This is a genomic window from Erwinia typographi (assembly GCF_000773975.1).
Classification (GTDB): domain Bacteria; phylum Pseudomonadota; class Gammaproteobacteria; order Enterobacterales; family Enterobacteriaceae; genus Erwinia; species Erwinia typographi.
The window spans coordinates 1-57,671 of the sequence record NZ_JRUQ01000016.1; the positions used below are offsets into that span (position 1 = coordinate 1).

General features: G+C 55.1%; 51 protein-coding genes (1 of these 51 running past the window's edge). 22 read left to right on the forward strand and 29 right to left on the reverse strand.

From position 1 onward, the window contains the following. Positions 1-85: 85 nt before the first annotated feature. Positions 86-682, reverse strand: a complete 597-nt coding sequence (gene mobA, locus NG99_RS03270; protein WP_034888387.1) for a molybdenum cofactor guanylyltransferase MobA — start codon at positions 680-682, stop codon at positions 86-88. Positions 683-760: 78 nt separating this feature from the next. Between mobA and NG99_RS03275 the strand changes: the two genes are divergently transcribed. The 5 genes from NG99_RS03275 (at position 761) to NG99_RS30480 (ending at position 6,327) form a co-directional block, all read left to right on the forward strand. Further along, positions 761-1,030 carry a YihD family protein gene (locus NG99_RS03275; RefSeq protein WP_034888389.1) on the forward strand — a complete coding sequence of 90 codons (270 nt, stop codon included), beginning with the start codon at positions 761-763 and terminating at the stop codon, positions 1,028-1,030. A 74-nt stretch (positions 1,031-1,104) separates the two neighbouring features. Further along, positions 1,105-2,091, forward strand: coding sequence for a serine/threonine protein kinase (locus NG99_RS03280; protein ID WP_034888391.1), 987 nt, complete (start codon positions 1,105-1,107; stop codon positions 2,089-2,091). 54 nt (positions 2,092-2,145) lie between these two features. Continuing rightward, entirely contained in the window at positions 2,146-2,775 is a 630-nt protein-coding gene (gene dsbA, locus NG99_RS03285; RefSeq protein WP_034888393.1) for a thiol:disulfide interchange protein DsbA, read from the forward strand. Between the two features lie 422 nt (positions 2,776-3,197). Further along, the gene (gene polA, locus NG99_RS03290) at positions 3,198-5,984 is read left to right on the forward strand and encodes a DNA polymerase I (protein ID WP_034888394.1); all 2,787 of its coding nucleotides are present in this window, start codon (positions 3,198-3,200) and stop codon (positions 5,982-5,984) included. Positions 5,985-6,279: 295 nt separating this feature from the next. Next, positions 6,280-6,327 carry a spot 42 RNA, inhibition of DNA synthesis gene (locus tag NG99_RS30480; protein WP_071892919.1) on the forward strand — a complete coding sequence of 16 codons (48 nt, stop codon included), beginning with the start codon at positions 6,280-6,282 and terminating at the stop codon, positions 6,325-6,327. A gap of 89 nt (positions 6,328-6,416) precedes the next feature. Here the strand turns inward: NG99_RS30480 and yihA are convergent, their stop codons facing one another. Beyond that, complete coding sequence (gene yihA, locus NG99_RS03295; protein ID WP_034888396.1) at positions 6,417-7,037, reverse strand: ribosome biogenesis GTP-binding protein YihA/YsxC; 621 nt, start codon at positions 7,035-7,037, stop codon at positions 6,417-6,419. A gap of 555 nt (positions 7,038-7,592) precedes the next feature. On the opposite strand from yihA, the gene yihI reads away from it, so the two are divergent. Together yihI and hemN are read left to right on the forward strand one after the other, a co-directional pair. Beyond that, a complete protein-coding gene (yihI, locus tag NG99_RS03300) occupies positions 7,593-8,126 on the forward strand; it encodes a Der GTPase-activating protein YihI (protein WP_034888398.1) in 534 nt (177 codons plus the stop codon). Positions 8,127-8,383: 257 nt separating this feature from the next. Continuing rightward, the gene (gene hemN / locus NG99_RS03305; protein WP_034888400.1) at positions 8,384-9,751 is read left to right on the forward strand and encodes an oxygen-independent coproporphyrinogen III oxidase; all 1,368 of its coding nucleotides are present in this window, start codon (positions 8,384-8,386) and stop codon (positions 9,749-9,751) included. 60 nt (positions 9,752-9,811) lie between these two features. Here the strand turns inward: hemN and NG99_RS03310 are convergent, their stop codons facing one another. The 4 genes from NG99_RS03310 to NG99_RS03325 form a co-directional block, all read right to left on the reverse strand. After that, positions 9,812-10,771, reverse strand: coding sequence for a sugar-binding transcriptional regulator (locus NG99_RS03310; RefSeq protein ID WP_034888402.1), 960 nt, complete (start codon positions 10,769-10,771; stop codon positions 9,812-9,814). Between the two features lie 78 nt (positions 10,772-10,849). Continuing rightward, positions 10,850-11,782 carry a sugar phosphate isomerase/epimerase family protein gene (locus NG99_RS03315; protein ID WP_034888404.1) on the reverse strand — a complete coding sequence of 311 codons (933 nt, stop codon included), beginning with the start codon at positions 11,780-11,782 and terminating at the stop codon, positions 10,850-10,852. A 15-nt stretch (positions 11,783-11,797) separates the two neighbouring features. Then, positions 11,798-13,330: a glycerol-3-phosphate dehydrogenase gene (locus NG99_RS03320; protein WP_034888406.1), complete on the reverse strand. Its 1,533-nt coding sequence runs from the start codon at positions 13,328-13,330 to the stop codon at positions 11,798-11,800. Between the two features lie 40 nt (positions 13,331-13,370). Beyond that, on the reverse strand, positions 13,371-14,936 hold the full coding sequence (locus tag NG99_RS03325) for an FGGY-family carbohydrate kinase (protein WP_034888408.1): 1,566 nt from the start codon (positions 14,934-14,936) through the stop codon (positions 13,371-13,373). Positions 14,937-15,579: 643 nt separating this feature from the next. On the opposite strand from NG99_RS03325, the gene NG99_RS03330 reads away from it, so the two are divergent. From NG99_RS03330 to NG99_RS03350, 5 genes are all read left to right on the forward strand, one after another. After that, entirely contained in the window at positions 15,580-16,233 is a 654-nt protein-coding gene (locus tag NG99_RS03330) for a DUF2291 family protein (RefSeq protein WP_034888410.1), read from the forward strand. After that, positions 16,230-17,768 (forward strand): sugar ABC transporter ATP-binding protein, encoded by a 1,539-nt coding sequence (locus NG99_RS03335; RefSeq protein WP_052130538.1) that lies wholly within the window; start codon positions 16,230-16,232, stop codon positions 17,766-17,768. The genes NG99_RS03330 and NG99_RS03335 overlap by 4 nt, the downstream gene beginning before the upstream one ends. A 25-nt stretch (positions 17,769-17,793) precedes the next feature. Next, entirely contained in the window at positions 17,794-18,846 is a 1,053-nt protein-coding gene (locus NG99_RS03340) for an ABC transporter permease (protein ID WP_034888412.1), read from the forward strand. 78 nt (positions 18,847-18,924) lie between these two features. Continuing rightward, a complete protein-coding gene (locus tag NG99_RS03345) occupies positions 18,925-19,875 on the forward strand; it encodes a D-ribose ABC transporter substrate-binding protein (RefSeq protein WP_034888414.1) in 951 nt (316 codons plus the stop codon). Between the two features lie 112 nt (positions 19,876-19,987). Continuing rightward, entirely contained in the window at positions 19,988-20,827 is an 840-nt protein-coding gene (locus NG99_RS03350) for a DeoR/GlpR family DNA-binding transcription regulator (RefSeq protein WP_034888415.1), read from the forward strand. A 57-nt stretch (positions 20,828-20,884) separates the two neighbouring features. Here NG99_RS03350 and glnG read toward each other — a convergent pair whose 3' ends face one another. The 3 genes from glnG to glnA all read right to left on the reverse strand — a co-directional run bounded on the left by glnG (position 20,885) and on the right by glnA (position 24,901). Further along, positions 20,885-22,294: a nitrogen regulation protein NR(I) gene (gene glnG / locus NG99_RS03355; RefSeq protein ID WP_034888417.1), complete on the reverse strand. Its 1,410-nt coding sequence runs from the start codon at positions 22,292-22,294 to the stop codon at positions 20,885-20,887. 7 nt (positions 22,295-22,301) lie between these two features. Then, positions 22,302-23,351 (reverse strand): nitrogen regulation protein NR(II), encoded by a 1,050-nt coding sequence (glnL, locus tag NG99_RS03360; protein WP_034888422.1) that lies wholly within the window; start codon positions 23,349-23,351, stop codon positions 22,302-22,304. A 140-nt stretch (positions 23,352-23,491) separates the two neighbouring features. Next, a complete protein-coding gene (gene glnA / locus NG99_RS03365; protein ID WP_034888424.1) occupies positions 23,492-24,901 on the reverse strand; it encodes a glutamate--ammonia ligase in 1,410 nt (469 codons plus the stop codon). 433 nt (positions 24,902-25,334) lie between these two features. Between glnA and typA the strand changes: the two genes are divergently transcribed. The 5 genes from typA to fabY all read left to right on the forward strand — a co-directional run bounded on the left by typA (position 25,335) and on the right by fabY (position 30,200). Continuing rightward, positions 25,335-27,158 (forward strand): ribosome-dependent GTPase TypA, encoded by a 1,824-nt coding sequence (gene typA, locus NG99_RS03370; RefSeq protein ID WP_034888426.1) that lies wholly within the window; start codon positions 25,335-25,337, stop codon positions 27,156-27,158. Between the two features lie 144 nt (positions 27,159-27,302). Further along, positions 27,303-27,899, forward strand: coding sequence for a glucose-1-phosphatase (gene yihX / locus NG99_RS03375; RefSeq protein WP_034888428.1), 597 nt, complete (start codon positions 27,303-27,305; stop codon positions 27,897-27,899). Continuing rightward, entirely contained in the window at positions 27,899-28,771 is an 873-nt protein-coding gene (locus NG99_RS03380) for a virulence factor BrkB family protein (RefSeq protein WP_034888430.1), read from the forward strand. The genes yihX and NG99_RS03380 overlap by 1 nt, the downstream gene beginning before the upstream one ends. Then, complete coding sequence (gene dtd / locus NG99_RS03385) at positions 28,768-29,205, forward strand: D-aminoacyl-tRNA deacylase (protein ID WP_034888432.1); 438 nt, start codon at positions 28,768-28,770, stop codon at positions 29,203-29,205. Before NG99_RS03380 ends, dtd begins: the two co-directional genes overlap by 4 nt. 56 nt (positions 29,206-29,261) lie before the next feature. Beyond that, positions 29,262-30,200: a fatty acid biosynthesis protein FabY gene (gene fabY / locus NG99_RS03390; protein WP_034888434.1), complete on the forward strand. Its 939-nt coding sequence runs from the start codon at positions 29,262-29,264 to the stop codon at positions 30,198-30,200. A gap of 16 nt (positions 30,201-30,216) precedes the next feature. On the opposite strand, the gene rluF is transcribed toward fabY, so the two are convergent. From rluF to gmk, 8 genes are all read right to left on the reverse strand, one after another. Beyond that, the gene (rluF, locus tag NG99_RS03395) at positions 30,217-31,095 is read right to left on the reverse strand and encodes a 23S rRNA pseudouridine(2604) synthase RluF (RefSeq protein ID WP_034888436.1); all 879 of its coding nucleotides are present in this window, start codon (positions 31,093-31,095) and stop codon (positions 30,217-30,219) included. Positions 31,096-31,202: 107 nt separating this feature from the next. After that, the gene (locus NG99_RS03400) at positions 31,203-32,885 is read right to left on the reverse strand and encodes an AsmA family protein (protein ID WP_034888438.1); all 1,683 of its coding nucleotides are present in this window, start codon (positions 32,883-32,885) and stop codon (positions 31,203-31,205) included. A 116-nt stretch (positions 32,886-33,001) separates the two neighbouring features. Further along, positions 33,002-34,390 (reverse strand): nucleobase:cation symporter-2 family protein, encoded by a 1,389-nt coding sequence (locus NG99_RS03405; RefSeq protein ID WP_034888440.1) that lies wholly within the window; start codon positions 34,388-34,390, stop codon positions 33,002-33,004. A gap of 106 nt (positions 34,391-34,496) precedes the next feature. Beyond that, positions 34,497-36,578: an ATP-dependent DNA helicase RecG gene (gene recG, locus NG99_RS03410; RefSeq protein ID WP_034888442.1), complete on the reverse strand. Its 2,082-nt coding sequence runs from the start codon at positions 36,576-36,578 to the stop codon at positions 34,497-34,499. Beyond that, a complete protein-coding gene (gene trmH / locus NG99_RS03415) occupies positions 36,575-37,273 on the reverse strand; it encodes a tRNA (guanosine(18)-2'-O)-methyltransferase TrmH (protein WP_034888444.1) in 699 nt (232 codons plus the stop codon). Before trmH ends, recG begins: the two co-directional genes overlap by 4 nt. Before the next feature lie 3 nt (positions 37,274-37,276). Continuing rightward, positions 37,277-39,397, reverse strand: coding sequence for a bifunctional GTP diphosphokinase/guanosine-3',5'-bis pyrophosphate 3'-pyrophosphohydrolase (gene spoT, locus NG99_RS03420; protein ID WP_034888446.1), 2,121 nt, complete (start codon positions 39,395-39,397; stop codon positions 37,277-37,279). A gap of 21 nt (positions 39,398-39,418) precedes the next feature. Continuing rightward, positions 39,419-39,694, reverse strand: coding sequence for a DNA-directed RNA polymerase subunit omega (gene rpoZ, locus NG99_RS03425; RefSeq protein ID WP_004154766.1), 276 nt, complete (start codon positions 39,692-39,694; stop codon positions 39,419-39,421). Positions 39,695-39,747: 53 nt separating this feature from the next. Further along, positions 39,748-40,371 (reverse strand): guanylate kinase, encoded by a 624-nt coding sequence (gmk, locus tag NG99_RS03430; RefSeq protein WP_034888447.1) that lies wholly within the window; start codon positions 40,369-40,371, stop codon positions 39,748-39,750. A gap of 251 nt (positions 40,372-40,622) precedes the next feature. Between gmk and ligB the strand changes: the two genes are divergently transcribed. Further along, entirely contained in the window at positions 40,623-42,314 is a 1,692-nt protein-coding gene (gene ligB, locus NG99_RS03435; protein ID WP_034888448.1) for an NAD-dependent DNA ligase LigB, read from the forward strand. Here ligB and NG99_RS03440 read toward each other — a convergent pair. Next, entirely contained in the window at positions 42,289-42,906 is a 618-nt protein-coding gene (locus NG99_RS03440) for a trimeric intracellular cation channel family protein (protein ID WP_034888449.1), read from the reverse strand. The genes ligB and NG99_RS03440 overlap by 26 nt on opposite strands. 282 nt (positions 42,907-43,188) lie before the next feature. On the opposite strand from NG99_RS03440, the gene NG99_RS03445 reads away from it, so the two are divergent. Together NG99_RS03445 and NG99_RS03450 are read left to right on the forward strand one after the other, a co-directional pair. Beyond that, a complete protein-coding gene (locus tag NG99_RS03445) occupies positions 43,189-43,590 on the forward strand; it encodes a hypothetical protein (RefSeq protein WP_034888450.1) in 402 nt (133 codons plus the stop codon). A gap of 70 nt (positions 43,591-43,660) precedes the next feature. After that, the gene (locus NG99_RS03450) at positions 43,661-44,341 is read left to right on the forward strand and encodes a DJ-1/PfpI family protein (RefSeq protein WP_034888614.1); all 681 of its coding nucleotides are present in this window, start codon (positions 43,661-43,663) and stop codon (positions 44,339-44,341) included. Positions 44,342-45,666: 1,325 nt separating this feature from the next. Here NG99_RS03450 and NG99_RS03455 read toward each other — a convergent pair. The 10 genes from NG99_RS03455 to NG99_RS03500 all read right to left on the reverse strand — a co-directional run bounded on the left by NG99_RS03455 (position 45,667) and on the right by NG99_RS03500 (position 54,395). Further along, positions 45,667-46,029 carry a hypothetical protein gene (locus NG99_RS03455; protein WP_034888451.1) on the reverse strand — a complete coding sequence of 121 codons (363 nt, stop codon included), beginning with the start codon at positions 46,027-46,029 and terminating at the stop codon, positions 45,667-45,669. A 339-nt stretch (positions 46,030-46,368) separates the two neighbouring features. Further along, the gene (locus NG99_RS03460; protein ID WP_034888452.1) at positions 46,369-46,707 is read right to left on the reverse strand and encodes a zinc ribbon domain-containing protein YjdM; all 339 of its coding nucleotides are present in this window, start codon (positions 46,705-46,707) and stop codon (positions 46,369-46,371) included. Between the two features lie 355 nt (positions 46,708-47,062). Then, on the reverse strand, positions 47,063-48,733 hold the full coding sequence (locus NG99_RS03465) for an AMP-binding protein (RefSeq protein ID WP_034888454.1): 1,671 nt from the start codon (positions 48,731-48,733) through the stop codon (positions 47,063-47,065). Continuing rightward, positions 48,714-49,979, reverse strand: coding sequence for an MSMEG_0569 family flavin-dependent oxidoreductase (locus NG99_RS03470; protein WP_034888456.1), 1,266 nt, complete (start codon positions 49,977-49,979; stop codon positions 48,714-48,716). Before NG99_RS03470 ends, NG99_RS03465 begins: the two co-directional genes overlap by 20 nt. Positions 49,980-49,996: 17 nt before the next feature. Continuing rightward, positions 49,997-50,287, reverse strand: coding sequence for an MSMEG_0570 family nitrogen starvation response protein (locus tag NG99_RS03475; protein WP_034888458.1), 291 nt, complete (start codon positions 50,285-50,287; stop codon positions 49,997-49,999). Between the two features lie 11 nt (positions 50,288-50,298). Further along, positions 50,299-51,261 carry a sll0787 family AIR synthase-like protein gene (locus NG99_RS03480; protein ID WP_034888463.1) on the reverse strand — a complete coding sequence of 321 codons (963 nt, stop codon included), beginning with the start codon at positions 51,259-51,261 and terminating at the stop codon, positions 50,299-50,301. Continuing rightward, positions 51,258-51,824 carry an MSMEG_0567/Sll0786 family nitrogen starvation N-acetyltransferase gene (locus NG99_RS03485; protein ID WP_232298156.1) on the reverse strand — a complete coding sequence of 189 codons (567 nt, stop codon included), beginning with the start codon at positions 51,822-51,824 and terminating at the stop codon, positions 51,258-51,260. The genes NG99_RS03480 and NG99_RS03485 overlap by 4 nt, the downstream gene beginning before the upstream one ends. Positions 51,825-51,831: 7 nt before the next feature. Beyond that, a complete protein-coding gene (locus NG99_RS03490) occupies positions 51,832-52,938 on the reverse strand; it encodes an MSMEG_0568 family radical SAM protein (protein WP_034888465.1) in 1,107 nt (368 codons plus the stop codon). Next, on the reverse strand, positions 52,901-53,899 hold the full coding sequence (locus tag NG99_RS03495; protein ID WP_034888466.1) for a Nit6803 family nitrilase: 999 nt from the start codon (positions 53,897-53,899) through the stop codon (positions 52,901-52,903). The genes NG99_RS03490 and NG99_RS03495 overlap by 38 nt, the downstream gene beginning before the upstream one ends. A gap of 13 nt (positions 53,900-53,912) precedes the next feature. Next, positions 53,913-54,395 carry an MSMEG_0572/Sll0783 family nitrogen starvation response protein gene (locus NG99_RS03500; protein ID WP_034888471.1) on the reverse strand — a complete coding sequence of 161 codons (483 nt, stop codon included), beginning with the start codon at positions 54,393-54,395 and terminating at the stop codon, positions 53,913-53,915. Between the two features lie 354 nt (positions 54,396-54,749). Between NG99_RS03500 and NG99_RS03505 the strand changes: the two genes are divergently transcribed. Next, positions 54,750-56,150: an aminotransferase-like domain-containing protein gene (locus tag NG99_RS03505; protein WP_034888472.1), complete on the forward strand. Its 1,401-nt coding sequence runs from the start codon at positions 54,750-54,752 to the stop codon at positions 56,148-56,150. Between the two features lie 114 nt (positions 56,151-56,264). Here the strand turns inward: NG99_RS03505 and NG99_RS03510 are convergent, their stop codons facing one another. Further along, positions 56,265-57,128: a YicC/YloC family endoribonuclease gene (locus NG99_RS03510; protein ID WP_034888474.1), complete on the reverse strand. Its 864-nt coding sequence runs from the start codon at positions 57,126-57,128 to the stop codon at positions 56,265-56,267. A gap of 405 nt (positions 57,129-57,533) precedes the next feature. Between NG99_RS03510 and NG99_RS03515 the strand changes: the two genes are divergently transcribed. Next, a protein-coding gene (locus tag NG99_RS03515) for a lysophospholipid acyltransferase family protein (RefSeq protein ID WP_034888477.1) crosses the window boundary here: on the forward strand, positions 57,534-57,671 show its start. 1,557 nt of this gene lie beyond the right edge of the window; only the first 138 of its 1,695 coding nucleotides appear in the window; it begins with the start codon at positions 57,534-57,536; its stop codon lies off the right edge, out of view.

The following is a 57,671-nucleotide window of genomic DNA, read 5'->3' on the forward strand; positions in this document are numbered from 1 at the left end:
GGAACTGCCAGGCATCAAATAAGTAAGAAGGCCACCCGGAAGGGTGGCCTTTTTGCGTTTTAAGCCTCCTGAATCCACAGGATACTCAGCGTTTTGTCTGATATGTCGCGAGATCTTCAGGCGTATTGATATTAATAAAAGTCTCAGCCTGCTCAAAACTGACGGCCACGCCTCCCATTTCCTTAAGGAAAAACATAAGCTTGCGATCTCCACGTTGCAGATACGCAGCAAGCAGGGGAACCACGCTCCGGTGCATCAGGGCCAGCGTGGGATGATCCCGATCGACGCTGCGCACCCAGGCTACTTTGGCCTCTCTTTTTCCCTGCCAAAGCTGCTCTACTAAGTTCTGCGGAAGAAAGGGCGTATCGCAGGAAGCAAATGCCGCCCATTCTGTCTCGCTATGCTGTAAAGCGGCCAGCATTCCTGCCAGCGGGCCAGCAAACCCGGAAAAGGTATCGGAGAAGACTTCACAACCGCTCTCGCGATAGCGTTCGCTATGACGATTGGCGCTGATAATGACCTTAGTAACCTGTGGCCGCAGGCGTGCCAGAACATGCTGATAAAGAGGCTTGCCGTTCAGCAAAACCAGGCCCTTATCCTCACCGTTCATCCTTGAGCCTTTGCCGCCAGCGAGGATAACGCCCGTTATGTCCTCTGTTATAGGCTGTACTGGCTGATTCATGCGCCGCAATACCCCTCTTTTCATATGGATTTAAAGCTGATAACCTGGCGTATTATTCTGACCACAAGGAGCCTTGCCATGAAAAATCACCGTCTTAATGAACTGATCTCACTTTTGCAGCCTGAGTGGCAAAAAGAGCCGGATCTCAATCTGATGCAATTTTTGCAGAAACTGGCCTCTGAGTCAGGTTTTACTGGCCCCCTCGGCGATCTAACTGATGATATCCTGATCTATCACCTCAAAATGCGGGGCGTGGACAAAAGTGAACAAATTCCGGGTATTAAAAAAGACTATGAAGAGGATTTTAAGACCGCTCTTCTTCGCGCCAGAGGGGTAATCAAAGATTAAATCCCCGTTGCCATCCATGGCCGACCGCGTTTAGTGATATTCTTAACGGCTAATTCAAGCCTCGAGTATGCCGGATGAAAGAACCTGCTTTTAACTTTCAACATTTACACCCTGACGCGATCCTTGATGCGCTGTGGGAAACCGGAATCCGCGTGGAGTCAGGCTTAACGGCGCTCAATAGCTATGAAAATCGGGTTTACCAGTTTTCCGACGAAGACAAAAAACGTTATGTGGTGAAGTTTTACCGCCCTCAGCGCTGGTCTCAACAGCAGATAGAAGAAGAGCATCAGTTCACCGCCGAGCTGCTGGCTGATGAGATTCCCGTGGCGGCACCTCTGCTTTTACATGGGAAAACGCTTCATCAGCATCAGGGTTACTGGTATACGGTTTTCCCAAGCCTGGGCGGCAGACAGTATGAAACCGATAATTACGAGCATCTGGAATGGGTAGGGCGATTTCTTGGGCGCATCCATCAGACCGGGCAAAAAAGCACTTTTAACGTCCGCCCTACAATTGGCCTGGAAGAGTACATCACCGAGCCGCTCCAGGTTCTTGAAGCCAGTGAATTAATTCCGATCAAACTTAAGAGTGCTTTATTAGCCAGCGTCAGGCTGATAGGCACAACTTTACAAAAATGCTGGCATACTCAGTGGCAGCCGCTGCGGTTGCATGGCGACTGTCATCCCGGGAATATTCTCTGGCGTGATGGTCCGCTGTTTGTTGATCTCGACGATGCCCGCAATGGCCCTGCCGTGCAGGATCTGTGGATGTTAGTGAATGGCGATATTCAGGAACAACGTCTGCAATGGGATATTCTGCTGGAGGCCTACGGTGAGTTCTGTGAGTTCGACACACACGAATTGTCACTGATTGAACCTTTACGCGCTATGAGGATGGTTTATTATCTGGCGTGGGTCGTTCGCCGCTGGCAAGACCCTGCATTTCCAGCAAGTTTTCCGTGGATGACGGATGAAGATTTCTGGCGCAGGCAAATTTCACTATTTAACGAGCAGGCCCGGTTGTTGCAGGAGCCCCCGCTACAGCTGACGCCCGCATTCTAAGGCCGACCGTCTTTTCCGGTCCGCCCCTTTTTGCTGTTAGGAGAGAGTTTCACGATGAAAAAGATTTGGTTTGCGTTAGTTGGTCTGGTTCTGGCCTTCAGCGCGTCGGCAGCCCAGTTTACGGATGGCCAGCAGTACGTGACGATGCAGAAGCCCGCCACTGGTGAACCACAGGTCCTTGAGTTCTTCTCGTTCTTCTGCCCACACTGCTATGAGTTCGAACGCGTCTGGCACGTTAGCGATACGGTGAAGAAAGGCCTGCCTGCCGACACTAAAGTCACCAAATACCACGTAGAGTTCCTGGGCGGCGACATGGGCAAAACGGTCACTCAGGCGTGGGCAGTCGCCATGGCGCTGGGTGTGGAAGAAAAAGTGACTCCCCCACTCTTTGATGGTATCCAGAAGACTCAGACCATCACCGATCCGGCAAGCCTGAAAGACGCTTTCGTTAAGGCGGCTGGAATCACTCCTGAGCAGTACGATGCGGCCTGGAACAGCTTTGTGGTGAAATCCCTGGTTGCCCAGCAGGAAAAAGCGGCCCAGGATGTGGATCTGCGCGGCGTTCCGGCGATGTTTGTTAACGGCAAATATATGGTTAACAACGGCGGCCTGGATACCAGCTCGATGGACAACTATGTACAGCAATATGCCAACGTAGTGAAGTTCCTGCTGACGCAGAAGTGATTCCACGTCATGTTGTCATACGCCGGCTGAATGCCGGCGTTATTGTTTTAAGGCTACGCTGGCGTAGATGACCAAATAATTACGCTGGGAAGCGCCTGATCCAGAGGGATAGATCCTGTGCGATTGCCCGAAGGAATAATTAATATCCACATAAAATCAATTGCGTATGCCCTGCGTCATCGTAAGAATATTTTTGTTAACTTAATGAAATTGTTGAATTTTTAATATTAAAGAAATATTATATTCTGTTTGTGCAAATAGATTAGCAATTTTACGCACAAAGTTATCCACAGTTTGTTGTTGCGTCACCTCCCGCAAATTTAGCCGCCCGCTGAAGTTTATCCCTCAGGTTATTTCATCTTTATGGCTCAGCTGTGGCATCCTTAGCCTATTGAAAAAACCAACGAAGAACGTGACGACTTATGGCACAGATTGCAGAAAACCCGCTAATTTTGGTAGATGGCTCCTCTTACCTTTATCGCGCTTACCACGCGTTCCCTCCGCTGACGAACAGCGCGGGCGAGCCTACTGGGGCGATGTATGGCGTGCTGAATATGTTGCGCAGCCTGCTGCTGCAATATAAGCCCAGCCATGTGGCCGTGGTTTTTGATGCCAAGGGCAAAACCTTTCGCGATGAGCTTTTTGAGCATTACAAATCCCACCGTCCTCCTATGCCGGACGATCTGCGGTCGCAGATCGAGCCGCTGCATAATATGGTCAAAGCAATGGGGCTGCCGCTGCTGGCGGTAAGCGGCGTGGAAGCGGACGACGTTATCGGTACGCTTGCGCTTGAGGCCGGTAAAAAAGGGCTGCCGGTATTAATCAGCACCGGTGATAAAGATATGGCCCAGCTGGTAACGCCCGATATCACGCTTATTAATACCATGAATAACGCTATTCTTGGTCCGGATGAGGTCGTGGAAAAATACGGTATTCCCCCGGATTTAATCATCGATTTCCTGGCGCTAATGGGCGACTCATCCGATAACATTCCCGGCGTGCCGGGCGTGGGTGAGAAAACGGCCCAGGCCCTGCTGCAAGGGTTAGGCGGGATTAACGCTATCTATGAAAATCTGGATAAGGTCGCTGGCCTGACGTTCCGCGGGGCGAAAACGATGGCCGCGAAGCTGGAGGAAAATAAAGAACTCGCTTTCCTCTCATATCAGCTGGCCACCATAAAAACGGACGTGGAGCTGGAATTGACGTGTGAGCAGTTGACCGTCAATGAGCCCGCCGTTGCAGAGCTGCTGGCCATGTTCCGTCAGTATGAATTCAAACGGTGGATCGCCGATCTGGAAGAAGGGAAATGGCTTCAGGGGAAAAAGAGCAATCCTGCGGCGCAAAAAGCGCTGGTCGGGCAGGTTGAAGAGCAGGTGGAAGCAACCAGCACGCTGTCTGCTGACGGCTACGTCACCATTCTGGATGAAGAGACGTTTGAACGCTGGCTGAAGAAATTACAAGACAGCCCGCTGTTTGCTTTCGATCTGGAAACGGATTCGCTGGATACCCTCAGCGCCAAGATTGTCGGCCTCTCTTTTGCCGTGGAGCCAGGCGAAGCGGCTTACCTTCCCGTGGCTCATGACTACCTGGATGCGCCAGACCAGCTGGACCGCAACAGCGTGTTAGCGCGTCTTAAGCCCCTGCTGGAGGACCCGAAGCTGCTGAAGGTCGGCCAGAACCTGAAATACGACCGTGGCGTGCTCAAGAACTACGACATCGAGCTGGCGGGCATTAAATTCGATACCATGCTGGAGTCTTATGCGCTGAACAGCGTGGTAGGGCGCCATGATATGGATACGCTGGCTTCGCGCTGGCTGAATCATAAAACCGTCTCCTTTGAAGACATTGCCGGCAAGGGCAAAAAGCAGCTGACCTTCAACCAGATCGATTTGGAACAGGCGGCGCACTATGCGGCTGAAGATGCTGATGTCACTTTGCAGCTGCATCTGAAGATGTGGCCCAAGCTTGCGAAGGAGACGGGGCCAAAGCAGGTATTCGAAAATATTGAAATGCCGCTGCTCACGGTTATTTCCCGCATTGAGCGCAACGGCGTGCTGATCGATCGGGACATTCTGGCCGAACACTCGAAGGAGCTGACCGTTCGCCTGGCTGAGCTGGAGCAAAAGGCGCATGAGCTGGCTGGCGAGCCGTTCAACCTCTCCTCGCCTAAACAGCTGCAAACTATTCTCTTTGAAAAGCAGGGCATTAAGCCTACCAAAAAAACGCCGGGCGGCGCGCCATCAACCAGCGAAGAAGTGCTGGCCGAGCTGGCGCTGGACTATCCGCTGCCTAAGGTGATTCTGGAGAACCGCGGTCTGGCGAAGCTCAAGTCAACCTATACCGATAAGCTACCGCTGATGATTAATCCTGTCACCGGGCGAGTGCACACCTCCTATCATCAGGCGGTTACCGCGACGGGGCGACTCTCCTCGACGGACCCAAACCTGCAAAATATTCCGGTGAGAAATGAAGAGGGGCGCCGTATCCGTCAGGCGTTCATTGCCGCCAAAGACCACAAGATTGTGGCGGCGGACTACTCGCAGATTGAGCTGCGCATTATGGCGCATCTTTCGCAGGACAAAGGCTTGCTGAGCGCGTTTGCTGAAGGCAAGGATATTCACCGGGCAACGGCCGCCGAAGTGTTCGGGATGGCGCTGGACAAGGTGACCAGCGAGCAGCGTCGCAGCGCGAAAGCAATTAACTTCGGCCTGATCTACGGCATGAGCGCCTTTGGCCTGTCCCGACAGCTGAACATTGGCGCCGGTGAGGCAAAAAGGTATATGGACCTGTATTTCGAGCGCTACCCTGGCGTGCTTGAGTATATGGAAAGCACGCGCCAGCAGGCTGCGGAGAAGGGCTATGTCTCGACGCTGGACGGCCGACGCCTCTATTTGCCGGACATCAACGCCAGCAATGCAATACGCCGTAAGGCGGCTGAACGGGCGGCGATCAATGCGCCGATGCAGGGCACGGCTGCCGATATTATCAAAAAAGCGATGATTGCCGTCGATGGCTGGCTGACGCCACAAGCCTCGACAGACGTGAAGATGATTATGCAGGTGCACGATGAACTGGTTTTTGAAGTGAAAGCGTCTGAAGTGGAGGCGGCAACGGTAAAAATTCGCGAGCTGATGGAGAACAGCATGAAGCTGGACGTGCCGCTACAGGTCGACATTGGCGTTGGCGATAACTGGGAGCAGGCTCACTAACGTCGCAGCTGGCAGCGGATGGGACTGATTTTATAGCGAATTCAGTCTCATTTTTCAGCCATAAGAAAATGCTTTGTTTAATCGGTTCAGCCTCAGGATATGCGGCAATCCCGCACGGAATTTCACCTAACCGCCTCACCTGAAAGCATTTTTTCTGTAATTTAGCTACAGGCAGAATCGTTTTATGTGACCTGAGTTGGATAACACGCGGTGTTTTATGAAAATTAACTACAAAAAACCCTTTTGAGGGCCGAAAAAATCATGTAGAGTTTGAGTTGTAGGGTACAGAGGTAAGATGTTCTATCTTTCAGACCTTTTACTTCACGTAATCGGATTTGGCTGAATATTTAGCCGCCCCAGTCTTATGACTGGGGCGTTTTTTATTGGGCGCCAGTCAGGCCCGAAGGCCCTTCAATCCCATTTGGCGGGCTGTTATTCCTCGGTCGCTGGCGGCAGTGCGCTAAACCAGCTATCGAGCTGATCGCGCAGCTTATCAACGCCGATTTTCTTCAGGGAAGAGAACATTTCTACCCGAACCTCGCCAACAAATTCTTTCGTCGCTTCGCGCACGGCGTTTAGCTGCGCCTTACGCGCGCCGGAAGCCAGCTTGTCAGCTTTAGTTAACAGTACCAGCACCTCGATGCCGCTTTGCACGGCCCACTGAATCATCTGCTGATCCAAATCCTTCAGCGGATGACGAATATCCATCAGCACCACCAGGCCTTTCAGGCACTCGCGCATTTGCAGATATTCAGCCAGCGCCTTTTGCCATTTCAACTTCATCTCTTCAGGCACTTCCGCGTAGCCATAGCCCGGTAGATCGACCAGACGATAGCCTTCGGCTACCTGAAAAAGGTTAATCAGCTGCGTGCGTCCGGGCGTTTTACTGGTGCGAGCCAGGCTTTTCTGATTGGTCAGCGTATTGAGCGCGCTGGATTTTCCTGCATTGGAGCGACCGGCAAACGCAACTTCAAGACCGGTATCGGCTGGAAGGTGACGAATGTCAGGGGCACTGGTGACAAAATGAGTAACGTGATAATTCCAGCCAGACAAAATAAAAACTCCAGATATAAGGTCAATTGCGCTGAGTATACCCTGTATAGAATGAAAGCGCCCAACCGACCTTTTTTGCTGTTCCGGTTTTGTAAGAGATTGGCTATTAATTTTGCCAGCACTTTCCTCTTTTTTAATCAGGGATGAAACTATAAATCATTTTATAACAATTGGTTGGGTGATTTTCGTGCCTGAGGTGAGCAAGTTTGTTCTCCAGGCTACCTTGTGAGTTTGACCATTTAGTCTAAAGTAGTTGCCAGAGCCAGGAGGGTTCTCTTCAGGAAGAAGCGCTCAGGGGCATCAGGCGATGCGGAGCAGGGAAGGAATGGCGTTGGGAGTCAACGCATCAGGGAAAGGATTGAGCTCAGGACGAGACTCTCAGGCAAAGGAAAACCGGGATGTTGCATGCCAAAAAGGATGCTGATTAAGTTAGTCCTTCTGCGGAAGGTGCGAAAAAAGGCGACAGGGTGACCTGCCGCCTTTTTTCTTCGTCTGCTTTCTGCTAGATTCCGCCGCAATTCTATACTGAATATAAATCGTCTGAGAGCAGAAATCATGAAGCAACCCGCACGCGCGCCCCAGGATAAGAAACCGGCAGCAAAAACCAAGCGTAAATCGCGCGACGAAGTCAACGCGGAAGCTCGCGATCGTAAGCGTGAAAAAAAACATCGCGGTAATGCTTCCGGCAGCCGGGCGAATCCCGTCGCCGCCAGCCAGAAAAGCAGCGGCAGCACGGCAAGCAAAGATCCGCGCATTGGCAGCAAAAAAGCGATAGCGCTGGGCCCGGTCGCGGCTGAGACTCAGTCCGTTAAAAAGACCGCTAAGGTAGCCAGGCCAGCGGAAGAGAAAAAGAGTCGCCTGTCGCCTGAAGAGGAACTGGCGAAGCTGGAAAACGACCAGCGTCTGGATGCGCTGCTGGATCGGCTGGAAAAAGGAGAGACTCTGCCTGCGGAAGACCAGGCCTGGCTTGACCAGACTCTTGACCGCATCGACGTTCTGATGGAACAGCTGGGCATTGCGCTGGACGACGACGTTGAGGATGAGCAGGCGGAAGAAGATATGTATCGTCTGCTGAAAGGCGGCCAGTAGTCTTCCCTGCTTTGCTGGGTAAAATTGAGGTGGCGCAAACTTGCGCTGCCCATTCCTGAGGGTTTCTCTGCGAATGAATTGGCTTGGATCAATTTTCGTGCTGATTCTGCTCTGCAGCCTGGGCCGGTTATTCGTTAAACTACGTCGTCTTTCGCGGCTGAAAGCCCGACTGCACCGAGCGACCGTCCGCCAGCCTTTCAGGCATTCTCCTCTCACCCGACGGCCGGCATCCAGACGCCCATCCAGGAGTGAACGATATGACGCAGAGGATTGAATGGGATCAGCATCTGATCCAGAAGTACAACATCTCCGGTCCCCGCTATACCTCCTATCCGACCGCGCTGGAGTTCTCCGGGCAGTATGACGAGGCGGCCTTTCTGCAGGCGGCAAACCGCTATCCCGATCGGCCTCTGTCCCTTTATATCCACATTCCTTTCTGCCATCGCCTTTGCTACTTCTGCGGTTGCAATAAGGTCGTCACGCGTCAGCAGCATAAAGCGGATGCGTATCTGGATGCGCTGGCGGTGGAAATTCAGGCCCGCGCAGCGCTGTTTCGTGGCCGAACGGTTAGCCAGATGCATTGGGGCGGCGGCACGCCGACCTATTTGAATAAAAGCCAGATCACCCGGCTGATGGATCTCCTGCGCCAGTCTTTCTCGTTCAGCGAGGGGGCGGAAATGTCGATTGAGGTCGATCCGCGAGAGATTGCGTTGGATGTGCTGGATCATTTGCGCGCGGCAGGCTTCAACCGCCTGAGCATGGGCGTACAGGATTTCAACAAGCAGGTGCAGGAGAAGGTCAATCGCGTCCAGGATGAACAGACCATCGTCGATCTTATTGCGCGGGCTCGCCGGGTTGGTTTTGCTTCAATCAGCCTCGATCTTATTTATGGTCTGCCGATGCAAACGCCGGAGAGTTTTGCTTTCACCCTGAAGAAAGTCATCGCGCTTAACCCGGACCGGCTGAGCGTGTTTAACTATGCGCACATGCCTGCCTTATTTGCCGCTCAGCGCAAAATCAAAGAGGCAGATTTACCTTCCGCCCAGCAGAAAATGGATATTCTGCAACAGTCCATCGCCATGCTGACGGGAGAAGGCTATCAGTTTATCGGTATGGATCATTTTGCCCGTCCCGATGATGAACTGGCTATCGCCCAGCGGGAAGGGAAGCTGCACCGTAATTTCCAGGGCTACACCACGCAGGGCGACAGCGATCTGCTGGGAATGGGCGTTTCAGCCATCAGCATGATCGGTGACAGCTATGCACAGAATGAAAAAGAGCTTAAAGCCTGGTATGCCGCAGTGGCGGAGAGACAACGGGCATTATGGCGCGGCGTGAAGCTGTCTGCCGATGATTGCCTGCGTCGCGACGTGATTAAAGCGCTGATGTGTAATTTCTCACTGAATTTTGCTGACTTCGATACCAGGGAGCAGACCTTTAGCGACTATTTTGCCGACGATCTGGCCCTGCTGGCGCCATTTATTAAGGATGGGCTGGTGGAACGGCACGAGAAGGGCCTTCAGGTGACCGCTAAGGGCCGTTTGCTGGTCAGGAATGTCTGTATGTGCTTTGACGTCTACCTGCGGCAGAAGGCGCGTATGCAGCAATTCTCGCGGGCGATTTAATCCCTCGGCGCTTGCCCCGTTGGTGGGCGAGTCGCCCGAAGGCAATACCGGAGAAAAGGGCTACTCTGCCGCGAGTAGTGCTTCTGCGGTCTTCTCATCAGTAATCAGGCCGTGCAGGATTCCGCCCTTTAAAACGGCGCGGATGGCCGCGACTTTGCCAGAACCACCCGCAATGGCCACAATGCGCTCTTTATGGTTCGGATCCAGCGACACGGCGACGGTGCGCGAGGTTAGCGGCGTGGTAACCTGATAGCCTTTTTTGTCAATGAAGTGCCCGAGGATTTCACCCACCGCGCCAGAGGCCGAAATATCGCGTATCTCATCCTCCTGGATCATGCCTGCCTCAACTAACTGTGCCGCAGGTTCGACCGTCCCAATTCCCACCAGTTTAAGTGCCGCACTCTGCGCCAGAGCAAAGATTTCGCTGACCCCACTTTGTGCCAGCAGGACTTGTTTATCTTCCTGAGTGTTGGCAAAAAACGGGACGGGCATAATGTAGGCGCTTCCTCCGGTTTTATCAGCAATACGGTGCATCACGTCGTGGGGATTGAGAGCATAACTGCGGGTCAGGCAGCCCAACAGGGAGACAAAGCGCACCTGACTGGCATCAATTCTCGGCATCTGCTGGATCATCGCCGCAAGCGTACGACCATGTCCGAGGCCAATGGTCGCCTCGGGATTGGCCAGCAGCTGTGAACGTAAAAAATCCGCTCCCGCCATGCCCAGCGCCCGAACCGGCAGACCTTCTTCCGCCAGGTCTGGCGCCACCTGACAGAAACTGAGCCCGAAACGCGTCCGCAGTCGATTTTCCAGTTCAAGGCATTCCACAATATCGCCATCAATACTGATCTTCACCGCGCCTTCAGCCACTACTCTGGCGATCATTCGGTGGGTTTTTACCGACGGCAATCCCAGCCGCTTTGCCACTTCTGCCTGAGTCATCCCGCCCACGTAGTGAAGCCACGCAGCGCGCAGCGCGAGAGAATCCTCTGCGTCTCTGGGGGCAACAGTCTGTCTCATCGCATACCTCTGTCCTGTGGGCGACCATGCCCGAAAAAGTTGGATGTACCTTACCGCTTCAGCGTCTGATGTCCAGCGTCACAAGTGCAGATCCTGCTCGCCGGTGTCAATCCACGGCTGCCAGAAAGCCACGCTTTCGGCGATCTGCTGGATGACAAGGCGATCGCTTGGCTCGCGCTCCTTAAAACTCAGCTCCAGGCAGATCTCGTTATCTTTTGCTCCCCCGCGTTGCAGCGCGTCCAGCAGGGGTTGGGGTTGGATGCGCCCGCTGGCGTTAAATTCTGCGGTGAAAGGACGATGACCGCCCTTATCCTGCATACTTTGCTTGATATGGATGATGGGCGAGCGGCACGGCACAGACTCAGCCCAGGCGTAGGGATCGTAATCCAGCGGATTGTCTGAGGTTATGTCGCCATGATCGATATCCGCCATCAACCGCATTGGAATAGCCATCTGCGCCGCCTCAAGCCGCTGTTGTAAAGCCAGACAGCCGCCGATCGTTTCTCCAAATTCCCGCCCAACGCTCATCGGTTCCCAGAACAAATACTGCAACCCGGCAGCCTGAGCGTGTTCCGCTACCTCTCTCCAGCATTCCATCGCCTGCCCGGTCAACATCTCACGCCGCCCGGCATCGTCAAAATCACGGTATGTGAAGATGGCAAACTGGGAGCCGACTGACTTCCCTCCCAGTTCGGCGATAACATCGGCAAAGGTTTTAAACCACTCCACGTAATACCGGCGGACATTAGGGTCGGGATGCCCGAAATGATTCAGCCTGCCGTACGGGCCGGTCATGCCGGATGTCACTTGCACACCAGTGCGAGCCAGCGCAGCCTTCATCCGCCTTGTCATGCTACGGATTAGCGATGCAGGCCAGCCTGGATTGATAAACTCATGGGTCAGCTGAAGGTCACGGATGCGAAGTTGCTGCGCTACGGTGTCAATCAGATCCTCTGGCTCCGCGAAGCGGTTCACCAGCGGATTGGTATTCAGTGAGAGTGTCAGTGCCATTTTTGCCTCCGTCCCTCAGCCCGCGCCCGCAAGCCTGACAGGCTCGCTGATAAACTGTTCAGTAAACCAGGCCGTGAACTGCTGCTGCTGCTGCGCCGTGAGATGCAAGCCGTGCTTGGTGCGGCGGACCAGAATATCCTCCGCCTGCTGTGCCCACTCATGCCTGACCAGATAGCGAGCCTCGGCTTCGTAAAGTTGCCCGCCAAAGTGGCGTCCCAACCCTTCAAGCGTGGTGGCATTGCTTAGCAACACGTTGCTGCGCGCCCCATACAGGCGGGTGTAATGCTTGCGCAGTTCATGAGGAAGCCACGGATAGCGCGTTTTAAGCTGCTGTGAAAAACTTTCAATATCAGCGTCAGGGATTTCACCACCCGGCAGCACTGCGCTGAGGGTCCAGTCCTTGCCCATCTGCGGGAAGTAGCCGCTGAGGCGTTGTAGGGCATGTTCAGCCAGCTTGCGAAAAGTGGTGATTTTACCGCCGAAGACATGCAACAACGGCGCGCCCCCTTTGCTGTCAAGATCGAAGAGGTAATCACGCGTCACAGCGGAAGGGTTCCCTTTGCCGTCGTCAAACAGTGGACGCACGCCGGAGAAGCTGGTGATAACGTCTTCTGCCGTCAGTTTCACTTTGAAGTAACGATTGACCGCATCCATCAGATACTGAATTTCGCTATCATCTGCGGTAACTCTTTCCGCCTGACCGTCATAGGGGATATCCGTGGTGCCGATCAGCGCTTTGTCACCTTCGTAAGGGTTTATAAAGATCACGCGCTTGTCATGGTTTTGCACCAGATAAGCCTGCTGGCCTTCCCAGAATTTCGGCACAATAATGTGCGATCCCTTCACCAGCCGCACCTTACGGCTGCTTTGGCTGTGGGTGACGTTTTGAATGATATCCAGCACCCAGGGACCCGCTGCATTGATCAGTGCTTTCGCCCGGACGGTTTGGGTGGTGCCATGCGTAATATCCTGTAGCGTAATTTCCCAGTGATCGGCACGGCGCACCGCGGCCTGGCAACGGGTTCGGGTAAGAATGGTGGCGCCGTGTTCGGCAGCATCCAGGGCGTTCAGCGTGACGAGCCTTGCATCATCAACCCAGCAGTCAGAGTATTCGAAGCCACGCGCGTATTTATCCATCAGCGGTGCGCCTTCTGGATCACGCTTGAGATTCAGGGTGCGTGTGCCCGGCAGTTTTTGTCTGCCGCCAAGGTGGTCGTACAGGAACAAACCCAGCCGTACCAGCCAGGCTGGACGATCCTGTGGGCTGTGAGGCAGCACAAAGCGCATCGGCCAGATAATGTGGCAGGCGGAGTTGAGTAGCACTTCGCGCTCGATCAGCGCTTCACGCACCAGCCTGAATTCATAATATTCCAGGTAGCGCAGACCACCGTGGATCAGCTTCCCAGAGCGGGAGGAAGTGCCCTGGGCAAGGTCATCTTTTTCACACATCATCACGGTCAGGTTGCGGCCTGCAGCATCACGCGCAATGCCCGCGCCATTGATTCCGCCACCAATGATAAACAGGTCCAGCAGAGGTGCTTCACTCATTTTTCACTCCTCACGGGCGGACGTATCGCCCCGTGTAACATCAGTTTTCAAAGCGTTTACGCACGTTATGCAATCCGCCCCAGACGGGCGGCAGCACATCTCGTACCAGGCGATAGCTGTCATACAGCGCGGTAAAACGCGCCAGCTCCGTTGGCTCCGGTTGTTCACTGGCTCCCAGTAGCGGCGTAACCCAGGTTTTTACGCAGGCGTCCATATCGGGATAAGCCCCAATTGCCACGGCAGCCATCATGGCGGCCCCTGCTGCACCGGCCTCTTCGCGGGCATTGATACGGACCGTTGAACCTACCGCTGCGGCAAAGATCTGCCGGAGTTGTGCCGAACGGCCTGCGCCGCCGGAGAGGCGGATCTCGCGCGGGATGTCGCCCATGGCCTGATAACAGTCGCGAGCAGCCAGACCGATACCTTCTATGACCGAACGCAGCAGGTCGGCAAAGCCGTGATGGGATTTAAGGCCGATAAAGCTGGCGCGAGCCTCCGCATTGACAAAGGGACCGCGCTCACCGGCCTCAGAGATATAGGGATGAAACAGCAGGGAGTCTGGCGGGGCGGAAGTCAGCCAGCGATCAATCTGTTTAACCAACATGCCGTGATCGACCTGGCCACCAAAGTCATTGATCAGCGAGGCCGCCAGGTTCAACGCCCAGTCGAGGTTCAGCGTGGCCGCCATGTTGGTCTGCACCTGGGTCACCACGTTGGGAATGGGCAGGGCGATGACATAGCCCGTCTGCTCTTGATTTAACCAGACGCGATCGGCTGTTACGGCACGCATGTGCACCCCAGTGGACCCCACGATAGAGCAGCCAGTGTTTTCTTCACCGGTATGGACACCGGCGCCCAGCGCTGTCATCACCATATCGACATAGCCCAGACAAACCGGTGTACCTTCACGCAGGCCCGTCGCCTGGGAAGCCTCTGCACTCAGTGGATGAGTTACCTGGGTGCCTTCCACAATCTCCGGCAGTAAGCGCCGGTGAGCCGTCAGCCCCAACGCCTCAATGACCTGGTCGTCGTATTGCCGGTTGCGGAAATTGCCGAAGGTAAAGCTGGCTTCTGAAGGATCGGTCGCCCGGATGCCGGTCAGGTTCAGGTACAACCAGTCTTTACAGTGCAGGGCGCATTCCGCCTGATTCAGCAATGCCGGAAAATAGCGATCCATATGCGCCATTTGAGCACCTTGCTGGCAGGTATTTAATCCGGTGCCGGTGGCTTCAAACCGCGCTCTGGCAGCAGGATCGTCCTTCAGCCTTTGCACTGTCGGCGCGGCGCGGCCGTCCAGCCAGATCCAGGCATCGCCTACCGGCTGGTTAGCCTTGCCCACTAGCCAGGTACCGTCGCCCTGTCCGGTTACCGCTATCGCTACTACTCGCTGGGACAGGTTTGCCACCTCCAGCGACAGCAAGCGGATCGCTTTCACGCAATCTCGCCAGGTACGCGCCATATCCTGCTGTGCAGATCCTTCCGCTCCACTCTGATAATGATTGCGCACAGCCCCGCTGCCGAGCTGCCTGCCTTCGGGGTCGAAAGCCACCGCTTTCACTACGGAAGTGCCAGCGTCAATCCCGACAATAATCTCCCGGTTATCCATGCAGGTCTCCAAAGGGTGATGACGTTCACTGACGCCAGATGAAGAGGGTTTTGTTATTTATGTGTTTTTTTATTGTTAATTCTAAGGCGGTGGGTAGCCTGATTTTTCTATCACACAGTTAACACTAATACTGTATTTAATTTCTAATAAAAAAATAAATTTCGTGTGGGATGTCGATTCAGATCACGTTTTGACCGCGTGTTAAGCAAGTCAACCCGCAGGATACCCCAGTAGGGAAGGAGAGGAGGCAAGGCGAGTGATCTGGGTAATTATCACAAGGTGGATTCGTTGTTATTTACATGATAATAAACAATAATATTCATTATTTTGTGCGGTTTTAAGGGAGGTTTAAGCCATTGTTCTGTGAAATTTAACGCAGGATTTGATGCCAGATAGCATGAAAAATAGCGAAAAACAGCAGAAGAGAGATCCAGATCGACAACTGGAAAAAAAATGAGCAGTCCGTGTTGACAATCCCCGCCTCATATAACATTTTCAACCAGGTAGTTATCACATTTATAACACATAGCCGTTACATATCAGGCGTCGGTTTATCTGCTACGAAAAAGGATGTGCAGAGCGGGTATCTACCCTGCCAGCAACATCTGGCAGGGGCCACAAGCGTTAATACGAGGTCAGCAAAATGAACACTGCGTCCGCTTTACCTGTGCAGATTAAAGCACGAACCCGCAGGCGAGCGGCCATCGCCACCGTCGTCACGCTGGCGGTGCTGGCGGCCATTGCGCTGGATACCAAAGTGGTGAAGATCGGCTCGGCGGAAAACGTGGCTGAGCAGGGTTTTTCACCTGAGAGCTACGGTCTCCGCACCTTTCCTGAAATTAAAAAGAGTGTCGAATCTCGTGCGGTTGAGGCTGCTGTTCTGTATGACGCGCTTAAGGCCGACCAGCAGGCCGCCACGCAGAAATACGGCGTCGGTTCCTCTATGCCGGTGTTTTCCGTCTCCTTCAATGCGGTAGCCGGTGCCAGTAAAAGCGGCATTTATGACCTGAAAGTCGAGGGGCTACCGGAGGAAGTCCACGTTCGTATGCAGACCGGCCCGGCCATCAACGGCACCGATCTACGCGATGCGCCTGGCACCATTCAGTTTGGTGATTTCAAAAACCAGATCGACTATCAAAATGCCGGCTCGGCCATTAACCGGGCAATGAAGACCAGCGTGCTGGACCCGCTGAAAGGGCAGGATCTAAATGGAAAAACGTTAAAAGCGATCGGAGTCTTCCGCCTGCTGACGCCAACCAGCTGGCTGATCACGCCGGTGAGTCTGGAGGTTAAATGAGCGCAGCACAGCACAATCCCTCGGCGCTGACTGGCGAAGTGGTGCTCTCGGCACGTAATGTCAGCAAAATCTACGGCTCCACGCACGCGCTGAAAGGGGTGAATTTTGATATTCGTCGCGGACAGGTGACCACGTTGTTTGGTGAAAACGGCGCGGGTAAATCGACACTAATGAAGATTTTGTCCGGCGTCGTCACCCCCAGTTCCGGCGAAATTTTGCTGCACAACGAGCCGAAAACGTTTCACTCCACCAATGATGCCCGCGCCTGCGGTATCGCCATTATTCATCAGGAGCTGAACCTGGCTCCCAATATGAATGTGCGCGATAACCTCTTTATAGGCCGCGAGATTATGACGGCCACTGGTGTGGACTATGCCGAAGAGGCTCGCCTGACCCGTGAACTGATGCTGGCGCTGGAAGAGGACATCGACCCGCTGACGCCGGTGGAATCGTTGCGGCTCGGCCAGCAACAGGTGATTGAAATCGCCCGTGCGCTGTCGGTCAACGCGCAAATCCTGATTATGGATGAACCTACCTCTGCACTCAGTGCGGTGGAAGTCGAGGTGCTGTTCAAAATCATCCGCGATCTTACCGCCCGTGGCGTCGCCATTGTTTACATCTCTCATCACCTTGAAGAGGCGCTGGAGATCACCGATCGCGCAGTGGTGCTGCGTGACGGCGCGATGACCGCCGCCGCCGATCGCAGTGAGATCGATTTGGCGTGGATTGTGCGCAATATGGTGGGCGATCGCTTCGATCTTGGCTCCCCGCCGCAGGGGTATGAGATGGGCGAGGTGGCGCTGGAAGTTCGCGATCTGACGGTGATTGGCACGGGCGGCATCCGGCTGGTGGATAACCTGTCGCTGTCGGTGAAAGCCGGGGAGATTGTCTGTATTTATGGCCTGATGGGCGCCGGGCGGACCGAGCTGATGGAGTCTATCGCCGGCCGTTTGTCCGGCAGCCACGGCGAGATCCTGCTGAAAGGGAATTCGGTGACCGGACTGAGTATCGGCGAACGAATTGAGCAAGGGCTGGCGCTGGTGCCGGAAGATCGGCAGCGGGATGGCCTGGTGCAGACCATGACGGTGGGTGAAAACCTGACGCTGGCGAGCATCGGCGAATTTATTCGCGGATTAATTATGTCGCCGCGACGAGAAAAAGAGCTGGTTAAGGAGGCGATTCGTAACGTCACGGTGAAAACCTCTGGCGGCGAGGCGGCAATTGGTTCCCTTTCCGGCGGCAATCAGCAAAAGGTGGTGATCGGCAAAATGTTGGCCACCCATCCCAGCGTGATCCTGCTGGATGAACCGAGTCGCGGCATCGACATTGGCGCCAAAGCAGAGGTCTTTCGCCTGCTGGCGGAGAAGGCGCGTGAAGGGCTGGCCGTTATCTACTCCACCTCGGAAGTGGGAGAGTGTCTGAGCGTAGCCCATCGCATTGTGGTGATGCACAAAGGCCATATTTCAGCGATTTTCGATTCCAGCGTCAGCAAAGAACGCATTATGGCCGCCTCTGGCGAATCCCTTGTGGCCTGATGTCCAGATTGAGACGGAGCCTGTTATGAACAATAAAACCCAAGTCCTGCCTTCGGCCAGCGCCGTCCCTCGCCAGCGCGTATCCGGAGTGAATATCGCCAGACTGCTGCTCGAAGGGCGTGCTTTCTTCGCGCTGATCGTCATTGTGGCGGTGTTCTCCTTTCTCTCGCCCAATTATTTTTCGGCGAATAACTTTCTTACCATGGCTTCGCATGTGGCGATCTTCGGCTTGCCCGCTATCGGTATGCTGTTGGTTATTCTGAATGGCGGTATCGACCTGTCAGTTGGGTCAACGCTGGGGTTGTCCGGCGTGTTTGCCGGTTATCTGATGCAGGGCGTTGATCTGCAAGCCTTTGGGGGCATTCTTTACTTCCCTCTCTGGGCTGTGGTGTTGCTGACGCTGGCACTGGGCGCGCTGGTGGGGCTGATTAACGGCGTACTGATCGCCTGGTTGCGCGTGCCGGCATTCGTCGCCACCCTGGGCTCGCTGTACGTTGCCCGCGGCGTTGCGCTACTGATGACCAACGGCCTGACCTACAACAAACTCTCCGGCAGCGTCGAGCTGGGTAATACGGGCTTTGACTGGTTGGGATTCAACCGCATTCTTGGCATTCCCGTTGGGGTGCTAATTATGGCGGCGATTGCGCTGGCCGCCGGGTTCCTGCTGAGCCGCAGTGCTTTTGGCCGCTGGCTCTATGCCTCTGGCGGCAACGAACGTGCCGCCGATCTCTCGGGCGTGCCGGTTAAACGCGTCAAGATTACGGTTTATGTGCTTTCCGGAATCTGCGCTGCTGTCGCCGGACTGGTGCTTTCCTCGCAGTTAACGTCGGCTGGCCCGACCGCCGGCACCACCTACGAACTGACGGCCATTGCTGCTGTGGTGATTGGCGGCGCGGCCTTAACCGGCGGACGCGGTAACGTTCGTGGAACCCTGCTTGGCGCATTTGTCATCGGATTTCTTTCTGATGGTCTGGTGATTATCGGCGTTTCTGCTTACTGGCAGACGGTATTCACTGGCGCCGTCATCGTACTGGCAGTTCTGCTCAACACCCTGCAATACGGTAAACGATCGAAATAATCCCCGGGCGCCGGAGCCTTTGCGGCGCCTGAATCCAGACTCAGACCTACCCTACACCAAGACAAGTGGAGACAGACCATGCTTAACCGCAAACGTATTCTGATGATGGCCGCCACCGCGCTCATCACCGTTCTCGCCACGCCGGCCTGGGCGGCCAACGGGCTAATGACCATCATCGTCAATGATCCTTCTAATCCTTACTGGTACACCGAAGGTATGGTGGCGAAGAAAGAGGCGGAAAAACTAGGCTACACCGCCACGGTTGGGGCGCATAAAGGGGATACCAATACCGAAAGCCAGTTGATCGACACCGCCATTACCAACAAATCTAAAGCCATTATCCTCGATCCGGCTAACGCCGACGGATCGGTTGGATCGGTGAAAAAAGCCATCGCTGCCGGTATTCCGATCATTGTGATCAATGCCGAACTGAACCAGAGTGGCTTGGCAAAAGCGCAGTTGGTCTCCAACAATGCTCAGGGCGCAGCGCTGGGCGCCATGCAGTGGGTGAAAATGGTGGGCGACAGCGGCAACTATGTGGAGCTGCTTGGCTCGCCGTCCGACAACAATGCGGCAACCCGCTCAAATGGCTATGATACCGTTCTGTCGCAGTACCCGGAGTTGAAGCTGGTGGGGAAAGAAGTCGCTAACTGGGACCGCACCCAGGGCAATAATAAAACGCAGTCCCTGTTGCAGGCTCATCCGGATATTAAAGGCATTATCAGCGGTAACGACGAGATGGCACTGGGTGCTGTAGCGGCGCTGAAAGAGGGCGGAAAACTGAAAAATGTGGTGGTGGGGGCTTTCGATGGCTCACCGGATGCCGTGGATGCGGTGAAGTCTGGCGAACTGGCTTATACCGTCATGCAGCCGGTGTCAGAATTCGCCAGCAAAGCAGTCCAGCAGGCCGATCGGTTTATCAAAACCGGCAAGACCGGCGCGAAAACGGAAAAACAGCTGTTTGACTGCAAACTGATCACCAAAGAAAATGCCAGCAAATACACCTCGGCCTTCACCCTTTCTGAGTAAACAAACGGCAGCGGCGGGCTCTCCGCCGCGCCACCCTGATTTGCTAAATCCCTTAATCGGGGGTCTAATAAAGCCGCTTCGTCTTCCCTTATCTGACCTGGATATATGCCTCATGACCCTGGAAAAAGCCGTCGACATTTTTATGGCAGAACAGATGCCTGGTGACAGCCGACAGGCGCGCCAGTTAGCTCGTCGCCAGCTGATTGTTGAAGCGGTGGTGGCGGCGGGCTCGATACGGATTGAAGATCTGACCGAGCGGTTCGGTATCAGCCTGATGACGGCCCATCGTGATATTGATGAGCTGGTCGAACGCGGATTGTTACGTAAAGCCAGAGGCGTTGTCTCTGCCACTTCCACCAGTCAGGTTGAGTCGAGCGATGTCTATCGCGCCACCCGGCAGCTTGATGAGAAAAGAGCCATTGCGGAGATGGCCGCTGGCCTGATTGAGCCGGGGCAGTCGGTCTTTATGGATGACTCCACCACCGTACTCCAGATGACCCGCTTTTTGCCCGCGCGTGGGCCCCTGACGGTGATCACCAACTCACTGCCGCTGATGTCTGAATTACGCAATGTGCGTGATATCAATCTGCTGGGGTTGGGCGGGCAATTTTACAACTGGTGTAACGCTTTTATGGGGCAGATGACTCGCCGGGAAATTGCCCTGCTGCGCGCCGATCTGTTTTTTGTCAGCATGTCGGCGATTACCGATAGCGGCGTGTTTCACCAGTCTGCGGAAACCACCGAAACCAAACGCGCCATGTTTGAGTCTTCTGCTAAGCGTATTCTGCTCAGCGATCACACAAAATTTGAACGCCGGGCACTGCACCATTTTGCGAGGCTGGAGGAGTTTGATGCGGTGATTGTGAATCAGGGAACGCCACCGTCACAGATTGAGAAAATGCGCGACAGTGGGATCAACGTGATGATCGCGCCGGTAAAAGTAGGCGGTTGATGGCAACCAGCAGAGGATAAAAACGCACGCCAGGCGGCATTTTTATCCTCTGATGCGTTACTCCATCCCCAGCTCTTTCAGCTTGCGGGTCAGGGTGTTTCGCCCCCATCCCAGCAGACGCGCGGCTTCCTGCTTATGGCCCTGCGTGTGGCGCAGCGCCGTGGTCAGCAGCGTGCGCTCCATTTCTGGCTGCGCTTCCGACAGCAGGTTTTGATGACCGGAACGCAGAGCGCGATCGGCCCACTGCGCCAGCAGCGTCGCCCAGCTGTCCGGCAGCGACTGCACCGGGTTCTCAGGCGTTGAGGTCTCGAACAGCTCGGACGGCAGATCCTGAATCAACACCTCCTGTCCCGCCGCCATCACGGTCAGCCAGCGGCAGGTGTTTTCCAACTGACGGACGTTGCCTGACCAGTGCAGGCGAGTCAGGGCCGTTTCGGTTTCCGGGTGCAGGATTTTCGCTTCCACGCCCAGCTCCCTCGCGGCAATTTGCAGGAAGTAGCGAGCCAGGCGAGGAATATCCTCACGGCGCTCGCGCAGCGGCGGCAGATGAACGCGGATAACGTTCAGGCGATGGAACAAATCCTCGCGGAATTTGCCTTCCTGCACCCGCAGCTCCAGGTTTTGGTGGGTAGCGGCGATAATCCGCACGTCCACTTTTACCGGCGCATAGCCCCCAACGCGATAGAACTGACCGTCAGCCAGAACGCGCAGTAAACGCGTCTGAACATCCAGCGGCATATCGCCGATTTCATCCAGGAACAGCGTACCGCCGTCTGCCTGCTCAAAACGTCCCTGACGGATTTGATTGGCGCCGGTAAAGGCGCCTTTCTCATGACCAAACAGTTCTGACTCAATCAGGTCTTTCGGGATAGCAGCCATGTTCAGCGCAATGAAAGGCGCTTTGGCTCGCGGGCTGTGACGGTGCAGAGCGTGAGCAACCAGCTCTTTACCGGTGCCTGACTCGCCGTTGATCAGTACGCTGATCGAGGAGCGAGAGAGGCGGCCGATGATGCGGAAAACGTCCTGCATCGCGGGCGCTTCGCCAATGATATCCGTGGTCGGGCCGCTCACCGGCTGATTGCGAGGCTGCTGCTGCTCCTGGTAATGGCTGATAGCCCTTTCCACCAGGGCCACGGCTTCATCAATATCAAACGGCTTTGGCAGGTAATCGAAGGCGCCCTGCTGATACGCGCTAACTGCCGCATCCAGATCGGAATGCGCGGTCATTATGATGACCGGAAGCATCGGATGACGCTGCTTAATCTGTTTCAGGAGTGCCAGCCCATCCATACCGGGCATACGAATATCTGAAAGTAAAACGTCTGGGGTTTTGCTGGCAAGGGCGTCCAGCACCTCGTTAGCGCTGTCAAAAGTAGCGCAGCTTAAACCGGCTCCAGTGAGCGCGCGTTCAAGCACCCAGCGGATGGAGCTATCGTCATCGACGATCCAAACTATCCCTCGTTGCATAGAAACCTCACTGGCGAATAGGCAGATAAACCGAAAATTCAGTGTGACCAGGCCAACTGCTAAATTCTATTTTCCCCGAATGCTGATCGATCAGGCTACGGGCAATCGACAGGCCTAAACCGGTGCCGCCTTCTCGCCCGCTCACCATCGGATAAAACAGCGTATCCTGCAGTTGTGCCGGAATGCCAGGGCCATCATCTTCAACATCGATGCGGGCCACCAGGCGATAGCGTACGCCGTGCAGCGTCAGTTGAAACGCCGTGCGGGTACGAAGCGTAATAGTGCCGCCTTCTTCACCCAACGCCTGAAGCGCGTTGCGTACTACATTCAGCAGAACTTGTTCAATCTGATCCGGGTCGTGCGGCAGTTCCGGCAGGCTGGGATCGTAATCCCTGACCAGCGCCACGTTATCCGGCAGCTCCATGGAGACCAGGTTTACCACGCGTTCGGCTACCTGATGGATGCTTTGCGTTACGTGCATACCCGGCTGCTGCGGACCCAGCAGGCGATCAACCAGATTGCGCAGGCGGTCCGCCTGTTCAATGATCACCTTGGTATACTCGGTTAATGACGGATCGGGCAGGGCTTTCGCCAGCAGTTGTGCTGCGCCACGCAATCCTCCCAGCGGGTTTTTAATTTCATGTGCCAGACCGCGGACTAAATCCCGCGCGGCGACCTGCTGAGCATGTTGAATTTGTTCCTGACTGAGGCGGCGCTGGTTATCCATCGGGGCCATTTCAATCAGAATTAATCCTTCAGGCAGACGCTGTGCGGTTAAAGACATAATGTGCGCACGGCTGTCGACCACTAAAGTCACTTCACTGTCGGTAAAACCCTGACCTGCATTCAGACTCTCAAGCATGACGTCGATATTTAATGAAAAATATCCCATCAGTTCCGGCAGCGGCGTACCAAATAGCTTGCGGGAGCTTTGCGCTAACAGCTGTTGGGCTGCGGGGTTGGCGTAATGAACCACCAGCTCGCTATCGACCAGCAAAATACTGTTAATAAGGGAATTGAGAATCTGCCCAGCATCGGGCAGCATGCCTGTTGCCATACAGCGTTCTCCTGCACCATTTTAGTGCATTATAGTCAAGGAACCCGAAATTCGTCTTCCTGAACGATGAAATCGTGGTGAAAAAAGGCCATCCTAAGATGGCCTGAAAATTTTCACGGCAACATAAAGCGCCAGACCCGTTAAACGCTGTAGTACAGCTCGAACTCAACCGGGTGTGGAGTCATACGAACGCGGTCGATATCGGCTTTACGCAGTTCGATGTAGGCATCAATGGTGTCGTCAGTGAACACGCCGCCACGAGTCAGGAACTCACGGTCTTCGTTCAGGCTGTTCAGAGCCTCTTCCAGCGAGCCGGCCACTTTTGGAATCTCAGCTTCTTCTTCCGGCGGCAGGTCGTACAGGTTTTTGTCCATCGCGTCGCCAGGATGGATTTTGTTGATGATGCCGTCCAGGCCTGCCATCAGCAGCGCAGAGAACGCCAGGTATGGGTTAGCGGCTGGATCGGGGAAGCGAGCTTCGATACGACGCGCTTTCGGGCTGGCAACCACTGGGATACGGATAGAAGCTGAACGGTTACGGGCTGAATAAGCCAGCATCACCGGCGCTTCGTAGCCTGGGACCAGACGCTTGTAGGAGTTGGTGGTCGGGTTAGACAGGGCGTTGATGGCTTTAGCATGCTTGATAACGCCGCCGATGTAGAACAGCGCAGTTTCAGACAGGCCGCCGTATTTGTCGCCTGCGAACAGGTTGTTGCCGTCTTTAGACAGAGACATATGGCAGTGCATACCTGAACCGTTATCACCAAAAATAGGTTTTGGCATGAACGTCGCGGTTTTGCCGTAAGCGTGAGCCACGTTGTGTACGACATATTTGTAGATCTGAATTTCATCAGCTTTTTTGGTCATGGTGTTGAAGCGGGTAGCCACTTCGTTCTGACCAGCGGTAGCCACTTCGTGGTGATGCGCTTCAACCACCAGACCCATCTGCTCCATGGTCAGACACATAGCAGAACGGATGTCCTGTGAAGAGTCGACCGGAGGAACCGGGAAGTAGCCGCCTTTGATACCAGGACGGTGACCTTTGTTACCGCCTTCATATTCTTTACCGGTGTTCCATGCCGCTTCGATATCATCGATAGCAACGTGCGAGCCGGAAGTCGTTGCGCCGAAACGCACGTCATCAAACAGGAAGAACTCTGGCTCTGGCCCAAACAGAACGGTGTCCGCAATGCCGGAAGAGCGCAGGAAGTCTTCAGCGCGTTTAGCGATGGAGCGCGGGTCGCGATCGTAGCCTTGCATGGTGCCTGGCTCAAGGATGTCACAACGAATGATCAACGTTGGATCTTCGAAGAATGGGTCCAGTACCGCAGTCGTCACGTCCGGCATCAGAACCATGTCTGATTCGTTAATGCCTTTCCAGCCACCAATTGATGAGCCGTCAAACATTTTACCTTCTTCAAAGAAGTCAGCGTTAACCTGGTGTGCAGGAATGGTGACGTGCTGCTCTTTACCCTTGGTATCAGTAAAACGCAGGTCCACGAATTTGACTTCGTGCTCGTTCATCATCGACAGAACGTGTTCAGCGGACATACTTAACTCTCCTGGATTTTGTCATTGTCGTCGTGGTTAGCGATCTTCACGGAAGGCTTTGCTTATCAGGCATTGTCATCCGATAATGAGGATCTCTCACACGCTATCAACCGTTGTTAAACTGGCATTCTTCGTTTCAGTGTATAAAGCGAAATCTATGCCAACTTTATTATTTACCTGAAAAAGCGCTATTATGCGCCCTCTCGTGAAACGGGATCTGCACCATGATGGAAGTCGCGCACCATTTTGGTGCTACTGAGTGCTGAGTGAGCACTATTTTGGTGCATTTTTTCGATGAGGTGCAATTCTTGCACTGTTTAAGGTGAGAAAAGCCAGCCTGACAGTTATCTTTAATTGAAATTTGTGATCCTGTTCAGTCCTTCGATTAATCCGTGTACAATAGCGCGCTATTTCTAATGCCTGAGGCAAAGCTGTGATCGAAAATTTGCGTAACATCGCCATTATTGCCCACGTTGACCATGGTAAAACTACCCTGGTTGATAAGTTGTTGCAGCAGTCCGGGACCTTTGATGCCCGTACTGAAGCGACCGAGCGCGTAATGGACTCCAACGATTTGGAGAAAGAGCGTGGGATTACCATCCTCGCAAAAAACACCGCCATTAATTGGCACGACTACCGCATCAACATCGTGGATACCCCAGGACACGCCGACTTCGGCGGTGAGGTAGAGCGTGTGATGTCAATGGTTGACTCGGTGCTGCTGGTTGTGGATGCAATGGATGGCCCAATGCCGCAAACCCGCTTCGTGACCAAAAAAGCGTTTGCTAATGGTCTGAAGCCGATCGTTGTTATCAACAAAGTTGACCGCCCTGGCGCGCGTCCAGACTGGGTTGTGGATCAGGTCTTCGACCTGTTCGTGAACCTGGATGCGACTGACGAACAGCTCGACTTCCCGGTTATCTATGCTTCCGCCCTGAACGGCATCGCTGGTCTGGACCACAACGATATGGCTGAGGATATGACTCCGCTGTATCAGGCTATCGTCGATCACGTTTCTCCTCCGCAGGTTGAGATGGACGCGCCATTCCAGATGCAGATTTCCCAGCTGGACTATAACAACTACGTGGGTGTTATCGGCATTGGCCGCATCAAACGCGGTAAAGTTAAGCCAAACCAGCAGGTGACTATCGTTGATAGCGAAGGCAAAACCCGTAACGGTAAAGTCGGTAAAGTGCTGACCCACCTGGGCCTGGAGCGTATCGACGCCGTTGAAGCCGAAGCGGGCGATATCATTGCTATCACCGGCCTGGGCGAGCTGAACATCTCCGACACCATCTGCGATCCGCAGAGTGTTGAAGCGCTGCCAGCGCTGAGCGTTGATGAACCCACCGTGACCATGTACTTCAACGTCAACACCTCGCCGTTCTGCGGTAAAGAAGGTAAGTATGTGACTTCACGTCAGATCCTTGACCGTCTGAACAAAGAACTGGTGCACAACGTTGCGCTGCGCGTGGAAGAAACCGAAGATTCTGACGCCTTCCGCGTATCGGGTCGTGGTGAGCTTCACCTGTCTGTTCTGATTGAAAACATGCGTCGCGAAGGCTTCGAAATTGCCGTATCGCGTCCTAAAGTTATCAACCGTAAAATCGATGGCCGTATGCAAGAGCCGTTCGAGAACGTGACGCTGGATATCGAAGAGCAGCATCAGGGTTCTGTGATGCAGGCAATGGGCGAGCGCAAGGGTGATGTTAAAGACATGATCCCTGACGGCAAAGGCCGTATTCGTCTGGATTACCTGATCCCGGCTCGTGGCCTGATCGGCTTCCGTACTGAATTCATGACCATGACTTCTGGTACGGGTCTGCTGTACTCCACGTTCAGCCACTACGATGACGTTCGCCCGGGTGAAATCGGCCAGCGCCAGAACGGCGTGCTGATCTCAAATGGTCAGGGTAAAGCGGTAGCGTTCGCCCTGTTCAGCTTACAGGATCGCGGCAAGCTGTTCCTCGGCCACGGTGCGGAAGTGTATGAAGGCCAGATCATCGGTATTCACTCACGTTCTAACGACCTGACCGTTAACTGCCTGACCGGTAAGAAGCTGACCAACATGCGTGCTTCCGGTACTGACGAAGCGACCACGCTGGTTCCGGCTATCAAGATGTCTCTGGAGCAGGCTCTGGAATTCATCGATGATGACGAACTGGTTGAAGTCACGCCAACGTCCGTGCGTATTCGTAAACGTCACCTGACTGAAAACGATCGTAAACGCGCAAACCGTGGTCCTAAAGAGGCGTAATTCGCCTTAATAAAGCCATGTGTTCTTCAGGGCCGGAAATTTTTCCGGCCCTGGATCTTCCTCCTCTTTTTCAAACCCCTCTCCTGTTCAGCCTCCCGATTTACCGCTAGAGTGAATAGTTCACCGGCACAAAAGGAGATGACCATGCTGTATATCTTTGATTTAGGTAACGTCATTGTTGATATTGATTTCAACCGGGTTCTTGGCGTCTGGAGCGATCTTGGTCGCGTGCCGTTAGCCACGCTGCAAAGCCGATTCAACATGGGCGAAGCTTTTGAGCTGCATGAACGGGGTGAAATCGACGACGAAGAGTTTGCCGTCCGTATGTGCGAACAGCTGGATATCGCGCTGGGCTTCGAGCAATTTGCCGCTGGCTGGCAGGCGATATTTGTCGGCGTGCGCCCGGAAGTGATTGCTATCATGCATAAATTGCGCGAACAGGGCGATCGCGTGGTGATCCTCTCCAATACCAACCGGCTGCACTGCACCTTCTGGCCAACGCAATACCCCGAAGTGCAAAAGGCGGCGGACAAACTCTATCTGTCGCAGGAAATGGGCCTGCGCAAGCCGGAGGCCGAAATTTATCAGCAACTGCTCAACGCGGAAGAAGCCTCTGCTCAGGACGCGATTTTCTTTGATGATAATCTGGAGAATATAGAAGCGGCGCGGGCATTGGGTATCCACAGCGTGCACGTCACTGACGCGAACGTGGTGCCGATGTTCTTTAGCGATCGTAGATAATGAGCCGTCTTAACCACTACCGGCATCGCCTGCGCGCGGTCTGGGGCTGGATGAAACTGCTGTGGCAGCGCATCGATGAAGATGGCATGACCACGCTGGCTGGTAATCTGGCCTATGTCTCGCTGCTGTCGTTGGTGCCGCTGGTGGCAGTGGTCTTTGCGCTTTTTGCCGCTTTTCCGTCTTTCGCCAACGTCAGCATCCAGCTGAAGACCTTTATTTTTCATAACTTTGTTCCGGCATCAGGGACGGTCATCCAGAACTATCTGGAGCAGTTCGTGGCTAACGTGAACAAAATGACGGCGGTCGGCGCCTGCGGTCTGGTGGTCACGGCGCTGTTGCTGATGTATTCCATTGATACTGCGCTGAATACTATCTGGCGGAGCAAGCGTAAGCGTCCCATCGTCTACTCTTTTGCCGTGTACTGGATGATCCTGACGCTCGGCCCGCTGCTGGCTGGGGCCAGCCTGGCAATCAGCTCATACCTGCTTTCGCTGCGCTGGGCCTCCGTCACGGGCGTGAGCTGGCTGATTGACTATGGGCTGCGGATCTTCCCGCTGCTGCTCTCCTGGCTCTCGTTCTGGCTGCTCTACAGCATTGTTCCCACCCGGCAGGTGTCGGGCAAGGATGCGCTCATTGGCGCGCTGGTGGCCGGACTGCTGTTTGAGCTAGGGAAAAAAGGTTTTGCGCTGTATGTTACGATGTTCCCTTCGTACCAGTTAATTTATGGCGTGCTGGCCGTGATTCCCATTCTTTTTCTGTGGGTTTACTGGACCTGGTGTATTGTATTGCTGGGGGCCGAAATCAGCGCCACCCTTGGCGACTACCGCCTGATGAGACAAGAAGAACAAAAAAAAGAAGATGAGGAATTATGATTGCCTTAATTCAACGAGCGCTGAGCGCCAGCGTGCAGGTGGCAGGGGAAACCACCGGTGAAATAGGCCCTGGATTACTGATCCTGCTGGGGGTAGAAAAAGGGGATGACCAGCAGAAAGCCCAGCGCTTATGCGACCGGGTGCTGGGCTACCGTATTTTCGGCGACGAAAACGACAAAATGAACCTTAACGTGCAGCAGGCAGGCGGAAGCCTGCTGGTTGTCTCACAGTTTACCCTCGCGGCTGATACCCAGAAGGGAATGCGCCCCAGCTTCTCGGGCGGCGCGGACCCTGAGCAGGCCGAGCGTCTTTACGAGTCCTTTATTGGCTGCTGCCGCGAGAGGGGGATCGTCACGGAGACGGGACGTTTTGCCGCCAATATGCAGGTAGCGCTGGTCAATGACGGGCCGGTCACTTTCTGGCTGCAGGTTTGAGGCAGCTGGCAGAACGGCATGGAGGCGTTGCGGGTTTAGAGAGAGAGAACCATTTTATGTATCATCTTAGGGTTCCTGAAACAGCAGAAGAGCTGGATACCTACTATCAGTTCCGCTGGGAAATGTTACGTAAACCGCTCCATCAGCCTATGGGCTCTGAGCGGGATGCCTGGGATGCGCTGGCGCATCATCAGATGGTGGTGGATGAACGCGGTGAACCGGTAGCGGTTGGCCGCCTGTATATCAATGCGGAAAATGAGGCGGCTATCCGCTTCCTGGCCGTGCATCCTTCGGTACAGGGGAAAGGGCTGGGGACGCTGGTGGCGATGACCCTCGAGTCCGTTGCGCGTCAGGAAGGGGCTAAACGGGTGGTCTGTAGCGCCCGCGAAGATGCCGTCGAGTTCTTTGCCAAGCTGGGGTATATCAACCAGGGCGAGATCACCGTGCCGCAAACCACGCCGGTGCGCCACTTCCTGATGATTAAGCCGGTGATGACGCTGGATGATATTCTGCATCGCGCCGACTGGTGCGGGCAGTTGCAGCAGGCCTGGTACGATCACATTCCCCTCAGCGAGAAGATGGGCGTGCGGATTTTGCAATTCACCGGGCAGAAATTTATCACCACCATGCCGGAAACCGGTAATCAAAACCCGCACCACACGCTGTTTGCGGGGAGCCTGTTTTCGCTGGCAACGCTGACCGGCTGGGGGCTGATCTGGCTGCTGCTGCGCGAGCGCCATCTTGGCGGAACGATCATCCTGGCCGATGCGCATATCCGCTACAGCCACCCGATCACCGGAAAGCCCGGCGCGGTGGCGGATTTAGGTTCTCTGAGCGGCGATCTCGATCGGCTGGCTCGCGGCCGCAAAGCGCGCGTGCAGCTGGAGGTGGAGCTGTTTGGCAATGAAGTCTGTGGCGCGGTGTTTGAAGGGGTTTACATCGTGCTACCCGCCGACCCTGATGGACCCCTGGAGCGGGGCGGTTCCGGCGGATAATGGGCGGGGCGCTAAATCAGCGCCCTTTCTTTTTGCGGCCTGGCTGGGCAAAACGTTTGCGGGCAGCGGTATTGCCAGCGGTTTTTTCGGCGGCTTTCGCACCGCCGGGGTTCGGCTTTTTCGCCGCGGCGGGTTTGGGCTTCGCCTTCGCTTTTTTCCCGGCGTCGTCTTCTGACGAGGAGTTCTCAATCAGCCTGAACAGCTCGATCAGCTCATCGTCGGTGAAGTCACGCCATTCGCCAATCGGCAGTCCTTTCAGGCTGACGTTCATAATACGCGTGCGCTCAAGTTTGGTGACTTCATAACCGAAGTGCTTACACATGCGGCGAATCTGACGGTTAAGCCCCTGCACCAGCGTGATACGAAAGACAAACGGCGCTTCTTTCTTCACCTTGCACTTCTTCGTCACCGTGCCCAGCATGGGGACGCCAGCGCTCAGGCCCTGAATAAACTCGTCGGTCACCAGCTTATTCACCGTCACCAGGTACTCTTTCTCGTGATCGTTCCCGGCGCGCAGGATTTTGTTTACCAGATCGCCATGGTTGGTCAGGAAAATCAGTCCCTGAGACTCTTTATCCAGCCGTCCGATCGGAAAAACACGCTTGCTGTGGTTAACGTAGTCAACGATGTTGTCACGCTCACCTTCTTCCGTGGTGCTGATAATGCCAACCGGCTTATTCAGGGCGATCAGCACCAAGTCTTCTTCGTTACGGGGCTCAATCAGCTGACCGTTGACCTTCACCACATCTCCGGCAAATACCTGATCGCCCACGGCGGCTCGCTTGCCGTTGATAAAAACGTTTCCCTGTTCAATGTAGCGATCGGCATCACGACGCGAGCAGATACCGCTCTCGCCGATGTATTTGTTGAGACGAATAGATGAGTTGGTCAGCATGGTTCCTCCGTAAAAATCGGACTCTATCTTACCCTGGGAGAGCGCCAAACAGGAGAAATTACCGACCGGGTGAAAGCTCCGGCCGCTGGGGCCGGAGAGGAGATCGTTTACTGCGCGCCAGCGACCTGGCCTGCCTGCATCGTTTGCCGAACTGACTTATCGCCAGCGGTGACGGAAAGCGTACCGCTAACCGATGGTTTTAACGGCGCATTCGCCGCCAGGCTGCCCTCGATCTTGAGCTGCATATCGGCATCACCCTCCAACGGAACCGTTGGCCATCCCCAGTCGTGAAGCAGGTTCGCCGGAACCTGTCGGCCATTCATGGTCAGAGACAGCGCGCGCTGCGGCTGCTGAGAGACGTTTGCCAGGCTCTCAACCATGCCGCTTTTAGTGAACGCGCTCATCTCCGTTACATTGATTCTGCTGTTATCGGCAGTCAGCGCGATGGAGGGATGGCGAACATCCACGCGGTTAAAGGTGGCCTCGGCTGCGTTGAGGTTCAGGCTGCCTGACCAAATCCCCCACTGATGATCCTTTGCCATCAGCAGATTGCTGGCGGTGCCGTCCAGCGAGGTCATCTGGAAAGGGAACGCCGGATTAATATCAATAATCAGGTTACGGTTGGCGGCGAACTTCGCCACTTCCACGCTGCTCAGCCAGCCGGGCAGCGGCTCCATCCAGTGTTCACGCCAGTTCTGCGGCAGGGTATATTCCAGACCGGCAACCGCCAGCTCGTCCAGCGTCAGCTTCTTGTCGCTGCGGTTCCAACTGCCCTGCGCCCGTATCAGACCGTTCACCCAGCGGGAACTGAACTGCGTCAGCGCCACGCCCTGCGGCGAGAGCGTCATATTTACAATCGGATCGTTCAGCTCGAGGCTGCCGTTGACAAAGGTGCTGGCATTCATCGACAGCGAACCGTCATTACTCTGCCAGTCGCCGTTTTGCAGAGTGATGTTTTTCAGCGCCATATCCAGATCGGTGATCGCCCATCCCGCCCCTTCCAGCCGGGCATCCGTAACGTCAATGCGGTCAAAATGCACGGAGGGGAGAGCCAGCAGCGGATCGAGAAAGCCGCTAAGCGTTTTATCGCTTTGCAGACGAATGCTGTTGAGGCGCAGATTGGCTACCTGCCAGTTACCCTGAGCGTCACGCTGCGCGCTGGCGGTGATGGAGCCTAACGCCGCATCCGCGCCGACGTTACTCACCACCAGCTGCTTATTGCTGACGCGGCCCTGAAGCAGCACGTTGGCGGCCGGAATACCGTTAATTTCAAGCGATCCGGCGCTCATCTGGAAGCTGGCATCGCTGCCGATGAAATCACTTCCCTGCGGCTTCCAGGGGACAACGCCGCCGTCGACCCGGCTGGCTGAGACCGGAAGGCTGCTGTGAGGACTGTTGACCGTCATTTGATTAAGCTGCAGCCTGTCGGCCTGTATCGACAGGGGCATCCCGGAATCGGTAATATTCAGCGTCCCTTTCTCCAGCCAGATGCTGGCGAAATGCAGGGGTTGGGTGAACTGGATCACGCTCAGCCCCAGCTCAACGCGCTTAGCGGTCAGTACGGCCGGTTGCGTTTTACGGCCAAAGGAAACGTCATTCAGGATCAGATGGCTGGGATCGGAAAAGTTATGCTCCAGCTTGCTCATCGCCAGCTGATAATCAGTATGTGCGCTGACCGTGCGGCCGATCCATCCGGCGCCCCACTGGGTTTGCACCGCAACATACAGCGCTATCGCAGCCAGCAGCAGCACAAGTAATAGCGTTAGCAGAATTTTTCCGATTACTTTCATGACATCTTTCCCTGTAAACGTCTGGTAAAAGGTTGTTATGCCTGATTTATCATCGAAGCTCAACTGTCAGAGAGTACAGGGGGCCGGAAACCCCCTGCGAATCACCACTCGCGAGATTATTTTTCCTGGGGAAAGAGCAGATTCAGCACGATCGCCGTAATACCGCCAGCGGCAATGCCCGAAGAGAGTAACGTTTTCAGCCAGTCAGGCGCAAACTGCAAAATCAGCGGCTGCTGAGAAACGCCAAGGCCAACCGCCAGCGACAGCGCCATAATCATGATCGCGCGGCGATTCAGCGGCTCGCGGGAGACGATACGCACGCCAGAGGCGGCGATAGTCCCGAACATAACCAGCGTCGCGCCACCCAGAACCGGCTCAGGAATGTGCTGTACAAAGCCACTGACGGCCGGGAACAGGCCCAGCACAATCAGCATCAGCGCCACCACAAAGCCCACGTAGCGGCTGGCAACGCCGGTCAGTTGGATCACGCCGTTGTTCTGACCAAAGCACGAGTTTGGGAAGGTGTTAAAAAGCGCGGAGACAAAGGAGTTCAGCCCGTTGGCCAGCACGCCGCCTTTCAGCCGCTTCATATAGATTGGGCCGCTGACCGGCTGCTCTGACACGTCCGACGTGGCGGTGATATCGCCGATAGTTTCCAGCGAAGTCACCATAAAGACCAGCACCAGCGGGATCAACAGGTTCCAGTCAATCCCCAGCCCGTAATAGAACGGCGTCGGGACGGTGATCAGCGCCTGATTGGCCGCCGCAGTATTTTCCGGCAACATGCCGAGCGCCCAGGCCAGCAGATAGCCAACGGCCATGGCAATGACCAGCGAGGCCACGCGCAGATAAGGGTTACGCTGGCGGTTGAGCAGGATAATCACCAGCAGAACCGCACCGGCCAGCAGCAGGTTCTTCGGCGCGCCAAAAGTATGATCGCTCATCGCCGCAAAGCCGCCGCCGATAGACGTCAGGCCAACCTGAATCAGCGACAGGCCGATAATCATCACCACAATGCCGGAGACCAGCGGGGTGATTACCCGGCGGGCAAGGTGCAGGAAGCGTGAAAGGATCATCTCCGTGCAGGAGGCCAGCATTAGCGTGCCGAACAGCGCCGCCATCATGGTTGGCACATCGGCACCGCCGTTTTTCAGCGCCATACCGCCCATAATCAGCGGCGTGACGAAGTTAAAGCTGGTTCCCTGAATCGACAGCAGGCCGGAACCGACCGGCCCCCAGGTTTTGATTTGCAGAACGGAAGCCACCCCCGAAGCAAACAGCGACATGCTGATAATCTGCTGAGTATCCTGCGCCGGCAGGCCGAGGGCCTGGCAAATCAGCAGGGCTGGGGTGATCACCGCGACAAACATCGCCAGCAGATGCTGGCAGGCGGCAAACAGGGTTTGCGGCAGCGGAGGGCGATCTTCAAGACGGTAAATCAGCTCGCTGCTGGCAGCAGGGGCTGGATCACGACGGGCTTCTGCTTCAGGGATATTGACGGACATCTTTCGGTTCTCTGGCGAGCAAAGAGGCGATTTTAATCGGATAACAAGCAAAAGCAAACGTTTGCTGATGGCGATTTTGCGGCGGACGAAGGGAAGTCAACCGCCGTCAGGCGTTGGTATACCGCTGAGTTTCCGGCAGCCAGCGTTCGATTAGCGCTTTAGCCCGTTCGGGGTAATGCTGGTGGATGTGGCGAGCTACTCGCTGAACTTCAGGGATCATCGCGGCATCGCGCAGCAGGTCGGCCACTTTAAACTCCGCGTTGCCGGTTTGCCGGGTACCGAGAAGTTCGCCTGGCCCGCGGATCTCCAGGTCGCACTGCGCGATGACAAAGCCGTCATTGCTGTCGCGCAGCACCTGAAGACGCTTCTGCGCCGTTTTGCTCAGCGGGGCCTTATACAGCAGCACGCAGTGCGAGGCGACGGAACCGCGGCCTACGCGCCCGCGCAGCTGGTGGAGCTGCGCCAGGCCCAGACGCTCCGGGTTTTCAATAATCATCAGGCTGGCGTTAGGCACATCCACGCCCACTTCGATTACCGTGGTGGCAATCAGCAGGTGGATTTCGCCCTGCTTGAAGGCGAGCATTACCGCCTGTTTTTCTGCTGGTTTCATCCGTCCGTGCACCAGGCCGACGTTCAGTTCGGGTAGAGCCAGCTTCAGCTCTTGCCAGGTTGCCTCTGCCGCCTGAGCCTCAAGCTGTTCAGATTCTTCAATCAGCGTGCAGACCCAGTAAGCCTGGCGGCCCTCATCGCTACAGGCGCTTTTAACCCTGGTAATGATATCCGCCCTGCGCGTATCGGGAATGGCGACTGTTGTGACCGGCGTTCTGCCCGGCGGCAGCTCGTCGATGGTTGAGGTATCCAGATCGGCATAGGCCGTCATCGCCAGCGTTCGTGGGATTGGCGTGGCGGTCATGATCAGCTGGTGGGGATGGAAGCCCTGTTCTTCGCCCTTTTCCCACAGAGCCAGCCGCTGGTGGACGCCAAACCGGTGCTGCTCATCAATGATCACCAGCGCCAGGCCGCTGAACTGCACCTGCTCCTGGAAAATGGCGTGCGTACCGACGATCATCGATACCTGACCGCTGGCAATGGCCTCCTGCTGAGCCAGACGAGCCTTGCCCTTTTGCTTCCCGGCCAGCCAGCCAACCTCAATGCCCAGCGGTTCAAACCACTGGCGGAAGTTGTTGGCGTGCTGCTCCGCCAGCAGCTCTGTCGGTGCCATCAGGGCCACCTGCTTGCCGTAAGCGATGACGTGCAGCGCGGTCAGTGCGGCAACCAGCGTTTTGCCTGAGCCGACGTCGCCCTGAACCAGGCGCATCATCGGATAGTCGTGGAGCAGATCCTGCTCGATTTCACGCACCACGCGCGCCTGAGCGCCGGTTGGGCTGAAGGGGAGCGCCGCCAGCAGCTTGTCGCTCAGCTCGTGCCGGGGCGGCATGGACAGCGCATGATAGCGTTGGGCGCCGGCACGCACCGCCAGCATACTGAGATTGTGCGCCAGCAGCTCTTCCATAATCAGCCGCTGCTGGGCTGGATGTCTGCCGCTTTCCAGATCGGCCAGCGCCATATCCGGTGGCGGACGATGCAGCGTCCGCAACGCTTCTTTCAGACTGAGCATTCCACTGCTTAACTCTGGCGGCAACAGCTCGCTAATGGCGCAGCTGTCCAGCAGCTTCAGCGCCTGGTCGGTGAGATTGCGCAGCGTGGCCTGGCGGATGCCTTCAGTGGTGGAGTAAACCGGCGTCAGCGTTTCCTGTAGCTCAACCACGCTGTTATCGCCCTGCACGCGGTATTCAGGATGAACAATCTCGGCGCCACGCTGGCCGCGCTTGATCTCACCGTAGGCGGTTACGCGTTTACCCGGCGCCAGGCTGTTTTTCATCGCGGCATTGAAGTTGAAAAAGCGCAGGGTAAGGATGCCGCTGCCGTCACCGATCTGGCAGGTAAGCATCCGCCGACGGCCAAAGGTGATATCGCTGTGCAGCACTTCACCTTCTACCGTGGCAAAAATATTGGGGAGGAGATCGCCGATGGCATAAAGCTGAGTCCGGTCTTCGTAACGCAGCGGCAGGTGGAGCAGCAGATCCTGCACGGTCACCAGCCCCAGCTTCGCCAGTTTGCCTGCCTGGCTTGCGCCAACGCCAGACAGTGAATTCAGCGGGACGGCATCCAGCAGGCGGCCGGTCATTTTTTACGCACCGAAGCTTGCATCGTATTCCACCACGCCGGGTCGGCCACCACCTCACCGACATCGTTAATTTGCGGGTAGGGCAGGCCTTTATGTTTGGCGACTCTGGCCAGCACTGGATAGCCGCCTTCAAACAGCAGCCGCTGCTGCTCGCTGTACGCCAGCGTGCTGTGCTGACGCTGATACATTCCGGCATTTTGCCGCTGTCGCTGTGCTTCATACAAAATCAGCGCCGAGGCAACGGAGACATTGAGCGACTGCACCATACCAATCATCGGAATGATAATATCCCGATCCGCCAGCTCAAGGGCTTGCTGAGTGATGCCGGTTTTTTCCTGTCCCATCAGAATGCAGGTGGGGCGGGTATAATCAATCTCGCGGAAATCGACGGCTTTATCAGACAGGTGAGTCGCCAGGATTTGCATTCCCTGGCCTTTAAGATGGCCTACGGCATCGGCGATAGTGCGGTGCGTTTTGACCTGCACCCAGCTGTTGCTGCCAGCGGCGGAAGAAACCATGGTGCGCATCCTGCTGCCAGGCCAGACCGCGTGGACTTCATGCACGCCAACCGCATCCGCCGTACGGATCACGGCGGAGACGTTGTGGGGCTTATGAACCTGTTCCATACAGACGGTCAGGTCATGCTGACGGGCGGCCAGCATCTCCAGGATGCGGGCATAGCGTTGAGCATTCATACGTTAGTTTCGGTTGCGATGAACTTTAATCACGTCCGGCATTACGCGGATTTTACGCATAATATTCGCCAGGTGTACGCGATCGCGGGCCGTCAGACGGATAAAGGCGCTGTATACCCGGCCATCTTTTTCTTCCGTATTCAGGCTCTGGATGTTGGAACCGGCGGTATTGATCGCTGCGGTCAGATTGGCCAGCGCACCCTGGTGGTTGAACATATCCACCTTGATTTCCGCAACAAACTCCTGCTCGGTAACCTTATCCCACTCGACGGCCATATATTTCTCTGGCTCTTTTTGATAGCCACGAATATTACGGCACGATTCATGGTGCACCACCAGGCCTTTGCCTGGGCTGACGTGCGCCACGATCGGATCGCCAGGAATTGGGCGGCAGCATTTCGCAAAGGTGATCAGTACGCCATCGGCGCCCTTGATCGGCAGCTTGCTGCGGGAAGGCGAGTTTACCGACTGGGTGGCAGGTGCTGCCTGCTCGCTCTGCTGCAAGTTCTTCGCCACCACCACGCTCATGGCATTTCCCAGGCCAATTTCGGCCAGCAGATCGTCCAGCGTGGCCAGCTTCATTCTCTCCAGCTCGCTCTGAATATTCTCTGGCGGGATCTCGGCCAGCTTGCGGCTGCCGCCCAGCGCGTGGTTAAGCAGGCGACGGCCCAGGCTGACGGAGTCGTCTCGCTTGAGGTTTTTCAGCAGTTGGCGGATCTTCGCGCGGGCTTTGGAGCTCACCACAAAGTTCAGCCAGGCGGCATTAGGACGCGCGCCCGGAGCGGTAATAATTTCGACGGTTTGCCCACTGGTCAGCGGCTGAGAAAGCGGATACGGCTGGCGATCGACCCTTGCTCCGACGCAGGCATGGCCGATATCGGTATGCACGGCGTAGGCAAAGTCGACGGGCGTCGCGCCAGCGGGAAGTTCGACAATGCGGCCTTCCGGGGTAAAAACGTAAATCTCATCGGGGAACAGATCGGATTTAACGCTTTCGATAAATTCAAACGAGCTGCCGGCGCTCTGCTGCAATTCCAGCAGGCTCTGAAGCCAGCGCTGGGCGCGGATTTGTGCGGTAGTGCTGCTTTCACCCTGCTCTTTGTACGCCCAGTGTGCCGCCACGCCCATCTCTGCCATCTGATCCATATCTTCGGTACGGATCTGCACTTCAACCGGCACGCCGTGCGGGCCAATCATTGAAGTGTGCAGGGATTGATAGCCGTTGGCCTTGGGGATCGCAATGTAGTCTTTCACCCGACCCGGACGAGGCTTATAAAGGCTGTGCATCTGCCCCAGAACCCGGTAACAGGTGTCGACGTCGCTGACAATCACCCGAAAAGCGTAGATATCCATAATGGAATGGAACCGCTGCTCTTTCAGGTGCATTTTGCAGTAAATCGAATAGAGGTGTTTTTCCCGACCGCTGACGCGGCAGGGGATGCCTGCTTCCTGCAGGCGGCCATCGATCTCAGAGAGGATTTTTTGGATCATCTCTTTACGGTTGCCGCGAGCCGATTTTACCACTTCTTTGATGACGCGGTAGCGGTTGGGATAGAGCGCCTCAAAGCCCAGCTCTTCCAGCTCGGTTTTCAGGTGATGAATACCCAAACGGTGGGCCAGAGGGCTGTAAATTTCCAGCGTCTCCAACGCGATACGCCGTTTTTTATCCGGGCGCAATGCGCCGAGGGTACGCATGTTGTGCGTGCGGTCGGCAAGCTTGATGAGAATGACGCGGATGTCCTGCACCATCGCCATGATCATCTTGCGGAAGTTCTCCGCCTGCGCTTCTTTTTTATCGCGGAATTTCAGCTTATCGAGTTTGGAAACCCCTTCTACCAGCTCGGCTACAGTCTGACCAAACAGCTGTTCCATATCCTGATAAGTGGCGGGGGTGTCCTCGATAACGTCGTGCAAAAGCGCGGCCATGAGCGTTTCATGGTCGAGCTTCATTTCAGCCAGGATGCAGGCAACCGCTACCGGGTGGGTGATATAGGGCTCACCGCTGGAGCGCGTCTGTCCCTCGTGAGCATCACGTGCGACAAGATAAGCTTGCTTGAGGCGTTTAATCTGCTCCTCAGGCAAGTATTTTTCAATCAGCTGATTGAGACTTTCGAACAGATACAAGGGCGACCTGCAGGCTGGTGATTAACGACGACCTTCAGCGATAGCGGTGACGGCCTGCAACTCAGCGGCTTCCTGCTCATGCTGTTCCTGACGATCACGCACATCCAGAATCTGGTTAGTGATCAAACCTTCTTCGATTTCGCGCAGGGCGATAACGGTTGATTTGTCGTTTTCCTCTGGAACCAGCGGATCTTTCCCGCCAACCTGCATCTGACGTGCGCGACGAGCCGCGACCAGAACCAGGTCAAAACGGTTACCAATTTTTTCTACTGCGTCCTGAACGGTTACGCGTGCCATAAGTGTGATACTCCACGGGTGACGAAATGACTGGGCATCATACTGAGTTGTCCTCAGTCTGCCAATAGTTTGCTGATTAATGCATCATGCCGGGATTTTTGACGGCCCATGCGCAGACGCTCAGCGCGAATGATGGTTTTTAAATCTGACAGCGCCAGGTCAAAATCATCATTCACAATAAGGTAATCATATTCTGCGAAGTGGCTCATCTCCGCCACGGCCTGGGCCATGCGCTTAGCGATCACCTCTTCGCTGTCCTGACCGCGCCCACGCAGGCGGCGATCAAGCTCATCTTTCGACGGCGGCAGCACAAAGATGCTGCGCGCCTGCGGCATTTTTTGCCGAATCTGCTGCGCGCCCTGCCAGTCGATATCCAGGAAGACATCCACGCCCGTCGACAGCACCTGCTCGATGGCTTTACGCGAAGTGCCATAATAGTTGCCAAACACTTCAGCGTGCTCAAGGAAGGCGTCTTCCTGAATCATACTGCGAAAATCATCATGCGAGACGAAATAGTAGTGTTCGCCATGCTGCTCACCAGGACGCATTCCCCTGGTGGTATGGGAAACAGAGACCTGGGTATCGTACAGCGGCTGCGTTTTCAGCAGTGCGTGAATCAAGCTGGATTTTCCCGCTCCGCTGGGAGCAGAAACAATAAAAAGTGTGCCTTGAGCCATGGTTATCTTGATATGCCAATATAGCGGAGTCTACTTCCTGCACAGTATACACGGCTGATGCCCTTCATGCAGCGTTTCAGGCAGGAAGGGGCGTATTTTCTCGCAATATGGCAAGCGGCTCGTGGTACAGATGTAATTTTTCATGCCGGATAAATCTTTTTTCGTCCTGACTTCCAGCCCGGATTTTTGCCGCTCGCCAGCCCCGCCATTTTTTCATTTAATCCCTTCAGCCGATAAAAAGGAGTGAAGGGATGAAAATTGCAGGGATAGCGCTGGCCTTTTACTGTGTCTTGTCGCAGGCATCGTGCCCTGTCTGGGCGCCAGCCACTGCCAGGCAGGAAATGCTGGCGTTGGAAAAACAGCTAAGCGAGTGGGATGACGCTTACTACCGGCAGGGAACGTCTCTGGTGCCGGATGAACGCTATGATGCGCTGGCGCTGAAGTATCAGGCCTGGCAGCGATGCTTCAATCCGGGAAACAGTCTTCGTCAGCCGGAGCTGGCCCAGGGCGGGAAGATCCTTCATCCCGTTGCGCATGTCGGCGTGAAAAAGCTGGCCAATAAGGCGTCACTCGCTCGCTGGATGGCTGGAAAAAGCGATCTCTGGGTGCAGCCTAAGGTCGACGGCGTAGCCGTGACCCTGCACTACCAGCACGGGAAACTGGTTCAGGTTATCAGTCGTGGTAACGGTTTGCTGGGCGAAGACTGGACGGAAAAGGCTCGGCCGATCGCTGCGATTCCGCAGCAGGTCCCTCAGAAGAGTGCTTCGCTAACGTTGCAGGGAGAACTTTACCTGAAGATGACCGGTCATCATCAGGCCGTTCAGGGCGGCATGAATGCCCGCGCCACAGTGGCAGGAGCCATGCGGCAGCGTGAACCTTCTGAAACGCTTAACCAGTTGGGCATCTTTATTTGGGCCTGGCCTGACGGGCCTGCCTCAATGGCACACCGGATTTCGGCACTGACTGAGGCGGGATTTCCAGTGGCGGAGACATGGAGTAAACCCGTTCGCGACGCTGAGGAAGTCTCTGGCTGGCGCGAACGTTGGTTTAACCAGCCGCTGCCTTTCGTGACGGACGGCGTAGTCGTTCACGGTCAGCCGACCAAAGGCGCGTACTGGCAGCCGGGGGAAAACAGCTGGTCGGCTGCGTGGAAATACCGCCCGGCAATCGTGACCACAGAAGTTCGCTCCGTTGATTTCCCGATTGGCCGAACTGGAAAAATCAGCGCGGTGCTTAATCTTTCCCCGGTAAAGCTGGATGATAAGCAGGTCAGCCGCGTTAACGTGGGGTCGCTGAACCGCTGGCGGGAGATGAATATTGTCGCTGGCGATCAGGTTGCTATAAGCCTCGCTGGTCAGGGTATTCCCCGGCTGGATGAGGTCGCCTGGCGAGTGGCCCAGCGGACGCCTCCTGTTTTTCCTGATGCCAGCCAGTTTCATTCGCTGAGCTGTTTTAGCTGGACACCAGCCTGTCGGGAACAGTTTCTGGCCCGTCTGGTCTGGCTGGGCGGGAAAAACACGCTGGATATGGCGGGCGTAGATAAAAGTAGCTGGCAGCGTTTGATGCAGTCCGGCCAGCTAACCCACCTTTTCTCATGGCTTACGCTAAGACCGGAGCAGCTTGGTCGCATCGCTGGTTTAACGTCAGAGCGGGCCAGCCAGCTTTATCATCAGTTCAGCCTTAGCCGCAGACAGCCGTTTAAGCGTTGGGTTAGAGCCCTGGGAGTGCCCGTTCCCGTGCACGCGCTCCAGGCCATGCAGGATCAGCGCTGGGAGAGCCTGCTCACGCGTAAAGTAGCCGACTGGCAACGCCTGCCGGATATTGGCGAGCGGCGGGCCAGACAGATCGTGGACTTTCTCCATCATCCTGATATTCGAAGGCTGATAGCCCATTTACAGGCTGCCGCACAAATTTCGCTCAATGCTCGGCATGAGGGTAGTTGAAGATCGGCAGGCCAAGCTTGAAGCGCAGGGCCAGCAGGCGGGCAATAAAGCCGAATAGCAGGGTTAAAGTAATCACCACTTCATGGGAAAGCGGGGTCTTTAACAGCAGGATATACAGCCAGCCCGATGCGAACGCGATGCCTGCATACAGCTCTTTTTGAAAAACCAGCGGGATGCGGTTGCAAAACATGTCGCGCAGCACGCCGCCAAATACCCCGGTTATTACCGCGCAAATGGCCGCGATAATTGGAGCATGACCCATATCCAGCGCGACTTTGGTCCCGATGATCGAAAAAACGACCAGCCCCAGGGCATCCAGCACCAGAAACACTTTGCGGAGGTGCGGCATTAAAGGAGCCAGTTGAGTGGTGACCACGGCGGCAGCGGCGACGATCATGATGTACTCAGGATGCTGCACCCAGCCGAGCGGGTAATGTCCAAGCAGCATATCGCGCACTGAACCGCCGCCGATAGCGGTTACCGAGGCGATAATAATGACGCCAAACATATCCATCTTACGGCGTCCCGCCGCCAGTGCGCCGGTCATCGCTTCTGCCGTGATGCCGATGATATAGAGAACAGTAAGTAACATAGCCAGCTCCAGAGTAATCGGCGGCAAGCCTGAGGGAATTTCGGCAGATTGACGATTGAATTTTTTTAAGGCGCGTTAATTAAATTAGTTTATCTAATGCGAGTCGTCATTTCTCTGCTGTAATTGTTTTTTAATATCATGAATTATAAGGGGTAAAATAATTTCATTGACGAGTAAAGGATTAGTTTATCAGGTTTTTTAAACTAAAAATCATCATGCCGGCTGCTCTTTAGCAACTTTACGCCAGTTGCGGAAATCCGGCGATGAATAAGGGAGAACGAAATGAAGGCTGGAGAAGTTTTTAAGCTGCTGGCAAAAGGGATACACCCTGAAACTGGCGAACTGATACCGGGAGGATCGGTGGTACATTTGCCGGAGGCGATTAGGCTACTTTATTCACTGGCAGAAGAGTTTGCTGACGATATTTTCCCGCAGATAAAACGCAAAGAGAAGGTGAAGCTGACGCCGGATCAGCGGCGAGAGAAAAACCGGGCCGAAGGGCGGCCAGCTAATGCTTATCTGGCCTGGGGCGAAGAAGAAAAAGGCCGGTTACTGGAAGACTTTCAGAATGGTATTGGTATTCTCTATCTGGGTGAGCTGTATGAGCGCTCGCCTCGCTCCATTGCGCTCCAGTTGGAAAAAATGTCGCTGATTACGCCGGAAGAGGCTGCCGCCTATGATTAACCATGGCGGTCAGTTACCTATGTTTACAGCTGAAAAAGTTTTTACGCCGTTAACTCTCAGGGAGATTGCCATGAGTACCCCGTTCACTATCGTTATGCCTCTCTATCAGGGGATCACGCAGTTAGATTTTACCGGCCCCTATCAATTTTTTTCTCGTTTACCTGGCGCCAGGGTGATTGTGGCCTCGCTGGGCGGCGCGCCTGTTGACGTTGAAAGCTTCAGCTTTGCCAACCTGTCCTCGCTGGAGGCGATCGCTGGGTGCGATCTGCTGTGCCTGCCGGGGGGCACCTGCACCAACGCTATTGAAAACGCGGATTTCCTTGCGGCTATTCGACGTCTGGGACTGTCGGCAAGCTATGTGACTTCGGTCTGTACGGGATCGCTGATTCTCGCGGCTGCCGGGCTTTTACAGGGCAAGCGGGCGGCATGTCACTGGGCGTGGCGGGATGAGCTGGCGTTGTTTGGCGCTATTCCTGATGAAGGCCGCGTTGTTAAGGACGGGCACATTATTACCGGCGGCGGCGTGACGGCAGGCATTGATTTTGCGCTGGTGGTGATTGCAGAAATCGCAGGGGAAGAGGTTGCGCAATCCATTCAGCTGGGACTGGAATATGCGCCGGAACCGCCATTTAACGCTGGCAGACCCGAAATGGCTCCACAGGCGGTTCGGGAAAAGGTCACGGTAAAGCTGCAGCAAACGATTCAGGAAAAAATGCCGATTCTGCAGCAGGCAGCCCGCAAACTGCACTGAGAGCGGGCGTGAGGGCCGGAACGGTGAGTTCTTTCCGGCCTGCTACTCGTTCATTCCTCAGGAATCCTTTCAATGCTTGCGTTAATCTTTATCGTATACCTGCGCCTTTTGTTCAAAATGGGATAGATAAGAGCTACCATTCGTTTTGCGTAAAATGATTGAACCCTAAGAAGAGATCCCATCATGCATTATATTGTCCATTGCAAAATGCAACTCCCGCATTTCCCATAAACTCACAAGCGGCCATTTTCATAACTCTTTAATTTGAATTAATATAAATCGTGTTCTAAATTCACAGGATGCTAAATATCAAACCTGATGAGACAACTGACGGAAAGCGATAGTCCTGCCTGCGATGAAGGTATAGGGAACGACCGAGCGCAAGAAATCCCGGCCCGTAGATAAATTCATCGAATAATGTCATACTTCACCACTGTTATCCGCGTGACGGTTTAGAACCGGGAATCGAAAGGTGTGGAAAAGAATTCCGTCAACCAAACCCCCCCTCCATCCCATCGCCCACCTGTCACAGTAAGGCGGCGAGGTTTGGTTTTTCTGGCTGGGGTGGTTTTAATATTAATAACGGCCTGTGTAATAGCGCTGATTGAACACCGGGATTCGGTGAATAATGCACTGGATACCGGAAGGTGTCTGGTTGATAAAAACTCTTCGGATGCCCTCAAAGATGTAAAATACGTAATACACCAGCTTTACCGCTGGATTTTTAAGGCCTGTGGTTAAGGCCAGCCTGTGATGCTGCCAGAATCGCCAACGACGCTACTTTTCCTGGGCTGTCCGTTGGACAGCAAAATCATCACCGTCTGTGGTAATGATGCTTGTAGCGTAGCCTTTGCCTTTGCGGACCAGGCCCGCGATTTGGGCTGATTTTCTCATAGCCTGGCTCACGTTTCATGGTGTTGTGATATTAATGCGTGAGGAAGTGGAGAAAACCATGGTGACCTAACAACAGATCTGCACCGTAGATCATTGTTGATAAATACACCAGTGAGAACAGTAAAATTACCACAATGAATGACAAGTCATTTTTCTTGTTTTTAAATGAATTATTCAAAATACACACCAAAAGTTATTGCTTCATGGCACCAGTCAGCGCCGACATCATTTATAAGCAATATTTAACAGCAGTTAACACATATTATATTCACAAAAAATGCGAGGCAGATAGATTACCGCATCGTTCTGTTATTAAACAGGGGCATGACCTCCGCTTAAAATATACGCCGGGTTGCCGGGAGGTAAGGCCGGGGTTTCGGTGCCTGTCGATTCTGAACCTTTGCTCTGAAGCTGACTTTTTTGAGGGGTATTCAGCGAAGTGAATTCTTGCACTGCGAAATCATTGCAAGAATAGCTGTTTTTATCTCAGGAGAATCAGGGGCGTAGAAAAAGAATGCCGTGACCTCTTTGCGTTTAGACTCTGAAAGATCGATCCAGGCCACGTCTTCGTAGTTTGCATCCTTTAGTTTATATCTGGTCGTTCCTCCTGATATCATGTCACTGTAATTCATAGATAAATGCTGATTTACAGCGCCGTCCTGCAGACAATTGGCAACGTCATTTTGATGACCATCAAAGTCAACCATCCTGCTCACGGGATGAAATCCTACACGTCCCATATCGATGCAGCCGCATAATGTGAGAATAGATAAAGCAACATACACTTTCTTCATGTGATTAAACCTGGTCCGTAAATAAGTGACTTATTATTTAATACCCATTACGACATAAAAAGCCAGACTTAAAGCCTGTCTGGAATAGGATTGTGAAACAGTACGGTTTCATTGCATCAGGCTGGCCGTCAGGGTGATGATTCAGGCATAGCCAGTCACCAGCCAATCCGTGGCGCCCAGCGAAAGATGTAAATTGCTGGAAATTTGCGGCAAAAGTCCGACGGGAAGATATCCCGTCGTTTTTGACACAAAAGCGTCCAGCGTTAAAATTAGCGGTGTTTGCTTACGTTTATCTCGTTTATCAATTCGAAACGAGATAAACGTAGACAATTTTAAGCTTTAGTTCTTCTTCACGAACTCTGATTTAAGCTTCATCGGGCCGAAACCATCAATTTTGCAGTCAATATTGTGGTCGCCTTCCACCAGACGAATGCTTTTGACCCTGGTGCCAATTTTTAGCGGCGTTGAGCTGCCTTTTACTTTCAAGTCCTTGATAACCGTAACGCTGTCGCCATCAGCCAGCAGATTACCGTTGGCATCCTTAACGATTAACGCGTCTTCAGCGGCGGTTTCAGCCCCTTCGGACCAGACGTGACCGCACTCCGGGCAGTTAAGGATCTCACCATCTAGCCAGCTATATTCAGACTGGCATTTAGGGCAGGGAGGAAGAGTTTGCATTGGAAGCCTCAATAAATCCATAAGAAGTCAGAGGACATTTTAACCTGGCGGCCCGGGGAATCCTACAATAAAAATATGTATAAAGTTCATGTTGTTATCAAATGAAAGGCGTGTTTTTACTGCTTATCCCGTCATCTGGCGGAGAAAACGGCTAATTTTCGCTTAGTAACGAGACGGGTTGAGCGAGGCAATAAGGGAGATAAAAAGTCTTTCACCTCCGCTAAAACGAGGCTGCAATAAGATAAATTGTTGATGAGTAGCTCGCCGCGTTTGTGAAATGATAAATTACCCCTTTGACTCTGGGTTACTCAGTCGGGGACGCTTGGTCCCCGCGCGGAGACGGATAAACCTGTCATCAGGCGGTTAACATCCGTCGCAGAAATTTTCCCGAGAATGTCTTGGGTAGCGAACGGCGGAAGTGAATTTTTCTCGGTAGGGCGAATCGGCCACAGCGGTTTATCAGGCGTTCCCGTATCTGCTGCTTAAGTGCGGCTTCCTGCTTTTTGTTTAGTCCATGGGTGACCACAAATAGCGCTACCATTTCGCCCAGCAGATGATGCGGGGTTCGGGCTGCCACAACCTCAATAATACCTTCAATCCCCGCCAGCGCGTTTTCCACTTCAGCCGTTGCCAGACGCTTGCCGCCGATGTTGATCACGTCATCTATTCGGCCCTGAATAACAATCCTGTTGCCCATCTGCACAGCGCAATCATAGGTGGCGTAGCTCCAGCGGCCGTCCCGGTGCAACCAGTAATGTTGGTCGTGCAGGGTATCATCCTGCCAGAGCGTCGACATACCGCCCGGGCCGAGCGTTGTGTTCACCACCAGCATCCCCGCTTCTCCCGGCGCGCATAATGCACCGCTCGTCGGATCGACAATCTCCACCGAACGGCTGAAGACCGGCGTTAATCCACTGCCCGATCCGGCCAGTAGCGGCCAGCCGGACTCGGTCTGCCAGTAGTGATTCTCACACGCTACGCCCATCCCGGCGGTGACCCACGAGTGGGTCGCGCTGTCGAGCGGTTCGCCAGCGAGATAGAGAGAACGTAAGGTAGACAGGCGAGCGCGCGGCTTGCCCTGTTGCCGCGCCATACGAATCGCGCCAGCAATAGTCAGCATACGGGTTATCCCCAGCTCCTCAACCATCTGCCACCAGCCTTCACCGGGCGCATTCACCGGGCTGATTTCACACATCACCGTAGTGATCCCCGCCAGCAGCGGCGCATAGATACCGTAGCTGTGCCCGGTAACCCAACCGACATCTGCGGTGGTAAAGAACACCTCGTCATCCTGCAAATGAAACAGGTGCTGGAGGCTTGCCAGCAGTGCCACAGCATAGCCGCCGGTATCCCGCACTATCCCCTTCGGCGCACCAGTGGTGCCGGAGGTAAACAGGAGATGCGAGGTCTGAGACGCATCAACCCACGCACAGGGTACGACTCGGCCGTTATGCTGTGCCAGTTCCCGCGTAAAATCTCCGCTGGCAATATCCACGATGCGTAAGGTGGCGGTTGACGGCGGGATCGACGGCAAGCCATCCCGGCCACGGATCTCGCTGCTGTGAAATAACAATACGGGCTGACAGGCTGCCATGCGTTGTTCCAGCGCTTCACTGGTGATGGCCGAATAGACCACCACATGCACCGCCCCCAGGCGGGCGCATGCCAGCATGGCGATGGCAGCCACTGGCGTCATTGGCAGAGCAATCACTACCCTGTCTCCCGGCCTGATACCCCAGTCAGCCATCAGGCTGCTCAGGGCATTAACCTGCTGCCAAAGTTCCAGATAGCTGAGTCGCCAGGTCTCGCCGAGATAATCGCGGTGGATAATGGCGCAATGTTCTCCCCTGGCGGCAAGATGACGATCCAGCGCGTTATAGCTCAGGTTAGTTTTTCCGCCGCTAAACCAGCGGCAGCGAGGACCGCCATCAATTTCTTCAACCAGCGAGGTAAAATCCTGCTGCCAGTCCAGACGCCGCGCTTCCTGCTGCCAGAAAGCCGCATTATCAACGGGGCTCATTGACATAAGCGGCCTCCGGCTGAGACTTATGTTGGTGCTGCGCCGCAATCGCCTCCGCCAGCCAGGCGGCATCTTCACCCACGCCCTCAAAGCGGCCCGATCCCCAGGTCCACAGCCAGGGCAGCCCAAGGAAATAGAGGCCAGCCTGGACCGAGACGCCGCGGGTGTGCAGCGGATAGCCCTGATCGTTGAACGCAGGCGCTGCAATCCAGCTGAAATCGGTATGGAACCCAACGGCCCAGACAATCGCCGAGATGGCCGTCAGATCGATATGAGTGGGATGACTGTCTGGTTGCCACACTGGCTGGTATCGCGCCTCCGGAGGCGCAGCGATCCCCTGCTCTGCTATCCAGACATCAATGCTGTCTTTTATTTTCTGTGAGGTGGCATCAGCCTTATCAAGGTTGGTTTTCAGGTCATCAGCGGTGAGGAGCTTCCCGTCACGGTACTCAAGCAGACGACCATAGAGCTGCATACCCTGCAAGGCAAAGGCGCGCAGGTCAATGTCGCGTCCGCCATCGCGACCGGTGACATAATGGTTGGTCTTCCGCCGCGCATCTTCGCCCAGCGGATGATCCCCGACCGTCAGACGGTAATGCCCCATATCATCCAGCCAGTCCACCACGTCCCGGCCCCGGTAAAAACGCGCCACGCGCGGCGCGCTGCCAACGCACAGATGGACACGACGACCGGCAAGATGCAGGTCTTCAGCGATCTGCGCGCCGGATTGCGCCGATCCCACCACCAGAACCTCGCCTTCAGGCAGCTGCTGCGCCGACTTATAGTTGGCTGAATGCACCTGCATGATATTGGCCGGCAGCTGCGCGGAGATGTCCGGAAAACGCGGACGATGGTAATTACCTACCGCGATCACGACCTGATCTGCAGTGAATTCACCGACCGATGTCAGTAGCTGAAAGCCGCGGTCAGTTTTTACCACACGCAGTACGTTGACCCCTTCGCGTAACGGTGCGTCAAAGCTGCGGGCATAGCGCTCGACATAATCCACGATCTCATCACGCAGCATAAAACCGTGAGGATCGTCGCCGTCATAAGGAAAGCCGGGGAGCTTACATTGCCAGTTTGGCGTGACCAGACAAAAGTTGTCCCAGCGCTGCTCACGCCAGGCCCAGGCCAGCTGATGGCGCTCAAGCACAATATGACGGATATTTTTTTGCGTCAGGCTCCAGCTCATGGCAAGACCGGCCTGCCCGCCGCCAATAATGACGACAGGAAAATGGGTGTTATTCATCGTAATCTCGCTTGTTATCAGGCCGGAACGGGGGTGATTTTTTCCACAATGACCTGTTGCTCAGCCCTGAACTGCTGCGCTTTTTGCACTATCGCCGCAGACTGATCCTGTGCGCTGGAACAGAAATAGCCGAATTTCGCCTTAACCCTTTCACTGGCTTCGTCCAGAGCGCAGGTGGCGAGGGTGACAAACTCTCCCAGCACATAGGGATGATTCACCTCAAGGTGCTTTCCGATGGCGGTGGAAGGGGAATAGCAGGTGTCTTTGCTGCCGTCCGGCCAGCACACGACAAAATGCATTGCAGGCATTGTATGTTCCTCTATTGATTGTTCATGCCGGTAAGCGGCTGTTCTGCCAGGTCCCAGTAACAGGCGCGCTGCTGCTGGTACTGCATGATGAGTTTTCTCTCCGGGGTGAAGTGTCCCACCGCCGCACATCCGATACCGCAGTGGGCAAAACGCTGTTTAACCTCGTCGCAATGTTCTTCTTCCACCGCCAGCAAAAATCCAAAGCTGGGAAAGGCGCACAGCCAGTGTTCCAGTACAACTTCCGACGGGATCGGGATCTGCTGGAGTTTCAACTCGGCACCGAGGCCGCAACTCTCCAGCATCATTACCAGCGTACCGGCCAGTCCCGCCTGGCTGATGTCTTTTGCCGACTGAATCAACCCCTCTGCGGCCAGTGAAGGCAGCAATGACAACGCCTGACGCAGTGAGTCGGGGTTAGCCTGCGTGGCCGCGTCCCAGTTGTAACCCGGTGGATGCCAGCGGCCCTGTAGATTAATGGCCGCCATCAGCGTCTGACCCGGTTGTACGGTATTGCTGCGGAGCGGGTGCGTCGTTTCACCAAGTATTGCGACCGCCAGCTGAGGCCGATCGCTACGCAGATTGGTATGTCCACCGACCACAGGCACCTGATAAGCGCGGGATGCAGCCGCCATGCCCTGTAAGATCTGGGTCGCATGAGGTAGCGCGTCATCCCACAGCGCATTGACCACCGCCAGTGGACGTCCTCCCATCGCCGCAATGTCGCTCAGGTTGACCATCACGCCACACCAGCCCGCAAACCACGGATCTTCCGCCACAAAGCTATTAATAAAGCCTTCCATTGCCAGCAGCTTATAGCCGTTGCCATCCGGGATCAGGGCGCAGTCATCGCCATTTGGACAGGAAGCAGGCCATGCATCCCGCAACTGCTTTGCCACCTGCTGAATATCGCGCTTGTGGGCGATGCCGCTAAAGGCGTGCAGTCGTTCAATCAACGCCGGTAGGCTATCGTTCATACCGCCGCTCCCGTCAGAAAGACCGGCATATCGGGAGTCCGCTTGCGTGCCGTGGCATTGATCACCATGCCGCTCAGCGGATCGTGGCAGGGTGGATAGAAGTTAAGATCGGCCTGCATACGCGCATGTCTGACGCCGTGCAGCGTCTGCCACTCAAGCGTCTGCCAGTGCATGCGGCGAAACAAGGGTTCATTCTGATGTTGCACCTGAGCATAAAACGCCCGACAGCCCAGCGCATGAGCACTGCACACCGCCAGACGGATTAATGTTGATCCCAACTGCCCCTGGCGACGATAGGCACTTTCCACAGCCAGTCGGGAACCCATCCAGACACCCGGCTCCAGCTGGTGGATGCGCACCGTGCCGACCACTTCATCGTGCCAGCCGCCAACGCTGCCGAGGGCCACCAGCAGTCGGGCATGGCGATCGATGTCGTCAAGATCGTCCCCCTCAAACAATCCCTGCTCCAGGCAGAAAACTCGCTGGCGCAGGGCGTAGGCCTGCTGGCGTTCCCAGGGGAGCGTGATCCATTTAATCGTGTAACCCGCGTACTCAGTCATCATGCATTCCTTACGCTATCGCCTGTTCGAAGCTGGAAAGTGAGGAGCAGGCGCCGCAGCGTCCACATCCCGCCTTGATATCGCTGGAGCGTAAACGTGCCTGACTCAGCATCTGACCCAGCGGTTGCAAAATTGACGACATAAACTGGCTGTCAGGGGCCGGATGGTGTTCCAGCGGCGTGCCGCTGATGGGCACAAAAGGCACGACGAACGGATAAACGCCAAGGCCGATCAGCGTCTTTGACAGGGACAAAATAGCGTCCGGGGTATCCCCCAGCCCTGCCAGGATATAGGTGCTGACCTGACCCCGGCCGAATACCGCTACCGCGTCGGCGAAGGCTTCAAGATACTGTTCCACGCTGACCTGGGCTTTGCCCGGCATGATACGGGCGCGCACCGCCGGGGTGACGGCTTCGAGATGCATCCCCAGCGTATCAATGCCGGCGTCTTTCATTCGCATAAACCACTTTGCATCGCCCGGCGGCTCGCACTGCCCCTGTAACGGCAAATCCACAGCGGCCTTGATGGCGATCGCACTTTCAACCAGGATGCGGGCGCCGCGATCGCTGCCGGATGGCGTGCCGGTGGTCATCACCATATGCTTCACCCCATCCAGTTCCACCGCCGATTTTGCCACTTCGGCCAGTTGCTCCGGCGTTTTGCGGGCGATGGTGCTGCCTGCCGCCAGCGACTGCCCGATAGCGCAAAACTGACAGGCCTTTGCGCGATTTTCATAACGGATGCAGGTCTGCAACACGGTGGTCGCCAGTACATCGGTGCCATGCAGCGTCGCAATCTGCGAATAGGGAATACCCTCTGCCGTCTTCCGCTCATAAAAACGTGGTTTGCGGGCGAAGCTGATCTCCTGCACCGGAATGGTGTTGTTATAAAGCCGGGTGGAACCGGATTGTTCGTGTTTCACCTGCCAGGGCGACTGGCGTGCGGAATGGGTGTAGATCGGCACCATCACCGTGACGCCGTCAATGTCCATGGCCTGGTGATCGGACGGCCCGGCACCGCCGTGACGGCTTACATGTTCCTGGCGGGGGTTGATAACGTTAACCCCCTGGGTAAGCAGCTCAGTGATCAGCTGCTGGCGAGACGGTACATTCCGCATTGCGATCTCCTCCGGTTTCGGCCCCATCATCACGCGTTACCACATAGCGGGCGGGCGTGGCATCGAGACGCAGGCTCAGCAGTTCCGGCCGGGCGTAATGCCCAACGGAATCCATCATGCGTTTGCGTTTGGTAATCAGCGCCATATCCAGATCGGCAACCAGAATCCCTTCGCCTTCGGTGAGTGGCGGCACCAGATGGCGGCCCTCAGGTGAGATAATGGCGGTGTTGCAGCCGCCGCGCAGACCCTTTTGCAGGGCGGGATCGCTGGTCAGTTCGTTGATCTGTTCTTCTGTGAGCCAACCGGTGGCATTGATCACAAAACAGCCGGATTCCAGCGCGTGATGACGGATAGTGACGTCCATCTGCTCGGCGAAAATCGGCCCCACCAGCGAGCCTGGAAACTGGCTGCAATGGATCTCCTCGTGCTGCGTCATCAGGCTGTAACGCGCCAGCGGGTTGTAATGCTCCCAGCAGGCTAAGGCGCCGACGAGGCCGACGGCAGTCTCGACAACTTTTAATCCAGCCCCATCTCCCTGTCCCCAGATCATGCGCTCGTGATAGGTGGGGGTGATTTTGCGGCGTTTAAGCACCAGCTCCCCGCTGCTGTCAAATACCAGCTGGGTGTTGTAAAGCGTGCCGCGATCGCGTTCATTCACCCCCAGCACCACCACGATGCCACGCAGGCGCGCCCGCTCTCCCACTGTATGGGTGAGCGGGCTGGGGACCACCACCGCCTGGTCATACAGTTTCAGATGGGCGGCTCCTGCGGTCATCGCGGGCGTGATGAAGGAGAAGTAGGGGTAATACGGCACAAAGGTCTCGGGAAAGACGATGATCTCTGCACCCTGCGCGGCCGCGTTGTCGATGGCATCCAGCACCCGGGCCAGCGTTTTGCTGGCCTCATGAAGATCTGGCGCAATCTGGGCGGCGGCGGCGCGGATAATGCGTGATTCAGTCATACCGCGCCTCCGCTTACATCGTCCAGGTATCGATGATCACTGCATTGTCACGGACGTGAAGCAGCTTGAGGTCGAGCACGTCCAGCGGGCTGATCGGACGCACGCCTTCCAGCAACGAAGGCTCACCGTGACCGTACAATGCCTGGAGCGCAAAGCGGCAGGCATACACTTTGCCGCCTTCAGACATAAATTTGGTCAGCTGATTGGCGTAGTTCTGGTGGCCAGGAAACGCTTCGGCGCCAATGGTCGGAAAACCGCGCTGTACGCCGAGCAGGACGCCCGGTCCATAAAGCAGCATTGAGGTTTCGAACCCTTTACGTTGCAGGCGGGTGGCCTGAAGCATATTGACGAAGCCAATGGAGCCTTCAAAAGCCACGGTATGGAAGGTTACCAGCGCCTTTTGGCCCGGCTCTGCCTTCACGTCCTCAAAGACTTTCTCTTCGTAATCGACAAAGAAATCACCCGTTTTATGGGCTGGTAAGGTAACTTTTGGCATAGCACTTTTCTCCCGGTCTTTATCGGGGGAGCCAGTCTCCCCGTTATGGCACATCGCAGGTGATGTACAGAGACTGGAGCAAGGTACGTGCCAGCAGCGGAATGGGGGGATGCAATCAAGCTCCCATCAAGTGCTCAATTTATGCACAAAAAAATTTTCATCGCCTGCCAAACGCCTGGACACCGGCAGTGAACGTCGGTCAGATGCACTGAATTGAAGCTAATTTGCACCATAAATGCACACAATGAAAATCATCATGCAATCAATGATGCAATCAATACAGAAGCTGATTGCAGAATTACGTTAGCCAGGCAATAGTGGTGATAACTTCACCGTTTCGCTGGAATGGCAGGCATGCTTAATAAACTCGCTAACCGCTGGAAAAGTTATCAGAGCCAGAACACACAACGTCCGGCTTATCTGCTGATTGCAGATATCATTGCTGACGGAATCAACAGCGGTGAGTTTCAGCCTCGCGACCGCCTGCCGCCGCTGCGTGAACTTGCCATCCTGCTTTCGCTCAATTACACCACCGTTACCAGAGGCTATGCGCAAGCCAAACGGCGTGGCCTGATCGACTCACGTCCGGGGCTCGGTAGTTTTATCCGGGGTAAGGTGCCCGCCGTGCCGCTGAGCGGTGGCAGCAGCTATGAAATGACGATGAATTCCCCGATTGAGCCGGGCCTAGAACTGGCGCAGGCAATCAGTGAGGGGGCGATCAATCTGTTCACGCAGAAGAATATCCTGAGTCTGCTGCGCTATCAGGATTTTGGTGGTCAGGCTGATGATAAAGCGATGGCAAAAGTCTGGCTGGAGAAGCAACTGCCTGCGGTAAGCATGGAAGAGATCCTGGTCGCGCCAGGGATTCACAGCACATTGGTGGGGCTGCTGACGCTGCTGTGTCGTAAGGGTGGCAGCGTCTGCGTCAGTGATTTGATTTATCCGGGCCTGAAGGCTATCGCCAGCCAGCTGAACATCACGCTGCAATCTTTGCCCTGTGATGAAGATGGACCTCTCCCTCGTGCCTTTGAATATCAATGTCAGACGGGCAGCATCAGTGCGCTTTATATCAATCCCACGATCCAGAACCCCACAACCCTGACGTTGCCATTACGGCGACGTGAAGCGCTGGCCGACGTGGCGTTACGTTACAGCGTGCCGGTGATAGAGGATGAAGCCTATGTGGCGCTGGCGACCCACCACATTACCTCGTTCAGCGAACTGATTCCCGAGCTGACCTGGTATGTCACCGGCATGTCGAAATGCTTCGGACCGGGGCTGCGTACCGCGTTTGTCAAAGGCCCAGGCAAACGTAATACCCAGCTCCTTGCAGGGGCGCTACGCGCGCTGAATGTGATGGCAAGCCCTATTACTAACGCGCTTGCTACCCAGTGGATCGGCGACGGTACGGCTGACAGAGTATTGCAATCCGTGCGTGCCGAGTCGGTTATTCGCCAGAAAATGGCCAGTGAAATCCTGAGAGATTTCACCTACCGTGCCACCCCGCAGGGATTTCATCTCTGGCTGCTGCTGCCGCGCCATTTCAACTGGAACCCAGCCGAAATGGCCGTGAAGTTGCGTGAGCTTGGCGTGAGTGCCGTTTCAAGCGCGGCATTCTGTACCGACAATAACCCACCGGATGCCCTGCGAATTTGCCTGGGCGGTTCCTGGTCGCGCGAGATCTGCGCTGAGAATTTACAGACTATTGCCCATGTCATGCACAATCCTCAGCATTATGGCAGTGTCATTCTGTAGAGTGGCGGGGGATGCTGGTGATTTGGAGGCTGATTAGAGAGGTTCGGAATACAAAAAAGCCCGCTAAGCTGCGGGCTGGTGGGATTTTGGGTGTTGATGGTGTGTTTTTCTCGGTCATTCGATATTCTGAATCTGCTCGCGCATCTGCTCAATGAGCACTTTCAGTTCAATAGCGGAAGTGGTCACTTCGGCGTTGATCGATTTTGAGGCCAGGGTGTTCGACTCACGGTTGAATTCCTGCATCATAAAGTCAAGGCGTCGGCCAACGGCTTCCTTCTTCTTCAGAATGTTGTAGGTTTCCTTGACGTGCGCTTCCAGGCGGTCCAGCTCTTCGGCGACATCCACACGCTGGGCCAGCATGATCAGTTCCTGCTCCAGGCGGTTACTGTCCAGCTGCACCTGAGCGTCCTCCAGCTTGCTGACCAGGCGTTCACGCTGCCATTTCAGTACGTCCGGCATTTGTGCGCGAACCTTACCGACCTCGGTGGTCACGCCTTCCAGACGCTGTTCAATCAGCGACTTCAGCGCTGTCCCTTCGGTTTCACGGGAGGTGATGAAGTCGTCGAGCGCTACGTCCAGCGCTTTCAATAACTCGGCTGAAATCGCATCAAGATCCTGCTCCTCCGCCGACATCACGCCAGGCCAGCGCAGGATATCGACCGGATTAATTTCTCCTTCGTCGCTCTGCATCTTGACCCAGTTAGCGGCCTGAACCAGCTGGATAGCCAGCTTCTCGTTGAGCACCAGCGCGCTTTGCGCACGGGGATCGGCATCAAAACGCAGGTTACATTCAATTTTGCCGCGCGTCAGGCGATTACGGATACGCTCGCGGATCACTGGCTCAAGGCCACGAAACTGCTCCGGCAGGCGGATATAGGTTTCCAGATAGCGCTGATTAACGGAACGAAGCTCCCAGGCTGCGCTACCCCATTCGCCTTTGGTTTCACGTCGTGCGTAGGCGGTCATACTGCGGATCATGTTCTTTACCCGTTTTCAAAGAAAGATAAGCAGATTATAGCGGTGCGGGTGGAACCTTAACAGGTATTCAGGCGCACTCTGGAGAATTAGTTGAAGGGGAAGGCGTTTAAATACCGGATTAAGTCAGGGCGGTCTCCACAAAGAGCACTGCATAAAATATAACAGGGCGAATTTCAGCAGGTTTTAGAAATATCAGATACAGAAGAAAAGAGTAAATGTTTCAAGCCATTTATAATAAAAAACCTCCTGAGGTATAATTATGTTTGATGATTTCTGAAATGAAAATAGTAATTTTACTAAATTCATTAAATTTTAATTATAGAAAGATCATCTTGCATCATATAATGAAAGTCATTTATCTTTAACCAGGTTCAGGGATATGTTCAGAACGGGAACGATAAATTTATGGATAATGTGGACAGTATTATCAGGGAGTTTTTTCCTCATAAGGCCATTGCTCCGTGGCTGAGGAAATTAATCAGATGGGTGTTCGGTGAAAAAAAACTCACCGCTATCCTGCAGAAAATCTCAGACAAGCAGGGG

Excerpts from the sequence above, each read along its gene's own strand:
- NG99_RS03310 (WP_034888402.1), bottom strand. The coding sequence starts at position 10,771 with ATGAGACAGACTGTTGCCCCCAGAGACGCAGAGGATTCTCTCGCGCTG.
- NG99_RS03500 (WP_034888471.1), bottom strand. The coding sequence starts at position 54,395 with ATGCCAAAAGTTACCTTACCAGCCCATAAAACGGGTGATTTCTTTGTC.
- NG99_RS03495 (WP_034888466.1), bottom strand. The coding sequence starts at position 53,899 with ATGACTGAATCACGCATTATCCGCGCCGCCGCCGCCCAGATTGCGCCA.
- NG99_RS03505 (WP_034888472.1), top strand. The coding sequence starts at position 54,750 with ATGCTTAATAAACTCGCTAACCGCTGGAAAAGTTATCAGAGCCAGAAC.
- recG (WP_034888442.1), bottom strand. The coding sequence starts at position 36,578 with ATGACCGGCCGCCTGCTGGATGCCGTCCCGCTGAATTCACTGTCTGGC.
- NG99_RS03320 (WP_034888406.1), bottom strand. The coding sequence starts at position 13,330 with ATGAGTGAAGCACCTCTGCTGGACCTGTTTATCATTGGTGGCGGAATC.
- NG99_RS03485 (WP_232298156.1), bottom strand. The coding sequence starts at position 51,824 with ATGATGACTGAGTACGCGGGTTACACGATTAAATGGATCACGCTCCCC.
- NG99_RS03335 (WP_052130538.1), top strand. The coding sequence starts at position 16,230 with ATGAGCGCAGCACAGCACAATCCCTCGGCGCTGACTGGCGAAGTGGTG.
- NG99_RS03280 (WP_034888391.1), top strand. The coding sequence starts at position 1,105 with ATGAAAGAACCTGCTTTTAACTTTCAACATTTACACCCTGACGCGATC.
- polA (WP_034888394.1), top strand. The coding sequence starts at position 3,198 with ATGGCACAGATTGCAGAAAACCCGCTAATTTTGGTAGATGGCTCCTCT.
- NG99_RS03450 (WP_034888614.1), top strand. The coding sequence starts at position 43,661 with ATGAGTACCCCGTTCACTATCGTTATGCCTCTCTATCAGGGGATCACG.
- NG99_RS03490 (WP_034888465.1), bottom strand. The coding sequence starts at position 52,938 with ATGCGGAATGTACCGTCTCGCCAGCAGCTGATCACTGAGCTGCTTACC.
- mobA (WP_034888387.1), bottom strand. The coding sequence starts at position 682 with ATGAATCAGCCAGTACAGCCTATAACAGAGGACATAACGGGCGTTATC.
- dsbA (WP_034888393.1), top strand. The coding sequence starts at position 2,146 with ATGAAAAAGATTTGGTTTGCGTTAGTTGGTCTGGTTCTGGCCTTCAGC.
- gmk (WP_034888447.1), bottom strand. The coding sequence starts at position 40,371 with ATGGCTCAAGGCACACTTTTTATTGTTTCTGCTCCCAGCGGAGCGGGA.
- NG99_RS03510 (WP_034888474.1), bottom strand. The coding sequence starts at position 57,128 with ATGATCCGCAGTATGACCGCCTACGCACGACGTGAAACCAAAGGCGAA.
- NG99_RS03455 (WP_034888451.1), bottom strand. The coding sequence starts at position 46,029 with ATGAAGAAAGTGTATGTTGCTTTATCTATTCTCACATTATGCGGCTGC.
- yihI (WP_034888398.1), top strand. The coding sequence starts at position 7,593 with ATGAAGCAACCCGCACGCGCGCCCCAGGATAAGAAACCGGCAGCAAAA.
- NG99_RS03460 (WP_034888452.1), bottom strand. The coding sequence starts at position 46,707 with ATGCAAACTCTTCCTCCCTGCCCTAAATGCCAGTCTGAATATAGCTGG.
- NG99_RS03340 (WP_034888412.1), top strand. The coding sequence starts at position 17,794 with ATGAACAATAAAACCCAAGTCCTGCCTTCGGCCAGCGCCGTCCCTCGC.
- NG99_RS03480 (WP_034888463.1), bottom strand. The coding sequence starts at position 51,261 with ATGAACGATAGCCTACCGGCGTTGATTGAACGACTGCACGCCTTTAGC.
- NG99_RS03440 (WP_034888449.1), bottom strand. The coding sequence starts at position 42,906 with ATGTTACTTACTGTTCTCTATATCATCGGCATCACGGCAGAAGCGATG.
- glnL (WP_034888422.1), bottom strand. The coding sequence starts at position 23,351 with ATGGCAACAGGCATGCTGCCCGATGCTGGGCAGATTCTCAATTCCCTT.
- NG99_RS03400 (WP_034888438.1), bottom strand. The coding sequence starts at position 32,885 with ATGAAAGTAATCGGAAAAATTCTGCTAACGCTATTACTTGTGCTGCTG.
- rpoZ (WP_004154766.1), bottom strand. The coding sequence starts at position 39,694 with ATGGCACGCGTAACCGTTCAGGACGCAGTAGAAAAAATTGGTAACCGT.
- NG99_RS03380 (WP_034888430.1), top strand. The coding sequence starts at position 27,899 with ATGAGCCGTCTTAACCACTACCGGCATCGCCTGCGCGCGGTCTGGGGC.
- rluF (WP_034888436.1), bottom strand. The coding sequence starts at position 31,095 with ATGCTGACCAACTCATCTATTCGTCTCAACAAATACATCGGCGAGAGC.
- NG99_RS03275 (WP_034888389.1), top strand. The coding sequence starts at position 761 with ATGAAAAATCACCGTCTTAATGAACTGATCTCACTTTTGCAGCCTGAG.
- trmH (WP_034888444.1), bottom strand. The coding sequence starts at position 37,273 with ATGAATGCTCAACGCTATGCCCGCATCCTGGAGATGCTGGCCGCCCGT.
- NG99_RS03345 (WP_034888414.1), top strand. The coding sequence starts at position 18,925 with ATGCTTAACCGCAAACGTATTCTGATGATGGCCGCCACCGCGCTCATC.
- fabY (WP_034888434.1), top strand. The coding sequence starts at position 29,262 with ATGTATCATCTTAGGGTTCCTGAAACAGCAGAAGAGCTGGATACCTAC.
- NG99_RS03350 (WP_034888415.1), top strand. The coding sequence starts at position 19,988 with ATGACCCTGGAAAAAGCCGTCGACATTTTTATGGCAGAACAGATGCCT.
- NG99_RS03330 (WP_034888410.1), top strand. The coding sequence starts at position 15,580 with ATGAACACTGCGTCCGCTTTACCTGTGCAGATTAAAGCACGAACCCGC.
- NG99_RS03465 (WP_034888454.1), bottom strand. The coding sequence starts at position 48,733 with ATGTCAATGAGCCCCGTTGATAATGCGGCTTTCTGGCAGCAGGAAGCG.
- NG99_RS03325 (WP_034888408.1), bottom strand. The coding sequence starts at position 14,936 with ATGGATAACCGGGAGATTATTGTCGGGATTGACGCTGGCACTTCCGTA.
- glnG (WP_034888417.1), bottom strand. The coding sequence starts at position 22,294 with ATGCAACGAGGGATAGTTTGGATCGTCGATGACGATAGCTCCATCCGC.
- NG99_RS03445 (WP_034888450.1), top strand. The coding sequence starts at position 43,189 with ATGAAGGCTGGAGAAGTTTTTAAGCTGCTGGCAAAAGGGATACACCCT.
- NG99_RS03470 (WP_034888456.1), bottom strand. The coding sequence starts at position 49,979 with ATGAATAACACCCATTTTCCTGTCGTCATTATTGGCGGCGGGCAGGCC.
- NG99_RS03405 (WP_034888440.1), bottom strand. The coding sequence starts at position 34,390 with ATGTCCGTCAATATCCCTGAAGCAGAAGCCCGTCGTGATCCAGCCCCT.
- NG99_RS03475 (WP_034888458.1), bottom strand. The coding sequence starts at position 50,287 with ATGCCTGCAATGCATTTTGTCGTGTGCTGGCCGGACGGCAGCAAAGAC.
- ligB (WP_034888448.1), top strand. The coding sequence starts at position 40,623 with ATGAAAATTGCAGGGATAGCGCTGGCCTTTTACTGTGTCTTGTCGCAG.
- hemN (WP_034888400.1), top strand. The coding sequence starts at position 8,384 with ATGACGCAGAGGATTGAATGGGATCAGCATCTGATCCAGAAGTACAAC.
- dtd (WP_034888432.1), top strand. The coding sequence starts at position 28,768 with ATGATTGCCTTAATTCAACGAGCGCTGAGCGCCAGCGTGCAGGTGGCA.
- glnA (WP_034888424.1), bottom strand. The coding sequence starts at position 24,901 with ATGTCCGCTGAACACGTTCTGTCGATGATGAACGAGCACGAAGTCAAA.
- NG99_RS03315 (WP_034888404.1), bottom strand. The coding sequence starts at position 11,782 with ATGGCACTGACACTCTCACTGAATACCAATCCGCTGGTGAACCGCTTC.
- yihX (WP_034888428.1), top strand. The coding sequence starts at position 27,303 with ATGCTGTATATCTTTGATTTAGGTAACGTCATTGTTGATATTGATTTC.